Annotated in this window: 74 protein-coding genes (2 of these 74 only partly in view); 62 read left to right on the forward strand and 12 right to left on the reverse strand. The window is 45.4% G+C overall.

Annotated features, from left to right (window positions below; translation table 11 throughout):
• Positions 1-728: the 3' portion of a type I glutamate--ammonia ligase gene (gene glnA, locus Q9M42_RS02295; RefSeq protein WP_322524915.1), read on the forward strand. 619 nt of this gene lie to the left of the window's left edge; the window shows 728 of its 1,347 coding nt (coding positions 620-1,347); its start codon lies off the left edge, out of view; the stop codon is at positions 726-728.
• Positions 729-831: 103 nt separating this feature from the next.
• On the opposite strand, the gene Q9M42_RS02300 is transcribed toward glnA, so the two are convergent.
• The 4 genes from Q9M42_RS02300 to Q9M42_RS02315 all read right to left on the reverse strand — a co-directional run bounded on the left by Q9M42_RS02300 (position 832) and on the right by Q9M42_RS02315 (position 3,924).
• Positions 832-1,965, reverse strand: a complete 1,134-nt coding sequence (locus Q9M42_RS02300) for a tyrosine-type recombinase/integrase (RefSeq protein WP_322524916.1) — start codon at positions 1,963-1,965, stop codon at positions 832-834.
• A 110-nt stretch (positions 1,966-2,075) separates the two neighbouring features.
• Positions 2,076-2,543, reverse strand: a complete 468-nt coding sequence (locus Q9M42_RS02305) for an ImmA/IrrE family metallo-endopeptidase (RefSeq protein WP_322524917.1) — start codon at positions 2,541-2,543, stop codon at positions 2,076-2,078.
• An 80-nt stretch (positions 2,544-2,623) separates the two neighbouring features.
• On the reverse strand, positions 2,624-3,466 hold the full coding sequence (locus tag Q9M42_RS02310) for a hypothetical protein (RefSeq protein WP_322524918.1): 843 nt from the start codon (positions 3,464-3,466) through the stop codon (positions 2,624-2,626).
• Between the two features lie 59 nt (positions 3,467-3,525).
• Positions 3,526-3,924, reverse strand: coding sequence for a helix-turn-helix domain-containing protein (locus tag Q9M42_RS02315; RefSeq protein ID WP_322524919.1), 399 nt, complete (start codon positions 3,922-3,924; stop codon positions 3,526-3,528).
• 160 nt (positions 3,925-4,084) lie between these two features.
• Here Q9M42_RS02315 and Q9M42_RS02320 point away from each other — a divergent pair, with 160 nt between their 5' ends.
• The 10 genes from Q9M42_RS02320 to Q9M42_RS02365 all read left to right on the forward strand — a co-directional run bounded on the left by Q9M42_RS02320 (position 4,085) and on the right by Q9M42_RS02365 (position 10,078).
• A complete protein-coding gene (locus tag Q9M42_RS02320) occupies positions 4,085-4,342 on the forward strand; it encodes a helix-turn-helix domain-containing protein (protein ID WP_322524920.1) in 258 nt (85 codons plus the stop codon).
• Positions 4,343-4,420: 78 nt separating this feature from the next.
• A complete protein-coding gene (locus Q9M42_RS02325) occupies positions 4,421-4,714 on the forward strand; it encodes a hypothetical protein (protein WP_322524921.1) in 294 nt (97 codons plus the stop codon).
• 97 nt (positions 4,715-4,811) lie between these two features.
• Entirely contained in the window at positions 4,812-5,402 is a 591-nt protein-coding gene (locus tag Q9M42_RS02330) for a hypothetical protein (protein WP_322524922.1), read from the forward strand.
• A 387-nt stretch (positions 5,403-5,789) separates the two neighbouring features.
• Complete coding sequence (locus Q9M42_RS02335; RefSeq protein WP_322524923.1) at positions 5,790-5,978, forward strand: hypothetical protein; 189 nt, start codon at positions 5,790-5,792, stop codon at positions 5,976-5,978.
• Entirely contained in the window at positions 5,979-6,281 is a 303-nt protein-coding gene (locus tag Q9M42_RS02340; RefSeq protein ID WP_322524924.1) for a hypothetical protein, read from the forward strand. It begins immediately after the preceding gene.
• A 200-nt stretch (positions 6,282-6,481) separates the two neighbouring features.
• The gene (locus Q9M42_RS02345) at positions 6,482-7,441 is read left to right on the forward strand and encodes a YqaJ viral recombinase family nuclease (protein ID WP_322525248.1); all 960 of its coding nucleotides are present in this window, start codon (positions 6,482-6,484) and stop codon (positions 7,439-7,441) included.
• Positions 7,442-7,454: 13 nt separating this feature from the next.
• On the forward strand, positions 7,455-8,312 hold the full coding sequence (locus Q9M42_RS02350) for a recombinase RecT (RefSeq protein ID WP_322524925.1): 858 nt from the start codon (positions 7,455-7,457) through the stop codon (positions 8,310-8,312).
• Entirely contained in the window at positions 8,309-8,497 is a 189-nt protein-coding gene (locus Q9M42_RS02355) for a hypothetical protein (protein WP_322524926.1), read from the forward strand. The genes Q9M42_RS02350 and Q9M42_RS02355 overlap by 4 nt, the downstream gene beginning before the upstream one ends.
• 26 nt (positions 8,498-8,523) lie before the next feature.
• Positions 8,524-9,342, forward strand: coding sequence for a DnaD domain protein (locus Q9M42_RS02360; protein ID WP_322524927.1), 819 nt, complete (start codon positions 8,524-8,526; stop codon positions 9,340-9,342).
• Positions 9,272-10,078, forward strand: coding sequence for an ATP-binding protein (locus Q9M42_RS02365; RefSeq protein ID WP_322524928.1), 807 nt, complete (start codon positions 9,272-9,274; stop codon positions 10,076-10,078). The genes Q9M42_RS02360 and Q9M42_RS02365 overlap by 71 nt, the downstream gene beginning before the upstream one ends.
• A 166-nt stretch (positions 10,079-10,244) precedes the next feature.
• On the opposite strand, the gene Q9M42_RS02370 is transcribed toward Q9M42_RS02365, so the two are convergent.
• A complete protein-coding gene (locus Q9M42_RS02370; RefSeq protein ID WP_322524929.1) occupies positions 10,245-10,781 on the reverse strand; it encodes a hypothetical protein in 537 nt (178 codons plus the stop codon).
• 303 nt (positions 10,782-11,084) lie between these two features.
• On the opposite strand from Q9M42_RS02370, the gene Q9M42_RS02375 reads away from it, so the two are divergent.
• The 3 genes from Q9M42_RS02375 (at position 11,085) to Q9M42_RS02385 (ending at position 12,383) form a co-directional block, all read left to right on the forward strand.
• Positions 11,085-11,651: a DNA cytosine methyltransferase gene (locus Q9M42_RS02375; protein ID WP_440972299.1), complete on the forward strand. Its 567-nt coding sequence runs from the start codon at positions 11,085-11,087 to the stop codon at positions 11,649-11,651.
• A 200-nt stretch (positions 11,652-11,851) separates the two neighbouring features.
• Positions 11,852-11,992, forward strand: coding sequence for a hypothetical protein (locus tag Q9M42_RS02380; protein ID WP_322525257.1), 141 nt, complete (start codon positions 11,852-11,854; stop codon positions 11,990-11,992).
• The gene (locus tag Q9M42_RS02385; protein ID WP_322524930.1) at positions 11,937-12,383 is read left to right on the forward strand and encodes a DUF1064 domain-containing protein; all 447 of its coding nucleotides are present in this window, start codon (positions 11,937-11,939) and stop codon (positions 12,381-12,383) included. The genes Q9M42_RS02380 and Q9M42_RS02385 overlap by 56 nt, the downstream gene beginning before the upstream one ends.
• A gap of 368 nt (positions 12,384-12,751) precedes the next feature.
• Here the strand turns inward: Q9M42_RS02385 and Q9M42_RS02390 are convergent, their stop codons facing one another.
• A complete protein-coding gene (locus Q9M42_RS02390; RefSeq protein WP_322524931.1) occupies positions 12,752-13,153 on the reverse strand; it encodes a hypothetical protein in 402 nt (133 codons plus the stop codon).
• A 106-nt stretch (positions 13,154-13,259) separates the two neighbouring features.
• Between Q9M42_RS02390 and Q9M42_RS02395 the strand changes: the two genes are divergently transcribed.
• From Q9M42_RS02395 to Q9M42_RS02590, 40 genes are all read left to right on the forward strand, one after another.
• Positions 13,260-13,466 carry an XtrA/YqaO family protein gene (locus tag Q9M42_RS02395; RefSeq protein WP_322524932.1) on the forward strand — a complete coding sequence of 69 codons (207 nt, stop codon included), beginning with the start codon at positions 13,260-13,262 and terminating at the stop codon, positions 13,464-13,466.
• A 79-nt stretch (positions 13,467-13,545) separates the two neighbouring features.
• Entirely contained in the window at positions 13,546-14,223 is a 678-nt protein-coding gene (locus tag Q9M42_RS02400) for a hypothetical protein (RefSeq protein ID WP_322524933.1), read from the forward strand.
• On the forward strand, positions 14,207-15,358 hold the full coding sequence (locus Q9M42_RS02405) for an ImmA/IrrE family metallo-endopeptidase (protein ID WP_322524934.1): 1,152 nt from the start codon (positions 14,207-14,209) through the stop codon (positions 15,356-15,358). The genes Q9M42_RS02400 and Q9M42_RS02405 overlap by 17 nt, the downstream gene beginning before the upstream one ends.
• Before the next feature lie 402 nt (positions 15,359-15,760).
• On the forward strand, positions 15,761-16,402 hold the full coding sequence (locus tag Q9M42_RS02410; protein ID WP_322524935.1) for a hypothetical protein: 642 nt from the start codon (positions 15,761-15,763) through the stop codon (positions 16,400-16,402).
• A gap of 304 nt (positions 16,403-16,706) precedes the next feature.
• Positions 16,707-17,726, forward strand: coding sequence for an HNH endonuclease (locus Q9M42_RS02415; RefSeq protein ID WP_322524936.1), 1,020 nt, complete (start codon positions 16,707-16,709; stop codon positions 17,724-17,726).
• Between the two features lie 57 nt (positions 17,727-17,783).
• Complete coding sequence (locus tag Q9M42_RS02420; RefSeq protein WP_322524937.1) at positions 17,784-18,506, forward strand: hypothetical protein; 723 nt, start codon at positions 17,784-17,786, stop codon at positions 18,504-18,506.
• A 109-nt stretch (positions 18,507-18,615) separates the two neighbouring features.
• Positions 18,616-19,371, forward strand: a complete 756-nt coding sequence (locus Q9M42_RS02425; protein WP_322524938.1) for a hypothetical protein — start codon at positions 18,616-18,618, stop codon at positions 19,369-19,371.
• 177 nt (positions 19,372-19,548) lie between these two features.
• On the forward strand, positions 19,549-20,046 hold the full coding sequence (locus Q9M42_RS02430) for a sigma-70 family RNA polymerase sigma factor (protein WP_322524939.1): 498 nt from the start codon (positions 19,549-19,551) through the stop codon (positions 20,044-20,046).
• Positions 20,047-20,241: 195 nt separating this feature from the next.
• A complete protein-coding gene (locus Q9M42_RS02435; RefSeq protein ID WP_322524940.1) occupies positions 20,242-20,880 on the forward strand; it encodes a C40 family peptidase in 639 nt (212 codons plus the stop codon).
• Positions 20,881-21,000: 120 nt separating this feature from the next.
• Positions 21,001-21,228: a hypothetical protein gene (locus Q9M42_RS02440; protein ID WP_322524941.1), complete on the forward strand. Its 228-nt coding sequence runs from the start codon at positions 21,001-21,003 to the stop codon at positions 21,226-21,228.
• A 236-nt stretch (positions 21,229-21,464) separates the two neighbouring features.
• Positions 21,465-21,935 carry a hypothetical protein gene (locus Q9M42_RS02445; protein ID WP_322524942.1) on the forward strand — a complete coding sequence of 157 codons (471 nt, stop codon included), beginning with the start codon at positions 21,465-21,467 and terminating at the stop codon, positions 21,933-21,935.
• A 74-nt stretch (positions 21,936-22,009) separates the two neighbouring features.
• Positions 22,010-22,684 carry a hypothetical protein gene (locus Q9M42_RS02450; RefSeq protein ID WP_322524943.1) on the forward strand — a complete coding sequence of 225 codons (675 nt, stop codon included), beginning with the start codon at positions 22,010-22,012 and terminating at the stop codon, positions 22,682-22,684.
• Positions 22,685-22,799: 115 nt separating this feature from the next.
• Positions 22,800-23,312, forward strand: coding sequence for a helix-turn-helix domain-containing protein (locus tag Q9M42_RS02455; protein WP_322524944.1), 513 nt, complete (start codon positions 22,800-22,802; stop codon positions 23,310-23,312).
• Complete coding sequence (gene terL / locus Q9M42_RS02460) at positions 23,254-24,717, forward strand: phage terminase large subunit (RefSeq protein WP_322524945.1); 1,464 nt, start codon at positions 23,254-23,256, stop codon at positions 24,715-24,717. The genes Q9M42_RS02455 and terL overlap by 59 nt, the downstream gene beginning before the upstream one ends.
• Before the next feature lie 15 nt (positions 24,718-24,732).
• The gene (locus tag Q9M42_RS02465; RefSeq protein ID WP_322524946.1) at positions 24,733-26,169 is read left to right on the forward strand and encodes a phage portal protein; all 1,437 of its coding nucleotides are present in this window, start codon (positions 24,733-24,735) and stop codon (positions 26,167-26,169) included.
• A 6-nt stretch (positions 26,170-26,175) separates the two neighbouring features.
• The gene (locus Q9M42_RS02470) at positions 26,176-27,030 is read left to right on the forward strand and encodes a phage head morphogenesis protein (protein WP_322524947.1); all 855 of its coding nucleotides are present in this window, start codon (positions 26,176-26,178) and stop codon (positions 27,028-27,030) included.
• Between the two features lie 54 nt (positions 27,031-27,084).
• Complete coding sequence (locus Q9M42_RS02475; RefSeq protein WP_322524948.1) at positions 27,085-28,704, forward strand: XkdF-like putative serine protease domain-containing protein; 1,620 nt, start codon at positions 27,085-27,087, stop codon at positions 28,702-28,704.
• A gap of 65 nt (positions 28,705-28,769) precedes the next feature.
• Positions 28,770-29,705: a phage major capsid protein gene (locus Q9M42_RS02480; protein ID WP_322524949.1), complete on the forward strand. Its 936-nt coding sequence runs from the start codon at positions 28,770-28,772 to the stop codon at positions 29,703-29,705.
• Between the two features lie 49 nt (positions 29,706-29,754).
• Positions 29,755-30,132, forward strand: coding sequence for a hypothetical protein (locus Q9M42_RS02485; protein WP_322524950.1), 378 nt, complete (start codon positions 29,755-29,757; stop codon positions 30,130-30,132).
• A gap of 6 nt (positions 30,133-30,138) precedes the next feature.
• Positions 30,139-30,573 carry a hypothetical protein gene (locus Q9M42_RS02490; protein WP_322524951.1) on the forward strand — a complete coding sequence of 145 codons (435 nt, stop codon included), beginning with the start codon at positions 30,139-30,141 and terminating at the stop codon, positions 30,571-30,573.
• The gene (locus tag Q9M42_RS02495; protein WP_322524952.1) at positions 30,570-30,986 is read left to right on the forward strand and encodes an HK97 gp10 family phage protein; all 417 of its coding nucleotides are present in this window, start codon (positions 30,570-30,572) and stop codon (positions 30,984-30,986) included. Before Q9M42_RS02490 ends, Q9M42_RS02495 begins: the two co-directional genes overlap by 4 nt.
• 155 nt (positions 30,987-31,141) lie before the next feature.
• Entirely contained in the window at positions 31,142-31,441 is a 300-nt protein-coding gene (locus Q9M42_RS02500; protein ID WP_322524953.1) for a hypothetical protein, read from the forward strand.
• On the forward strand, positions 31,438-32,406 hold the full coding sequence (locus tag Q9M42_RS02505) for a phage tail tube protein (RefSeq protein ID WP_322524954.1): 969 nt from the start codon (positions 31,438-31,440) through the stop codon (positions 32,404-32,406). The genes Q9M42_RS02500 and Q9M42_RS02505 overlap by 4 nt, the downstream gene beginning before the upstream one ends.
• Before the next feature lie 94 nt (positions 32,407-32,500).
• Positions 32,501-33,022, forward strand: coding sequence for a hypothetical protein (locus Q9M42_RS02510; protein WP_322524955.1), 522 nt, complete (start codon positions 32,501-32,503; stop codon positions 33,020-33,022).
• Positions 33,023-33,123: 101 nt separating this feature from the next.
• Entirely contained in the window at positions 33,124-35,979 is a 2,856-nt protein-coding gene (locus Q9M42_RS02515) for a hypothetical protein (RefSeq protein WP_322524956.1), read from the forward strand.
• A gap of 3 nt (positions 35,980-35,982) precedes the next feature.
• Positions 35,983-36,726, forward strand: coding sequence for a distal tail protein Dit (locus Q9M42_RS02520; protein WP_322524957.1), 744 nt, complete (start codon positions 35,983-35,985; stop codon positions 36,724-36,726).
• A gap of 18 nt (positions 36,727-36,744) precedes the next feature.
• Entirely contained in the window at positions 36,745-37,719 is a 975-nt protein-coding gene (locus Q9M42_RS02525; RefSeq protein ID WP_322524958.1) for a hypothetical protein, read from the forward strand.
• Positions 37,720-37,722: 3 nt separating this feature from the next.
• Positions 37,723-40,356: a phage tail protein gene (locus tag Q9M42_RS02530; protein ID WP_322524959.1), complete on the forward strand. Its 2,634-nt coding sequence runs from the start codon at positions 37,723-37,725 to the stop codon at positions 40,354-40,356.
• A gap of 18 nt (positions 40,357-40,374) precedes the next feature.
• Positions 40,375-40,677, forward strand: a complete 303-nt coding sequence (locus Q9M42_RS02535) for a hypothetical protein (RefSeq protein WP_322524960.1) — start codon at positions 40,375-40,377, stop codon at positions 40,675-40,677.
• Positions 40,674-41,669 (forward strand): hypothetical protein, encoded by a 996-nt coding sequence (locus Q9M42_RS02540; protein WP_322524961.1) that lies wholly within the window; start codon positions 40,674-40,676, stop codon positions 41,667-41,669. The genes Q9M42_RS02535 and Q9M42_RS02540 overlap by 4 nt, the downstream gene beginning before the upstream one ends.
• 12 nt (positions 41,670-41,681) lie before the next feature.
• Positions 41,682-41,984, forward strand: coding sequence for a hypothetical protein (locus tag Q9M42_RS02545; RefSeq protein ID WP_322524962.1), 303 nt, complete (start codon positions 41,682-41,684; stop codon positions 41,982-41,984).
• Complete coding sequence (locus Q9M42_RS02550) at positions 41,981-42,808, forward strand: hypothetical protein (protein WP_322524963.1); 828 nt, start codon at positions 41,981-41,983, stop codon at positions 42,806-42,808. Before Q9M42_RS02545 ends, Q9M42_RS02550 begins: the two co-directional genes overlap by 4 nt.
• Before the next feature lie 44 nt (positions 42,809-42,852).
• On the forward strand, positions 42,853-43,203 hold the full coding sequence (locus Q9M42_RS02555; protein ID WP_322524964.1) for a hypothetical protein: 351 nt from the start codon (positions 42,853-42,855) through the stop codon (positions 43,201-43,203).
• Between the two features lie 20 nt (positions 43,204-43,223).
• Complete coding sequence (locus tag Q9M42_RS02560) at positions 43,224-44,084, forward strand: peptidoglycan-binding protein (RefSeq protein WP_322524965.1); 861 nt, start codon at positions 43,224-43,226, stop codon at positions 44,082-44,084.
• Positions 44,085-44,339 carry a phage holin gene (locus Q9M42_RS02565; protein ID WP_322524966.1) on the forward strand — a complete coding sequence of 85 codons (255 nt, stop codon included), beginning with the start codon at positions 44,085-44,087 and terminating at the stop codon, positions 44,337-44,339.
• 271 nt (positions 44,340-44,610) lie between these two features.
• Positions 44,611-45,024 (forward strand): hypothetical protein, encoded by a 414-nt coding sequence (locus Q9M42_RS02570; protein WP_322524967.1) that lies wholly within the window; start codon positions 44,611-44,613, stop codon positions 45,022-45,024.
• Positions 45,025-45,038: 14 nt separating this feature from the next.
• Positions 45,039-45,479, forward strand: coding sequence for a hypothetical protein (locus Q9M42_RS02575; protein WP_322524968.1), 441 nt, complete (start codon positions 45,039-45,041; stop codon positions 45,477-45,479).
• Between the two features lie 15 nt (positions 45,480-45,494).
• Positions 45,495-45,947 carry a protein-export chaperone SecB gene (locus Q9M42_RS02580; RefSeq protein ID WP_322524969.1) on the forward strand — a complete coding sequence of 151 codons (453 nt, stop codon included), beginning with the start codon at positions 45,495-45,497 and terminating at the stop codon, positions 45,945-45,947.
• A 370-nt stretch (positions 45,948-46,317) separates the two neighbouring features.
• A complete protein-coding gene (locus tag Q9M42_RS02585; RefSeq protein WP_322524970.1) occupies positions 46,318-46,509 on the forward strand; it encodes a carbon storage regulator in 192 nt (63 codons plus the stop codon).
• An 84-nt stretch (positions 46,510-46,593) separates the two neighbouring features.
• Complete coding sequence (locus Q9M42_RS02590) at positions 46,594-47,790, forward strand: flagellin N-terminal helical domain-containing protein (RefSeq protein WP_322524971.1); 1,197 nt, start codon at positions 46,594-46,596, stop codon at positions 47,788-47,790.
• Positions 47,791-48,156: 366 nt separating this feature from the next.
• Here the strand turns inward: Q9M42_RS02590 and Q9M42_RS02595 are convergent, their stop codons facing one another.
• From Q9M42_RS02595 to Q9M42_RS02605, 3 genes are all read right to left on the reverse strand, one after another.
• A complete protein-coding gene (locus Q9M42_RS02595; RefSeq protein ID WP_322524972.1) occupies positions 48,157-48,498 on the reverse strand; it encodes a DUF4064 domain-containing protein in 342 nt (113 codons plus the stop codon).
• A 15-nt stretch (positions 48,499-48,513) separates the two neighbouring features.
• Positions 48,514-49,401 (reverse strand): DUF4352 domain-containing protein, encoded by an 888-nt coding sequence (locus tag Q9M42_RS02600; protein ID WP_322524973.1) that lies wholly within the window; start codon positions 49,399-49,401, stop codon positions 48,514-48,516.
• A gap of 174 nt (positions 49,402-49,575) precedes the next feature.
• A complete protein-coding gene (locus tag Q9M42_RS02605) occupies positions 49,576-50,145 on the reverse strand; it encodes a DUF4352 domain-containing protein (protein ID WP_322524974.1) in 570 nt (189 codons plus the stop codon).
• Between the two features lie 365 nt (positions 50,146-50,510).
• On the opposite strand from Q9M42_RS02605, the gene Q9M42_RS02610 reads away from it, so the two are divergent.
• The 6 genes from Q9M42_RS02610 to Q9M42_RS02635 all read left to right on the forward strand — a co-directional run bounded on the left by Q9M42_RS02610 (position 50,511) and on the right by Q9M42_RS02635 (position 53,139).
• Positions 50,511-50,648: a hypothetical protein gene (locus Q9M42_RS02610; RefSeq protein ID WP_022794716.1), complete on the forward strand. Its 138-nt coding sequence runs from the start codon at positions 50,511-50,513 to the stop codon at positions 50,646-50,648.
• 55 nt (positions 50,649-50,703) lie between these two features.
• Positions 50,704-50,943 carry a hypothetical protein gene (locus Q9M42_RS02615; RefSeq protein WP_322524975.1) on the forward strand — a complete coding sequence of 80 codons (240 nt, stop codon included), beginning with the start codon at positions 50,704-50,706 and terminating at the stop codon, positions 50,941-50,943.
• 176 nt (positions 50,944-51,119) lie between these two features.
• Entirely contained in the window at positions 51,120-51,965 is an 846-nt protein-coding gene (locus tag Q9M42_RS02620) for a DnaD domain-containing protein (protein ID WP_322524976.1), read from the forward strand.
• Entirely contained in the window at positions 51,853-52,725 is an 873-nt protein-coding gene (locus Q9M42_RS02625; protein ID WP_322524977.1) for a DnaA ATPase domain-containing protein, read from the forward strand. Before Q9M42_RS02620 ends, Q9M42_RS02625 begins: the two co-directional genes overlap by 113 nt.
• Positions 52,726-52,872: a hypothetical protein gene (locus Q9M42_RS02630; RefSeq protein ID WP_322524978.1), complete on the forward strand. Its 147-nt coding sequence runs from the start codon at positions 52,726-52,728 to the stop codon at positions 52,870-52,872.
• Between the two features lie 114 nt (positions 52,873-52,986).
• Positions 52,987-53,139 carry a hypothetical protein gene (locus Q9M42_RS02635; protein ID WP_322524979.1) on the forward strand — a complete coding sequence of 51 codons (153 nt, stop codon included), beginning with the start codon at positions 52,987-52,989 and terminating at the stop codon, positions 53,137-53,139.
• A gap of 288 nt (positions 53,140-53,427) precedes the next feature.
• Here Q9M42_RS02635 and Q9M42_RS02640 read toward each other — a convergent pair whose 3' ends face one another.
• Positions 53,428-53,718, reverse strand: coding sequence for a hypothetical protein (locus Q9M42_RS02640; RefSeq protein ID WP_322524980.1), 291 nt, complete (start codon positions 53,716-53,718; stop codon positions 53,428-53,430).
• A gap of 50 nt (positions 53,719-53,768) precedes the next feature.
• Positions 53,769-53,981, reverse strand: coding sequence for a hypothetical protein (locus Q9M42_RS02645; RefSeq protein WP_322524981.1), 213 nt, complete (start codon positions 53,979-53,981; stop codon positions 53,769-53,771).
• Positions 53,982-54,286: 305 nt separating this feature from the next.
• On the opposite strand from Q9M42_RS02645, the gene Q9M42_RS02650 reads away from it, so the two are divergent.
• Both Q9M42_RS02650 and Q9M42_RS02655 read left to right on the forward strand, forming a co-directional pair.
• Complete coding sequence (locus Q9M42_RS02650; RefSeq protein ID WP_322524982.1) at positions 54,287-54,460, forward strand: hypothetical protein; 174 nt, start codon at positions 54,287-54,289, stop codon at positions 54,458-54,460.
• Between the two features lie 197 nt (positions 54,461-54,657).
• A complete protein-coding gene (locus Q9M42_RS02655) occupies positions 54,658-55,074 on the forward strand; it encodes a hypothetical protein (RefSeq protein WP_322524983.1) in 417 nt (138 codons plus the stop codon).
• Positions 55,075-55,450: 376 nt separating this feature from the next.
• Here Q9M42_RS02655 and Q9M42_RS02660 read toward each other — a convergent pair whose 3' ends face one another.
• Positions 55,451-55,901: the final stretch of a hypothetical protein gene (locus tag Q9M42_RS02660; protein ID WP_322524984.1), read on the reverse strand. The gene runs 473 nt beyond the window's last position; only the last 451 of its 924 coding nucleotides appear in the window; its start codon lies off the right edge, out of view; the stop codon is at positions 55,451-55,453.

The raw sequence follows: 55,901 nt of genomic DNA on the forward strand, positions 1-55,901 counted from the left end.
ACGCTGTAACGGCGTGCGACAACATTCAGACGTTTAAGCTCGTTGTTAAAACAATCGCGCGTAAGCACGGCCTGCACGCCACCTTTATGCCGAAGCCATTGTTCGGTGTGAACGGCTCCGGTATGCACTGCAACATGTCCCTGTTCAAAGGCAAAGAGAACGCGTTTTACGACAAGAAGACCGATTCTCAGCTGAGCACAACAGCCATGCAGTTCTTAGCAGGTACACTCGAGCACGCGAAGGCGTTCACGGCGCTCACAAACCCAATCATCAACTCCTACAAGCGTCTTGTGCCAGGCTACGAAGCACCAGTATACGTTGCATGGTCCCTGCGTAACCGCAGCCCGCTCGTACGTATTCCGTCCTCCCGTGGCATGAGCACGCGTATCGAAACGCGCAGTCCGGATCCATCTGCGAACCCGTACCTTGCTATCGCAGCAATGCTTGCAGCTGGCCTGGACGGCATCAAGCGGAAGCTCGACGCTCCAGAGCCGACAGACCGCAACATCTACGTGATGGAAAAAGCAGAACGCGAAGAACTCGGCATCGAGGACCTTCCAGCGGACTTGAACGAAGCGCTTCAGCACCTGCTGAACGACGAAGTTCTCGTTAACGCCATCGGCCCTCACGCCATCGAGCACTTCGCCGAAGCAAAAGAAATCGAGTGGGACATGTTCCGCAGCCAGGTTCACCCTTGGGAACGCGAACAGTATCTCTCCACGTATTAATCATCAGAAGTCCTGCAACTATAGGGTTGCGGGGCTTTTTTTTGTTTTATGATGGAACATGACAAAACGCCTTTTTAGGGGCGCGCCCCTAATTCGCCCCTAATTACAAAGAATCTACATCAAAAATACGTTTGGTGGAGGCTTCATATTTTTCCATGGAGTCTTTTTCTAATGTCTCGGAGACGTGCGCATACACATTCGAAGTGATCTCCAAACTGCCGTGACCCAAACGTTCCTGCAACACCTTCATACTGGTGCCGGCTTCTAAATGAAGCACCGCATGGGTATGTCGAAGACTATGGATTGGTAAAGGCTCGATCTCCAATTGTTCACAAGCGTGCCTCATGGTATTAAACGTGGTGGAGTTGGGGAGGTAATTACCATCTTTGGTCGAAAAAACTAGATTCAATTCTGTTAAATACAACTCATCGTAAAGAAGTTTATTTTGGTTCTGCATGTTGTAAAGATTCAGCAATTCTTTTTTGAGACTATCACTGAATCGGATCGTGCGGTTTTTTCGGTTCTTGGTCGGACCAATGGATTTCGTGCGGACGATAAATGATTTGTTAATTTGAATGGTCTGCTTGTTTAGGTCCACGTCGTCCCATGTAAGAGCTAATGCTTCACCTTTTCGCATCCCGGTTTCTAATAAGGCCTTGAAGAAAAAGTATTGTTCCAGGCTGCGTCGCTTAATAATTTGAAGGAAGGGAGCAATCATATCCGAGGGGAGGTACTGAATTTTTTCATTCGGTACTTTTTTTGGCAGACGAACTTCAGCACATGGATTATGTGATACCCGGCGGTTATGCGTAGCTTGTTTCATGGCTCCATGCATCAGGATGTGCGTGTTCCGAATGGTAGAGCGGGAATATCCTTGGTCCTGTAGATAGTTAATAAATTGCTGATATTGTTCAGGTGTCAACTGGCGAAGCGTGACATCTTGAAAAAAAGGCAGCACACGCTTGATCGCATCCTCGTCAGCTGCGTAAGTGTTGATAGACACATGCTTTTTGCGATAGGTTTTCATGTAATGCTGTAGCCATTGTTTGAGAGGGAGATCTTTCATTTCTTCATCACTACGCGGCAGTTGTTCTAATTCTACACGATGTGCAGCGCTAATGGCTTCTTGCTTGGTGCGAAAGCCACGTTGGGTTTTTTCGCGTTGCTTATGAGTAAGAGGGTCAGTGTAGCGGATTCGATATTCCCAGGTCCCATAGCGTTTACGGTATTTAATCATATGATCGCGCTCCTTGAATAGTAATAGTAGATTATCGTCAGTTTGATTCATATACTCATATGAGCTTTTAAAAACTAATTTTGATACTTAGATAATTTAAATTATTATTTTTAAAGTGCCCTCACATTTAACAATTCCCTTTCTCGAATCCAAATTTTTCTCATCCGTTCTCGTACTACTTCCACAGGGACCACAAATTCCTCTGATAGCTTATATAACACTCCAGGATCTTGAAGATCGTATTCAAAAATCATATAGGCTGGTAAGCAGAAGTATAGGCTGAAATGGTTCGCTTTTTCCTCAATGTACTGCTTAAAGGAGGGAGAGAGGGCCCACTGTTCATCAGTATCCCAGCGTACATGAGCCAGTTCATGCGCGAATGCTAAGCGAATCTTCTTCGGGCAGTCCGATGCGAGGAAAATTGTTCGGTCCATGGAAGCGTCGAAAGGAGCGTTGTACTCTACCTCAATATTTAATTCTTCAGCAATTCTTGTTTCATGAATATCCGCTGCATTAACATGGTTCAATCCTTGATGTAATTTTTCTACATAATCTTCTAAATAGGTCAGTGAGTACATATAATCCTCCTGTGATAGGAACGTATGTTCTTTTAACTTTATAAGAAAAGCCCTGGAAAAGGGCTGAAGTTTTAATAAAGCTATCTTGAAAAGTCCGGATGTTCCCAGTAGCTATCTGCTACCCCTGGCAAGTTATCATAATCAAAATTGTCATAATTAATTTGGTTGATCGTTTCTTTATTGAAGTCGTAAGTGGTAGCTTTACCTTGGCTTTCTTCTCCATATTCATCTGTAAATGTAGTCTCTGCTTCAAAATAAATAGAGCTTATATTCGTTTTTTTGAAGTCTTCAAGCATGTTCGTTACGTTCATGTGGGAGTTTTTTAAAATCATGTTTTTGGTAAAATTGTCGCCAAGTTCATAATAAACATTTACGTGATTAGTGTCTTCATAAAATTCTACATTGATAACTTCGACTTCTCGTTCAGCAATATTTTGAGCTGTATTTTTCAAATTATTCTTTTCTTCTTTCTCTTTAGCAGCTTGCTCTTCAGCTTCCTCTTGCTCTTTAGCTTCCTGTTCTTCTCGTTCCTTTTCTTCTTCAGCTTTTTGTTTTTCTTCTTTCTCTTTAGCAGCTTGCTCTTCAGCTTCCTCTTGCTCTTTAGCTTCCTGTTCTTCTCGTTCCTTTTCTTCTTCAGCTTTTTGTTTTTCTTCTTTCTCTTTAGTGGCTTGCTCTTCAGCTTCCTGGGCTTTACGTTCTTCCTCTTCCTGTTGAGCTTCTTCTTCAGCCTCGACTTCTTCAGCCTCGATAGCCTCTTGCTCGCTGACGTTTTCCTCTGAAGTAGTCGAGGTATCCTCCCCTAGAATAGCACCGACGATGCCTATAAAAAGAAAGAAATAAAATAAAGAGGCGACAATAGCTTTCCACTTACTACCTGAACGAAACCCCAAGACATGTCGATACCACTTCTTTTTTTCTTGCATAAAAATCTCCCCCTGGATTTTTAGTTTATGCAAATATATTTAAAAATAAAGTGGAAAAGTTATTCTTCTTTTTGTTTATCTCTCTTTTTTCTGTTTTGTTCAGCTTTAAATTTCATCCATTCTAGGAGTTCATCGACCTCTTCATCTGAGTAATCTTTTAACTGCTCCTGCATCTCGCGAAACTTTACTTCTTTGACCCCTTCGTAAAGATTATGTTTTTCATTAAACTCTTCGTCTTTAGAAAGACTAGGAGTGTCAGACCTTCCTAATAAATAATCAGTAGTAACTTCATAAAAATCAGCTAACGAGGCAAGAGTTTCAGAATCAGGTTCTCTCCTACCAGATTCATAACCTGATAAGGTGTTTGCTTTAATACCTATTTTAGAAGCTACAAATTTTTGTGCTAAACCTCTGCTTTGTCTAATATATTGCAACCTTTTTGATAAGATTGTAGTCATTTTCAACTCTCCAATCATTACTATCACCTCTATTTTAATATAAATTCTCGTTTCGAAAATAAATAATCGCAAATTGAATACTTTTTAATTGACATTCGCGAATCGCGATGATAAATTATATTTAAATAATCGCGAAATGCGATATATAGGAGGTGATAACATGAACCTTAATGTTGGAGGGAGAGCAAAAGAAATAAGAATAAGTAAAGGCATAAAACAAAAATTTATAGCGGAAGCAATAGGGTATAAAAATGCTGCTAGTTACGCTGATATAGAGGCAGGGAGAAGAAAACTAGATGCAAATAAAATACCTGATTTAGCAAAAGCATTAAATGTCAATGTAGAAGATCTTTTTTTTATAAACAAAAATCGCGAAACGCGAATAAATCATTTGATGAAAGAAACGAAATCCCACTAAAAGCCTTCAAAGCATCAATTGAATAAACAGATAGCGCAAGTGCCTTTCATGGACTGAAATTTGCGAAGGAGGATCATCATGCCCGAGCTCCACCTAGACGATGAACTATTTCAAGAAGCTGTTGAACGTAAAGTAGAAGAAATTCTGGCGCCCTACAAACGAGAAGCCATGTGTGTGAGCCTTAATCAATTATCCGAAATGACAAGCTTCTCCCGCAGCCATTTAGAACGCAACATCATTGAAGAACCGGAAGTGAAGCGTTGGCAGCGACAAGTAAATGGACGCAAGATCTACAAGTACCCGGAAGTCCGTGAAGGCATCTGGGAAGTAATTGAACGAAAAAACATGCGTAACAATGTGAAAGCAATTTAAGGAAATGGGGGATTTTAAATTTGTTTTTAAGTAGAGAATTCAATGTCTTATTTCTAATATACAAAATCCTTGATACTACCAAAAGGAGGAGAACAAGATGAACACACTCTATAGCGAAAACGACATAAGAAGCATGCTCAAAGAGGCAAGAGAGAGCGCGAGTATGTATCAAAGTACGCTGGCCGACGCTCTGTACAACGAGACGAAAATGGGTATCTGTGATCAATCTTATATATCAGCGGTTGAACGTGGGGCGAAGCCATTGCCGAATGTGCAGTTGCTGTGCGCTTGGGCACGGGCAACCAAGGACTTTGAATTGTTAGAAATTATTTCGTACCGATGGAACTTATCACCAGTTGCGATGCCCCCGATCCGAAGAGAATATAATAGCCGGTTTAGCAATACGCTTCTGAACATGCAGGAGCAAATTCAAGAAGCTGCAACAGATATTCACATCTTGGAACGAGTTTATAACAATCATCTTCCAGGGGGAGAGTTTGAAGCCAATACAGATTTTGTACGAGCGCTAGGAAGTTTAGTGGATTTAATACCAGCGGTACACAGTGTGCTTTACGCCGCTTCAAGGGATTTGGGTTATGACATTCAAGAAGTGCAGGAGCTTTGGACGAAGCAACAGCGTGTCTCGAACAGGCTGCAGATAAAGTCACAAAGAGAAGGCGTATTATGAGAGCCTTGATGCGAAAAATAACTAGCGAGGCTCACATGATAACTTATTTAGCGGTAATGGCGGTGGGATTCATTATGTATGCAGCATAAAAGAACGCCAGTTGCGGGTACAACTGACGTTCTGGGGATATTCCGAGGTTGGAATAACGCCAGTATACAAGAAAAGCTTAAGACTGTCGACTAAACTCGATGTATAACCAACAAATAACAAGATCGAACAATATGTTGAAGAAGATTCTGCTCACTAGAAGAGAAACTTTAAAGCAAAAAAATGACGCCAACTGCGATGTAAATAGCTGCTGACGTCTAGCTTAATGGAGGTGCAGCAGACCACATACTAATCTGCGCACATGTAAGGAGCATTACCCTCTCGGAAAGGGGCCAAAACATGAGTAACGACATCGAATTAGGTGCTTTAGAAAGCCAGTATGGTCAGTCAATGAACGATGGATACAAGAGCAAAAATATTAGCATCACACTAACAACGGATACAAGAGAGCAGCATTGTGATAATTGTGAATGTTTCTTGCTGCCTGATGAACATCTTTTATGCGTAGATTGTGAGGAGGAGAAGTAAATGGAACAACTGCGAGGACGATGGATAGCTCAGATGTATCAAGCTGCGACCTTGGGCCAAAAAGAACGAGAAGAAACGTTATATGGGGTTTTGAAAGATACGGAAGCATTCAACGAGGGTTTTTCCAAAATACAGGCAGAGTTGTTGAACTGCTATCGGGAAGCGGACGAAGCTTGTTGTTATGCGCTGCAAGCAGAAGAAATCGAAGAAGCCAAAGAGCAGGAAATCAAAAAAGATTTGTCGTGGAGAGTGCTCGACAAACTCATGCAGCTGGAACCCCTACAAGGAAATAACGAACGGTGATTCCTCGAAAACCACATTGCCTATATCATTCTATAGATTATAACCAATGCAACAGACTTAGAGCGAATTCCACATGCTCAAAGCAGAAGAAGAGGTTACTAAAAAACATGCTCACAACTCCATGTCGATGAAGCACGACCTAGGAGCAAAAATAACCCGTCGTAGTCACAAGTGGAGTCTGAACATTAATCTACAGCTTGATGACAGCACAAGGAGGGCTTATGGGACACGTATTGACACCAACCAAAAAAATGAACCGGAAGGAATGGCTAGAGCATCGCAAGTCGGGATTAGGGGGGTCAGATGTCTCTGCGGTCCTCGGGCTTAACAAATACAAAACCGCCTTCGAAGTGTGGCTCGAAAAACAACCAGATTACATGCCGGAGGAAATCACAAGCGAAGCTGCTCACTGGGGCAACAGGCTTGAGAGTATTGTTGCTGATGAATTCCGTGAACGAACCGGCAAACGTGTACAGAAACGTAACGCCATTTACCGTCACAAAGACCATCCATTTATGCTTGCGAACATTGACCGCGTGGTAGTCGGGGAAAATGCTCTGCTTGAGTGTAAGACAGCGAACCAATTTCTTTCAGGCGACTGGGAGCAGGAAGAAGTACCGGATGCATATTTAGTGCAGTGTCAGCACTACATGGCAGTGCTGAATAAACAGAAAGCTTATATTGCGGTCCTAATCGGCGGTCAGAAGTTTGTTTGGAAAGAGATCAAACGCGATGAAGAATTAATTAATCTCGTGATCCAAAGGGAGAAGGAGTTCTGGGAAAACCATGTTCTATCGCGACGACCGCCGGCCCTGGATGGATCAAGCGCTGCAGAGAAGTTCTTAGCTAAACGATTTGATACCGCTGAAGAAGGCGAAAGCATCAACCTCGGCAAGAATGAGCAAACCATGGTGGAAGAATTGCAGGAAATCGACTTACAGATCAAGACGATGGAGGAGCGCAAGAAAGAGATTAAAAATCATCTTAAGTATGAGATGCAATCCGCCGAAACGGCATATGTGAATGGGTATGAAATTAAATGGAAAAACGTTACCTCGAGCCGTATTGACACGAAAAAACTCAAGCGTGAAAAACCGAGACTGGCCGAAGGATATGTGACTGAATCTGTCAGCCGGCGCTTTGAAATTAAATCCCTGTAGGAGGATTCATCTAATGGCAACGAACAATTCGGTAAAAGACAATCTGCAAAAATCCAATGGAAACCATGCGCCAGCAAATACGCAAGGCACCTCACTGAAAGCTTTACTCGAATCACCGACCGTGAAAAAGCGTTTTGAAGAAAATCTCGGTAAACGTTCGTCTCAATTTATGACTAGCATTTTGAATCTCTACAATTCCGAGAAAATGCTGAAGAAATGCGATCCGATGAGCGTGATCAGTTCTGCCATGGTGGCAGCTACGATGGATCTGCCCGTTGATAAAAATCTCGGTTATGCCTATATCGTGCCGTACAACAATACTGCGACATTCCAGATTGGCTACAAAGGGCTCATCCAATTGGCACTCCGGACCGGTCAGTACCGTAACATCAACGTGATTGAGGTTCATGAAGGTGAACTGCAGAAGTGGGATAAGCTCACCGAGGAAATGGAGATCGACTTTGAACAGAAAGAGTCGGACAAGGTGATCGGTTACGCAGGTTTCTTTGAACTCATTAATGGCTTCCGCAAGACCGTCTACTGGAGCAAGGAGCAGATCGAAGCGCACAAAAATAAATTCAGCAAGTCGGGATTCGGCTGGAAGAATGACTGGGACGCAATGGCCAAGAAAACCGTCATCCGAAACATGCTCAGCAAGTGGGGTATCCTCTCGATTGATATGCAGACTGCCTACAGTGAAGAAGCAAAAGATCCGGAAGAACGGAAAGAGATCAACGGGGACTCCCTGGACGCGGAGTACACGGAAATAGAGGAAGGTCCGGATCCACTAGAAGAATCATCGGGGGATCCGGACGAAGAACCAAAACAGGAAAACAAGAAAGACACTCAGCAGGATTTCCCTATTAAATGATGGTTCGTCATATCATACGTCTCCCGCCTCATTTCGCTCAAATTGCCGGGCGGAATGGGGAGAGCCGGGAGGATAAGAAGCGCATTTATCAGCAGTATGTTCAGGCGTATGCAGAAAGTTTATATCCAGACAAAAAACTGAAAGAAATTAGAGGACCGGCAGCTGTGGTGGTGCCAAAAGAGTAATTTTAATTCGAAAAGGAGGCGGCAGGATGAAAGGCTATATTAAAGACTACCGCAAAGAATTGGAGAGCGATATATGGGCGATGCCGCCTCTGTATCATCGAGTGTGGCAGTACTTGAAATACCAGGTGAATCATAAACAAAGAACGATTCCTCAGGAAGACGGGGGCTTCTTAAGTATTGAAAAGGGTCAATATTTAACATCGGTGCGAAGCATCGCTAAAGGAATTGGATATTATGAAAGAAAGGTTTGGAAAGAGCCAAATCCCAAGACCATAAACGCCATACTCAAATTCCTCGAGAATTCTCAAATGATTCACATAAATCGAGGTAAAAATAACAAGCAATTCACACTCATAACGCTGTTAAACTGGGAAGCTTATCAAACTTATGATAACGAAAGTAACGATGAAAGTAACACTCAGGTAACAGTCAAGAAACAGTCACTGGATATAAACAAGAATGTAAAGAATGAGAAGAATGAAAAGAAGAGATACAACAGCAGTAATGTTGTACCGTTTTCGTCCGAGCATAATCCCTTTGAAAAGTATCACGAATGCTACGGCAAATATCCAACTCCCAAAATCACAAACGATATTCAGAAATTTGAACAGGAGGGGATGGAACGGCGCATAATCTGCCTTGCGGTTGAAAAAGCAGCCAGCAACGGTTCCGGCTTTCAGTACGCGTTAGGCATTTTGAATAACTGGAAAGAGAAAGGCCTCTATACCTATGAACAGGCGTTGAACGAACGAAAGCGCAGAGAGGAGAGCAGGCATGGAGAACATCGAAAAAGCCAAGATACCGGCTCCCAATGGATTGACACTTCTTTACGAAACGAGCTGTGACTGCGAGGAAACCGTGAAGATTTACGAAGCGGAGCTCATGGGCGGGCCAAAGAAAGGCCAAAGGAAGGAATTCCGATTCGGCTGCAAGTGCGAAGAAAAGAAACTGGCGAAGGAAGCCCAGGAGCAGCTAAAGCGGTTGAAGCACTCGAAAGCCATGCAAGCTTTTGACCGCCATAGTTTAGTCAATCGAGCCCTCTCCCGGGCAACGTTCGATAATTACGAAACGGCGAATGAGAGTCAAGAACGAGCATTGCGTAACGCGAAGAAGTTTGTTGAAAAGTTTCACCCCGATAAGCCGATTAATCTGTATTACAGCGGCGACCCGGGGTTAGGCAAAAGTCATTTATCCGTCAGTATTGCCAATGCGGTGATGGAAAAGGGACGTCCAGCCATCTTTATTTCGGTGCCGAAGCTGTTGCGAAAGATCCGAAACACCTATAACAAAAACAGCGACGTGTCGGAAGATCAATTGTTCAGCATCTTAGAGCAAATCGACTTGTTGGTGCTGGACGACATCGGGGCCGAAAACCGGAATGACTGGGTGGAAGAAAAGCTATTTGATCTCATTGATAATCGCCAAGGGCGGAGCACGATCTATACCAGCAACTATGGACCGGATGAATTAAAAAAGCTCATGGGTGAACGGGATGCGAGCCGAATTATTAATGAAGATGCGTATACCATTGAGCTCAAAGGCGACAATTACCGGACGAAAGGACTGAGGGCGAATGGCTAAACGATACCCCGACTGCGCCATCATCATGCACGGTCGGACTCTAAACGAAGTCGAAGAGCAGCTGCGGCAAGAAAGCGTAGCTCGAAACTTACGACGATTCCATGAAGCAGAGTTGGCGTTTGTAGAGCAACGCACATTAGCAAAATAAAAAGAGTGACCGGCCTGGTCACTCAAACACCTCAAACTGTATGGCATCTTTATGCAAAGGATCGTCTTTGTTAGCAGGGTTTTCAGAACTCACCCCAAACAGATAGTTTCCGAGTAACGCTAACGTCATGCTGCGAAGATTGACTCGTAAGAAGGGCAGATCACCATTACGTCCATCGCGATTAAACCAACGATAATAAATGAAGTGCTCATCCATAGACAGGCGTTCAACAGCATAACCGTGTTGCACCATGCGCTTATTAATAATTCGTTTCTCGTTCGCAAGTCGAACGACTAAATCATCGATGGGACGCATATACAATTCAGGATAACGAGTATGTTCGAACGCATGACGATCTTGTTCGAGTACCTTAAGCGCAAATGGAAGAAGGATGAATTTCATGATCATGTCTTCATCAGTTCGGTTAGCAGGAAGCATAATAGTCACCTCACGTATACTAGATACCTTAAGAATAATACGAACAAGTGTTCTTGTAAATATTAAAAAATATAAAGCATGAGGTTCGCAATGAATAAAATTTTCTAAACAAACCAATGTTAAGAAGAACTAGCTAAGAAACCGCATTGTATTCCGGAGCTCAGCCTAGTAATGGAATCCACAGCCACTAAGAGACAAACATGTAAATCTATTTAAAACAGATAAGAATAATTCATCAGCCAATATTAATATGAGTCAAAGAATAACAAGTCTAATGAAGCCATAGGCAAAAACAGAAGGCTTACTGTGCTTCTTTACTGCGAGGTTAGTACAAACAATCAAAAATAACTGAGGTTAGCGGAGAGAAGGGGTGATGGTGTGAAGAGTTTGGAACTATTCGCCGGCCTTGGAGGTATTTCGTTGGCGGCTGAATGGAGTGGGATTGAAACAGCAGCTTTTTGCGAACAAGACCCGTTTTGTCAGCAAGTATTAAAGAAGAACTGGCCCGGGGTCCCAATTTTCGAGGACGTGACTATGCTGAGTCGGCAATTGCTAGAAGAAAGAGGTGTTGATGTTGAAACAATTGAGTTTATTACCGGAGGATTCCCTTGCCAGCCTTACAGTATTGCCGGGAAGCGAAGCGGCACAGCAGATGACCGTGACCTCTGGCCGGAAATGTCTCGGCTCATCCGGGAAATCAAGCCCCGTTGGGTTATTGGCGAAAATGTTGCTCACTTCGCCAACATGGAGCTCGACCGAACGCTTTCTGACTTGGAAAGTGCAGGTTACTCCGGGCAGTCGTTTGTATTACCGGCTTGTGCCGTCAATGCCCCGCATCGAAGGGACCGGGTATTCATTGTTGCCCACGCCGACAGCGAGCATGTGGAAGGGCGCATCGGCCAAACGCTATCAGGGGAGTCCTTATTACAAGGGGAGTTTATCCGCAGGAGGCCATACGGACTGGACCCGGCGATCCGAGGTATTTGAACCCAAGCTACGCAGAACTTTTAATGGGCTTCCCCGACAGGTGGAGCGACTTAGATCTCTAGGTAACGCTGTAGTACCTCAGCAAATATATCCAATCTTTGAAGCAATTATGCAGATTGAAAACAAAATGAGAGCCTGAGAGAACACTAAGCTACGAACAGAATATAGCTTCAAACTCGGAGGATATGTGGAGGGCCGTGATGAATAATCAAGAACTGGTAGCAGAGGTCCAAGAAGCTACAGGGGCAAGCAAAAATCAAATACTAGAGGCGGTGGAGGTACTGTATGAACAAAACCGAGCGCATAAGTTCCCGGCAGTTTCGAACAAAGAAAAAGCATAAGTACGGAACTAAGAAGATCACAGTGGACGGGCGTAGTTTTGATAGCAAACTCGAAGCTGGTTATTATCAGCAGCTATTGTGGTTGAAACAGTATGGCGAAATTACAGACTTCAAGCTGCAGCCACGGTATCTGCTCCAGGAAGCTTTTACGAAGAATGGCAAGACGCATCGAAAGATCGAGTATGTGGCAGACTTCGAGGTTGAACACAAGGATGGAAATTTGGAAACGGTGGATGTGAAAGGAATGGAGACGGCGGATTTTAAACTGAAGCGCAAATTATTCGAGAAGATGTATCCGCAGAAGCTGTCATTGGTTACATATCATGCGGGACTCGGTGGATGGTGCGAGCTCGATGATGTGAAAAAGTATAAGAAGCAGACTAAGACTTAGCTTGATAGGTTGTCAGCGGGAAGCTGCGGAAGCCTTTTGTATATAAGTGAAAACTTTCGATAACAAGGAGGCGGCACGAATGTGTTACGAGCCAGGCACACGAATCTTTAGTGAGGCTCGACAGAATTGGGGTGTGGTGATGTTTCAGACGGTGCAAAAAGGGCCAGAAATGTACTATTGCAAGTTTACACCGCTCCGGTCCGGTTGGCATCACTATAGTGATTTGTGGGAACCGGGCGATCTGTTTGCGTATAGTTGGGATCGGCATAAGGCGGGGCAGATTTAATCTATTGTTATATTCATTTAATATTAATATAACAAAGTAAAAAAATAAGGACCAAAGCTATAGCTTTGGTCCGCATAAATAATTATTCAAATGTATTGTTGCTGCCTGAATCAAGAGCTTTTGACCACCATTTATCTTTTTCATTCAAGTCTACAAATGCTCTAATATCAGAGATTTCATTAAATGTATTTTCAACCACACCATTTTTGCTACCTATGTGCACCTGTTTAAGAGCTTCACTTTTCAAATTGATTGAGTAATCTTTGTCTTGTTTTGATCCAGTAAACGTCAGATCGCCAGCGCGATGATAAATATCATGTTCGTCTGGAACAAATACTTCAACCATATTTCTAGACATATGAAAGCCTAATAAGACTCCGTTAGGAAGATCCATAAGCATAGTTGATCGGTCTTGCTTTGCGAACCTGTACCATTTACCGGAAACTGCTTCTTTTAATACACTACCATCATCAAAATCTGACAATTTTTACATCTCCTTTCTTTTAGGAAGAGTATATCAGAGATAAATATTCTGCGTAAGAAGAATGAAAATTAAAAATTTCCAGTGATATAGAAAAAGGAGTGAGAGCATGGCCGAACGCATGACCGATATTAATTGGGACGAAGTTACAGGTAAATTAAATTTCGATATACTTAGGACAGAAGAACCAGTGGTACTGGTGGTGTCAGAGGGGCGCGTACGTTGCGCTCCTTTGCCTGCGCATGGGGAGACCAAGATAGTGACGCATCAGGGGAAAGTGAAGAGAGTAAAATGGGATGAGGGGGAAGAATTTTAAAATAAGTAAAGATAGATATAGGTTGCAAAAATAGGTATAATTTTGTAGAATGGTTGCAAAATGGTGAAGGGGTGTTTTTGTGATTATATTAAAAGATGAGCCCAGAAAAAAAATCGATAAACAAATACCTTTAGAGGTTAGAAGGTATTTGGGAGAGTTAACTATAGAAGCATATAGAACTTCTAAGCTTCTCATGGAAAACACACCTGCTTTACAATTTCCGCGTGCTAGAAAACTCTTGTTACCAGAGCTTAAAAACATTATGCTTGAATTTATGATAATACAAGCTGTTAAAAATAATAAATTGCCATTTAATTATAGGATAAATTTTAACAGTAATCACTCACATCCATATTTGGAACTTTATAATGACGATATTTTAATTCATTTTAACCAGGTGCGCACTAAAAGTTCATGTGCACGGAAAGCAATCTTTAGAGATAAAATATTATCGTCAGTACAAACTGAATTCGTTTTCGATGAAGAAGTTTCGAGTGATGATTTATTTTCAGATAAAACTTATTATCAATTTAATCATGGGTATCAAACAGAAACGCCTCAATTTATAACTTTGGGGATTCCAAATAATATGTATGAATTTGAAGTGAGTGTCCCAATATTAGAAGAGTATGCAGCTATAGAAGGTAGATATCCTACTTCAACAAAGGAAGAATTGCATGATGATTTTGACGATAAACTTTTCGAGAAAATTCAGCAATACGCTGAAGGGAAGATAGAGGATGAGAGAGCTAAATAAAGAATTTCACGGTGAAAGATTATCGCAAGCAAGAGCTATTAGAAATAAAACCATTCAAGAATTAGCAGATGAAGTAGGTGTAACACATCAAGCAATATCGAAATATGAAAAAAATAAAATGAGACCTGAGCGTGAAGTATTAGATAAATTGGTTCAGGTCTTAAACTTTGAGACCAATTTTTTCTACAAAGAAATAACTACAGGAGATATATATGATAAACCTTTCATATTCCGTAAAAGAGCGGGTACAGCCAAGAAATATCAAAATCAATTTATTGAACAAGTGGCAGTGATAAGTGAACTAATTGAGACCATCCAATCAAAAATGTATTTACCAGAGTTTGAATTAAATTTAATTCTACAAAGAACTGAAAAAACTAGTTGTTTCCTTGGAGAAAATGAAATAGTAAATTTAGCAAAAAGTGTTCGAAGATATCTTTCACTTGGAGATGGACCAATAGATAACTTTACTTTACTTTGTGAGAAGTTAGGAGTAATAGTGGTTTATCTTGATTCAGATAGATTTTTAGTTGATGGATGTTCGACTATTATAAATGGTAGACCTTATATTATTTTAAACGAAAATTACACCTCAAGCGTGCGTAGAAGATTCACTTTAGCCCACGAATTAGGTCATATTTTGTTGCACTCGAATCTATCAAGTAATGTGATGAATAAAAGAGAAAATGAAAAACAATTTGAATACGAGGCAAACTTTTTTGCTTCTGAAATATTGATGCCTGAAGCTACATTTGTTAATGATCTAAACGGTATCGGCTTAGATTATCTACTGACGTTAAAAAGGCACTGGAAAGTTTCATTACAGGCAATGATTTTTCGAGCAGAACAATTGGATATTTTCACTCAAGAATATGCTTTATATCTCCGGCAGCAGATTAGCAGAAAGAAATGGCGTAAAGAAGAACCATATGATGAAGAAATTCCACTTGAAAAACCTGTAATGTTATCCAGAGCACTTAAGTACTTAGTAAATAACGAAAAAACAACGATCAACGAATTATCCTTTCAATCAGGTATTTCCCCAGAAGAAATACTATATTGGTTTAATGGTGAGTCGGTGAACGACATGCCTAAAAATAATAATTCTACCAATCATTTAAAGAGGGTTAAATAAATTCTAATCCTTATTAAAGGGCACTGAATTGCAGCAAGAGGCTGTGGTTTAGTGTCCTTTATTTGTAAGAAAAAACAAAGACTCGAAATAAAGACGTTCGATCTTGCAAAATTATAAAAAATTGTTTAGAAGGAACAAATATTCGAATTTACTGGGATAAAATCGCAAGTCGACTAAATTTTGATATACTTGAGATAGAAAAACCAGTCTTCCTAGAGGTGTCTAAGAACTTGTTTGCTAAGGTCCTTTACCTGCATACAGCACTACTAGGGTCGTGAAACATCAAAGGAAAGAAAAAAGATTAAAGTAGGACGAGGGGGAGGGATTTTAATTTTATCGTTTTTAGCAGAACCAGATTTTTGGAGAATTATTACTGGTATTGGCACATTAATTATTGCTTTTATGGCTTATAGAATAAGCAATTTGGCTCTGCAATCTAATGATGCGCCAAGACCTTTTATATTAAACCGTAAACTTAAAAATAAAAATTTAGGGACTGCAAATGAAAAAATAATAGTAGAAGTTGATCTAATAAATTTTGGTTCCTCTAGGGCACTAAACTCTTATTTAGCGTTAAGTTTCAAAAAAGGTTCTACAAAAGAATTTTATTTATCAAAGCCCGAAATGCTAGTAAATGGTGATATAGAAAAAACTTTATCTATAACTATTAATTTAAAAGAAAAACCAGAGAACAGTTCATTAATAGAGACTTTTCGCCCGAAGTCTAGGAGGGTGGAAAATAACCTTTCAATAATGGTTTTTACAAATGATTTCTTTGGTCATTATTACGCCAAAAAATTTAAATTTAAGTTTGATAACACTCATTTGAATGAGAGTTATACGCCCTTTAAGCAAGTGAACATTTTTAATATAATATTTTGGGAAATAAAATGGTTTAAATATTGGGCAAAAGCTCAGGAAAATACTTTTCCTCAAAATGTTGAAAAAGAAAGACAAGCTATAGATAAAACAGAGATGAGTAAAGAAAAAGGAGAAAAATTAGCTAGAAAGAGAGATGATTTTATTAATAAGAAAGATGAATAGTTTTGCCAACCTACTAGAGGACTTTAAACTACAGCATAACGCTAGTAGTCAAAGTCCTCATTTTTGTTGAAATTAAAAATGTTTTGACTAACAAAGTACGGACGAAATAATTAAATATATAATTTTTCAAACTAATTGGACTAAAGTCACATAATAATTGAATTTTGGTACAATTGTAATAAAAGAGCCATTCAAGTCAAACTATGTAGTTGTTTATTATAAGATTAGACTATTAATGAGTTTCATAAAGACATTAATCTATATAGAGAATGGGTCAAGTTAAGAAAGCAGGTGTCAGGAATTGTTGTATTACTTTACGGGAAGTGACAAACGTGCCCAGGAACATTTAAATACTACCATTCACCAAAAATTTAATATTGGGAAATTTAAAGATACGATCTACGAAAAGGATCCAGAAGTTTATAATGCTTTGGATAGACAGGGTGTAAGTGAATGGGTATACATGTGGGGAGCGACGCCAGGAAGAATGAATATCCCGCGTTGGGAGAAACTTCAACTTGGAGATTGGATGCTTGTTTACTCTCAAAAAGTGTTTTTATATGCGGGACAGGTTGTTGCTAAATTACATAGCAGGGAGATAGCAGAAGAAGTTTGGGGAGCCAATGCTAATAATGAAACTTGGGAATATATCTTCTTTTTAAGTGACCTTCAACGAATCGATGTACCGGTGGAAAAATTTAATGCTTTCTTTGGATATAAGCCGAACTTTGTAGCTCAAGGGTTTAACAATATCGACGAGGGCAAATTTAACTTGAGGAGAGAGGAATACGATTCCACCTTAAGCATGATTCAAAGCCTCAGTGAGGAGTTTACTTTATCTGAGGAATATTTTGAGGATGATAACTTTCAGGCGAAAGTAAATAACCAAAAAGCGCAACAGCTGCTCAAAGAAAATCCAGAACCTAAGGCCTTCAATGAAACAAGAAAAAAGGCTAGTTACTCTCATTGGTCCAGGGACCCGAGAGTTTCTGCAACTGCCTTACATTTTGCAGGGTATAAATGCGAGGTCGATGCTGCCCATGCGACGTTTATTTCAAAGAGTGATAGTCATCCATTTATGGAAGCGCATCACCTCATACCGATGAATGAGCAGCATAAGTTTGAGTATAAACTCGACGTCGTAGGAAACGTGGTGGCTTTATGCCCGAATTGCCACCGTATGATTCATCATGCATCAGATAAAGAGAGAATGAATGTTATTAAACAACTCTATGATGATCGAGTAAAAGAACTCGAGCAATATGGGTTAAATGTTTCTGTAGACGAAGTATTAAATGCTTATTTTATTGAAGGTTATAAATAAACTCGTGACCTAATAGTAAGAAAAGCATCGGGTGAAATGGGATGAGGGGGAAGAGTTTTGAAGATGGTGCATAGTGTGAATAAGCTTTTCGAGGAAATCAGCAAAGCAAAAAAAGAATTCCAAGAAAGATTTGGCAAAGAGTTTCAAATAAGCTATGCGAAAGCAATGAAAGACGTACGTGAAGCCATGGACATAAACATGTTTTATTACAATTGGGCTATTACAGAAAACATGGCGCCAAGAGAATACACTCACCCTTATTTAGAAGGCTTTACACAAGAACAAACCGATGAATACTTTATAAATATTTTTAGTGAAGAAGAAAGACTTGGGACAGAGTTTAACGATATTAAAAAATTAGTTGGGCCGAGTTGGCATGAAACTTTGGATGAGACGTATGAATTAATTTTGGATGACAAGTTTCGTGTAGCGATCCCCTTGCTCGTGACCGGTATAGAAAAAGGAATTAAGAACGTGATGGATGAATTCAGTGATCATACAAATATTTATGGCGGAGCTTTAAAAAATAAAGTCGATGCTTACCTTACAGAGTATCAAAATCGCTATGAGGAACATCCCTATTTAGAGCAATTTGCAAGAATTATTAGCCATATTTATAGAGAAGATTTTTTTGAAAACATATATACTCGCGAACAAATTAGTAGTTTGAATCGCAATCTTATAAGTCATGGTAACGATAAACCAGATGAATGGACTAAAAGAGATTTGTATCAATTAATAGCCTTCTTTTCAAGTACAGCCATGTTATTAAACAGATAGGTTCTACCAGCCCACTGGAGGACACTGAACGACAGCAATAAGCTGTATTATTGTGACGAAACAGGGAAAGTGAAGCGGGTGGAATGATACGAGGGGGGAAGAGTTCTGAATGCATGAATGGGTAAAAAAAACATGGGTAAAAAAAACGTTTATTATAGTAGTTTCTATTATTGTTTTGATAGCTTTTATTTGGTTTTTTGTTTGGCTTATTGATTCGTCTATTGAAAAGTATGTGAGTATTAAACCTGGCACATGGTTAGCCACAGGCGGAACTATTGTAGGAGCATTCTTGGGTGCTGCTTTAGCTGGCTTTTTTTCTCTAAGAAGTGTTAAGAAACAGATACAAAACGAAAACGAGGCAAGAGCAGAAGAAAATAGAATAATTAGAGAAAGCGCTGCTTTTAAGTTTTCATACACTATATTTGAAATACAATTAGCTTATAAAGATATTATCAAAGACGTTGATGAAAAAAGTCTAAAAATTTTAGTGATGGAACGCGAACTAAGAATTTTAAAATCTTTATACTCTAGCTTAGATAACATTGATATTACTGTATTAGAGAAAAAAGAGCTACAAGATTTGCATAGGGAAAAAAAGAATATTAGCAATAGGTTATTTGATTTTGAAATGGTTTTAGAAGAATTCGAGCACGAATATCCTGAGCGAGAATCTAGAAAGGAAATTGATATTTCGCATTTCTTCAAAATGGATGATCTTGGTATAGATATTCTAAGAGATATAAAATGCGCAGCCGAAAATTCGTTTTGTAATCTAATAAGAGATTTTGAAAATAAATATCATTTTCGTGTAGAAAAGAAAAAAGAAAAACAATGTTCTACCAGCCCACTGGAGGACACTGAATGACAGCCCAACGCTGTGGTTTGGTGTCCTCTTTTTTGTTAGGAGGCATGTATGAAGAAGAAACCGCAGGAGAAGCAGCAACTATCAGAACGAGAAATCAAAGAGTTGATGGGTGTACACAAGCAAACATACAAACGAGCCAAAGGTGGGGCACTGAGAGCGAAATAAAGGGGCGATTGGATGGCAGCAGTAATGGGCGAGCATCAAACAATGAATGTCGACGAAGTAGAAACACTGATCTGTGAATACTATTGGCGCAAAGCTGAAATCCAGCGTCTTCAGGAACTGTTGTATGAATCGTGTGGCAGCATGGTGCAGTTTAAAATGGTCGCGACCTATGGTGTTGAAGCCGCTATGCCAGTCGGAAGCAAAGGCAAAAGCATGGCCGAATATCAAGACATAGAGCGACGCGAAGAACGGATCTTGAAACAACTGGAGAAATATAAGAACATTGCGATGTTTATCGAGTTGGGGGAAAGAGAATTAAAAGGCCACCTGCATGAAGTAATCTACAGCTGCATGATGGATGGAATGAGTTACCGGGCGATTGCCAAGCACTTGAAAATGAACAAAGACAAGGTGCGAAAGCTGAAAGATGAATGCCTCCGCCAATTAAGCCAAAATAGACACTTTAGACAAAATCTCCACTATTTGAAATACCACAAACAAATTATATAAACTGGTGGTGGCAGGGCAATCTTTAGACCGTGCACTGCCCCTACAAAACCCTCCGGCGCTCTGGCGAGCGTCCTTTTTTATGAATTTATGTAAGAAATTTTGAAGAATGGTTGTCAAAATCCTTATTCATTGTCCTTTACTTAGTAGATGCGAAAACATGCATCCACTCTTCAAACATTAGAAAGGATGATGAACATGGCACAAACATTGGGGCATCAACTGATCAATTACGGAGAAGAACACCTGGATACGCCTTACGAATTTGGAGGCGACGGTCCAGAGACATTTGACTGTAGCGGGTTTGTTCGTTACGTCATTCATTACGTGACGGGCGAAGTGATCCCGAGAACAGCGGCCAGTCAGTCTGAAACCGGCACGCCAATCGCTGAAAGTGATTTACAGACCGGAGACTTGTTATTTTGGGAAGACACTCGTGAAGAGAGCTTAAATCAAAATGAAGTCACGCACTGCGGGATTTATGTCGATGAGGAAACGTTTTTAGGTGCTCAAGCATCTACTGGCGTGGCCTTTGCCGATCTCACTCGGGACTACTGGCAAGAAAGATACGTTGGCGCTCGTCGCGTAGTAGATAGCACTGGAGATCCGCTCACTAACGTAGCGGGAAAGGGAGATCAACTGCGTGTCGTAGCCGACCAGGTCAATTATCGAGACGAGCCTTCCTGGGATAGTTCGGCTGTAGCCGGAAAAGTATACCAAGATGAAGTGTATACAATTGAACGTCGAGTGCCCATGGAAGATCGCTCGGATTTGTTTGAATTAGCATCCGGGACGTATATTACGACCCATGAAAATTATGTAGAAGTAATATCTTAAACCATCAAGGACGCTCTTCGGAGTGTCCCTTTTTTTATGAATTTATGCAGGTGATTTGAAGGATTTATCCCTAATCAGGCAGAAGCTGATAAAGCATTATAATTTAGGGAGGTATTTTTTATGAACAATAATGAACTATTTAACTTAGTCCAGGATATGTCATCGGCTGAAGCCCACGGGGCCAAAGGAAATTTTTTAGAAGATGACAATGATGACTTTATTCGCATTCAATTTAAAAACACTGATGGAAGTTATCACTCTGTCGCAGAATTTTCTACCGTAGCTTCTAAAGAAGAAGTTAAAGAACATCTAAAAGCTCTTGATTTACTAACTGAAGAAAATAAATGAGTAAAGCACAAGCGTCTACCTCCGGGTAGGTGCTTTTTTAGTAAGCAATAAACATACAGGAAATGAGCCGATATAAAAAAGAAAACGGCTGGTGTGTCTTGTGATTACTAAAGAAGATGTGAAAGAACTTTTAAGAAAACTGGATGAGTTATTGAATGAATGGAATAAATTAGAAGGGAAAGCTCCTAAAGATATAGAAATGTGACAACGAATCATATTCTAGGGAGGTATTCTGTATGAATAGAGAAGAAATGAATATGAACATTAGTGATTGGAAGCAAGAAAACTCTGATGTTAATTACATTGTGCAGAGTGAAAAAGGAAGAGAAGTTTACAAGCTACTAACTAGTATCGATAACAACTTTAATCGAAAGGAAATAGAGTTTGTTTATGTACAAAATACTTTTAAAGATGATGAACCCTTGGAGCTTTATGTATTCACTGAAACAGACCTATTTATGTACAAAGCAATTGCAGATAAAGATTTCACTATGATCCAACATAAATTAGATAAAGCTATAACGGCTATATCATTTAAAAACGAAATGTATGAAATAGCCTTAACGGTGGAAGGACAAAGTTATTTATTGTCACCTCAAGAAGAGTTATCAAGTGTAGATCAGGATAGAAAGCACGGAGTATTACCTTGGTTCGACAGATTGAGTGAGCTAGTATTAGAAATTTACCAGCACAAACTACTAAAATAAATAATCAACTAAAAGCATCTACCTGCGGGTGGGTGCTTTCAACAGCGTTCAATCAATTAAAAAGGGGGTTTCTAATGGAGTTGGTATTGTTAGCCAATGTAAAAGAGAATTTACTAATGGATCCAGTATTGTTAGCGGCGTTAATAAGTGGAATTGGTGTTATTTTATCGGCACTAATAAGTGGATATGTTGCTCGTAGAACAGCTTCTAAAAGAGAATATATTAATACTATCACTGTAGAAAGAGCAAATTGGATTAATAATCTTAGAGAACAGTTTATTGAAATTAATGATTTACTTGAACGATCTCGTGACTATACTCCTTTAATTGCTCGAAATAAAGAAAGGTTGAAACAATTGAGATATTTGCATAATCAAATCGATCTGCAAATGAATCCTAGTGAGTTAACGGTTAAAGAACACCAAAAAATTATTTTGGATAACATAGGTAAACTTTCACAAAGTAGTATTAAATATATTTCGCATAAAAAGTATATTAATTATCTTCAACAAGTTATTTTAAAATCGGAATGGTCGAGGCTTAAGGTAGAGGCAATAAAGGGAGAAGAAATTAAAAAAATCGAAAATTTATCTATAGTAATTACAACTGCTCACAAAATTAATAAAACTCATTTCGAAAAGAGTTTAAAAAAAGATTTCTCAAATGAATTTAAGGAATTAAATGGAGAAGTATATAAAGAAACTATTCCTGTAGTGAAGGAAGCCTTGAATTTAGTTGAAAATGATTAATTATAAGCTGCCGCTCTTATTTGCGGTAGCTTTTTTGTTTGTTGAAAACAGATCTTACATGGGAACTGCGTGTTCCTGACCTGTTTTGAGCAAATAACATCAAGGAGGTGAGGTAGTGGCGAAAGGGAAATATGCCCGTTGGCTTGAACCAGAAGGCCTAACATTATTGGAAGGCTGGGCAAGAGATGGCCTCACGGACGAGCAAATTGCCCACAATATGGGCATTGCCACCGGCACGTTATACGAATACAAGAAAAAGTATGCTGAGATAAACGAGGCCTTAAAAGCGGGCAAGGAAGTTGTGGATTTGAAAGTGGAGAATGCATTACTCCGGCGTGCGTTGGGTTATGAGTACGAAGAAATCACCTATGAATTTGGCGAAGAAACCAAGCGAGTTACGAAGCAGCAAACGCCGGATACCACCGCCCAGATCTTTTGGTTAAAGAATCGAAAACCGAAAGAATGGAGAGACAAACAGGACCATATGCACAGTGGACCGGAGGGCGGCCCGATTGAACACAAACGGCAAATAGACCTGTCCACCTTGTCGGAAGAGGAGCTGAACAACCTTGAAACTATCATCAGTCGATCTGCCGACAGCGAAGGAAATCCAACAGGAGAAGAGTAGGCGGCGCTTGACCGACTTTACCACCTACACGATGCCGGATTACAAAATCAACTGGCATCATGAAAATCTGTGCCATGCGTTGGACAAGATGGCCCGCCGGGAACTGAAGCGGCTTATGGTCTTCATGCCGCCAAGACATGGCAAAAGCGAACTGGTGTCCCGCCGCTTTCCAGCTTATGTGCTGGGGCGGGACCCGAACGCCAACGTGATCGGCGCCAGCTACTCCGCAGACCTGGCCAGTTCCATGAACCGGGACGTGCAGCGCATTATCGACACGCCGGGCTATCGGGAACTGTTCCCCGAAACCACGCTGAACGGGACCAATGTGAAGACGGCTTCCCAGGGCAGCTATCTGCGGAACAGTGAAGGCTTTGAAATTGTCGGTCACAAGGGCAACTACAAGTCGGCCGGCGTGAATGGCCCGATCACCGGTTTCGGTGCGGATTTTGCCATCATCGACGACCCGGTGAAAAACCGACAGGATGCCGAATCGAAAGCGTTCCGGGACCGTCTCGACGACTGGTTCTCCTCCACGCTGTACACCCGGTTGGAAGAAGAGGCGTGTATTTTGATCACTCTCACCCGTTGGCACGAGGATGATCTGGCCGGACGGCTTCTGGCACGGGCGGCGAATAACCCCGATGCGGAACAGTGGGAAGTCATCCGCTATCCGGCCGTCTTTGATGAAAAGATTGAAGATAAAGACCCGACCGATCCTCGGGAGAACGGCCAGGCGTTATGGCCCGGAAAGTACGATGAGAAGCGGCTGAAAACGACGAAGGCGACCGTTGGCTCCTACGACTGGTCGGCGCTGTATCAGCAGGTTCCGACCCCGAGCGAAGGCGGCATTTTGAAACGCCATTATTTTATGTATTACAAGCACCCGCCGAATGTGAAGAAGTTCGATCAGATTATTCAGTCCTGGGACATGACATTCAAGGACAAAAAAGGCTCTGATTTTGTGGTCGGCCAGGTGTGGGGGCGCATCGGAGCGGACAAATACCTGCTTGATCAAGTGCGGGACCGCCTCGATTTCAGCGCCACGGTACAAGCTGTGCGGAATCTCACCGCAAAATGGCCGTCGGCACATCTGAAACTGATTGAAGACAAAGCCAATGGACCGGCCGTCATGACCACGCTGAAAAAGCAGATCAACGGCCTGGTCCCGGTGGAGCCGAACGGAAGCAAGCTCTCCCGGGCGTTCGCCATTACGCCGGATTTGGAAGCGGGGAACATTTACATTCCCGACCCGTCGCTGGCGTCCTGGACGAACGACTTTCTGGAGGAATGTGCCGCGTTTCCAAACAGCACGAACGACGACCAGGTGGACTGTATGTCGCAGGGTGTGTACCGACTCATGACCACGACCGGCAAAAAACCAAAAGTCAAAGTACGTTCCACTTAAAGGAGGTGGCCGCGCATGGCCCAAACCCAGGCGATTGTAACCGGCGACGGCGAAGTGCTGTCCAAAGGTTACATGGATCAATATTTAACCAAAAGTAAAGAAGAAGCGGGATCGAATCAGATGGTCACAGACGTGTTCAACAACGCCTATACCCAGGACGGCCTGGTACAGCCGCTGTACGTTCTGGAAAATCTGGCGCACCTTCTGGAGATCAGCACCCCGCATTACCGCGCATGCAAAACGAAGGCGCGGGACACGGCCGGCATCGGCTGGTATCTGGAACCGGTGCAGGATTTAAACAGAGAGCCCAGTGAAGAACAGAAAGAAGCAGCAACCACGTTTCTTAAACGCCCGAACCCGGACGAGTCCTTAAGCGAAATGGCGGAGAAAGTATTCGTGGATTTCGAGAGCACGGGCAACGGCGACATCGAAGTGATTCGGGATCCGAACACCGGCCTGGTATCGCACTTGCTGCATATCCCTTCTCATACCGTCCGGGCGGCGTATGACGGCCGACGCTTTGTCCAGTCCCGTAACGGCCGGCAGGTATGGTTCAAAAAGTTTGGCGAAAAAGAAGAACTGGACGCCCGTACCGGTGTGTTTCGTCAAGTGGAAAGCGACGAGCACAGAGCCACAGAAATCATTCATCTGAAAAACTACACCAGCCGCTCCGATTATTACGGGATTCCCGACATTATGCCGGCCCTGAGCGCGGTGATTGGCGACCGGGAGCGGCAGGAGTACAACATCAGTTTCTTTAATAACCATGCCGTTCCCGCTTACGCCGTGACGGTGACCGGCGCAGAACTCGACAGCGACACCGAACGGAAAATTGAAGAGTTTTTCAAATCGGGCGTCAAGGATCACAATCATTCCACGCTGGTTCTGGCTGCGTCCCGAGAGGAGGGCGAACCGAAAGAGGAGCCGATCAAGTTTGACTTTCAGGCGCTCTCCACGGACACCAAAGAAGCCAGTTTCCGCATGTTCCGGCAGGACAACCGCGACGAGATTCTTTCCGCGCATGGTGTCCCGCCGTACCGTGCCGGCATCGTGGTGGAAGGACAGCTCGGCGGTTCCTCCGCCCAGGAAACGACGGAGATTTATAAGCAGTCCGTGATTGCTCCGAAGCAGGAGCGCTTTGAAGACGTGATGAACCGTGTACTGGACGAGGCGGGTGTCACCGAATGGCAGTTCCGGCTCAATCAGATCGACACCAGGGACGTCACTGCCGAGGTCAAACGCTATCAGCAGCTGATGAACCTTGGCGTATACAGCCCCAACGATCTGCGGGAAGCCTTCGGGGAGGAACGGATCGACGACCCGGCGATGGATCAGCATTTCATTGGTGGGCGCCCGGTTTCATCCTCCGGCGGCAGAGCCACACAGGGAGAAATCAAGTCGACCAAAGACCTGCATGATCAACTGGTGGCCATTGCTACCAAGGAGGCGTGAGCGACCATGAAACAGAGCACCGCTTCCCAAATGCTTGCGCCAGTGAAAAAGTTTTTGGTGTATCACTGCGAACTCCCGGCCTTCACCAAAGGAGATCAAATGGTCGAGGACGCCGAAGAAGCGCTCCAAAATAAACTCAACCGGCTGCAGGACGGCCTGGAAGCCATGTTTATTCAAGTGATCCGGGACGAGGGGATTCTGCCGTCCGATGTAGATGCCCAGCGGGCGATTGTGGCCCGGGTGTTGGATGAGCCGTTCGAGAACATGAAAGAAACGATTGCGGACGACAGCGTGGAAGTTGCGGAACTCGGCCGGCAGATGGCCTTCGATGACTTCCGCTCGTTCGGGATCGACTTCAGCAGCACCGATTTCAGCGAAGAGGTCCGGGATCAGCTCCGCAACCAGGTATATGAATTTTCCACCGACACCTTTGAGCGTATTCAGGGAGACTTCCAGGAAACCCTGGCCAAAGGATATGCCGACGGGAAAGGCATCGACGACATAGCGGATGATTTAAGCAAAGATTTCCGCAGCCTCCGGGAAAGCCGCCTGGCGTTGATTGCCCGGAACGAGGTGCAGGGAGCGCAGAACGAAGGTTCGCACCGGACGATGGAAGAGTACGAGATTGAGTACGAGCAATGGTTGAGCGTGGGCGACACGCGCGTCCGCGATACCAATGAAGCGAGCCATGTGGATATGCACGGCGAAGTCGTGGAGGTAGGCGAAGATTTTTCAAACGGGCTGCGCTATCCGGGCGACCGGCGGGGAGCCAAAGCAGAATACATGAACTGCCGCTGCCGGGCGCGGCCGTATATCCCGCGCGAGGATGAACACATTACCAGCACCCCGTATTACCCATAAGCATAAGCTTCCGCCAAGGGAGCTTTTTTTATGCTGGAAAGGAGGTGAAACGCAATGACACAAGCAGCGAAACAATCAACAGGAAGGAGTGAGAGCATGAGCATGAGCATGAACGAATTAACCGGCCCGGTGATCACCAAGAACGACGAGGAGCGCGTAGTGGAAGCACCCGTCCTGGTCCCGGATGAACCGGACTCCGACGAAGACGTGGTGAGTGCTGATAAGATTCGGCAGTTAGCACACAAATTCGTGGAGGATTACGGCAACATCGACCTGCAGCACTCCCTCAATAACGTGGGAAACCTGGTCGAAAGCTACATTTCCAAGACGGACATGGACTATGACATGGGAGACTCCACGGTGACGGTCCCGAAAGGAAGCTGGATGATGGCCGTCCGCGTGACGGATGACGACAGCTGGAACGCAGTCAAAAGCGGAGCGCTTGGAGGCTTCTCCATTATGGGCGTCCCGAAAATGACGCTCAAATCCAAGCACGACAACAGCCTGAAAAACGCCGCGGAGCATAACGCGCTGAAACGGACCACCCTGGACGACCTGGGCGATGATTACGTGGTGAACGCGGTATCCCTGGTCGATGAACCGGCGGTCCCGAAAGCCAAATGGGTGTCGATCAAAAGCAAAACAAAGTCCACCCGGGAGTCAGCCACCGCCGACACGGTACAAAAAGCCGTCAGCGGATCACTCGAACACCGGCAGCGGATCGTTGAGGACGAAATGGACAACATCTTTTTTACGATGGATCAGATTCCTTTCATCCATGCGACGTTTCAGAACCTGCTCGTCATGCGGGTGCATAACGACTACGGCATGAAGTTCATGCAGGTCGAATACGAAATGGACGAGGAAGGCAAAGTGACCTTCACCTCCCAGCCGGAGGAAGTGACGATTGAGGAGCAGATCGTGCCGGTGGAAAACGGAGCTCGTATGAGTGCTCAACTTAGTCAGCAAGGCAACTCTGCCGACCCGTCCACGAAAGCGTCACAGGTAATCAACGACGGGAACGCCGTGGCCAACGCTGCTGAACACGAACTCAACAGCAACCAGAAGTCGTTCCTGCAAAAGGCGTCAGAACTGCTCGGAATTTCTCCAGCGGGGAAAGCCGGGCGGACCATTTCGGACGCGAACTACGACAACCTGGTGGAAGTGAAAAAGCGGGTGGATACACTCGTGGACCAGGCGGAAAAGGAACGCGCGGAAAAATCGAATCAACATGGGGGCGAGGATATGAACAAAGAAGAGATCAAGGAGATTGTCAAAAGCACGATGCGCGATGAATTAGCGCCGATGCTTCAAGAGGCCAATCAGCAGGAGCCGGAGGGATCGAAGAAAGGGGCAGACGATGAAAACAACAGTGGAGCAGCTGAAAACGGAACTGCCGGCAGTCACAAAGAAACCGGAGAAAACGGCGGAGACGACAGCGAGTCCAGCGAAAAATCCAAAGGAACCGGCGAAGGCGGAGAAAACGGCGAAGGCGGAGAATCTTCCGAAACCGTAGCCAAGTCGGAGTACGACAAAGCCGTGGAAGAACTGGAACAACTGAAAAAACATCGTCCGCTGTCGCAGCGGCTTGCCGGACAAGACGGTGATGAACCCGCTCAAAAGGCCGATACCGATACCGGCCGGGACATGCTCGGGTACAAAAAGAAAGCGTAAAGACGAACGCCCGCTGCCAATAGGTGTTTCGCACAATCTGACTACCACACAGGAGGTATTTTTTTATGGAAGATAACGCGCAATTACTCAAAAATATTCAAAACGCGGTGAAGGCCATTCAAACGAGCGACATTGGTTCGAGCGTTCTGTCCCGGCAGAAGCAGAGCCAGTTTGTCCGCACGGTGTCCGAGGCGACACGTATTTTGGACGACGCCCGCCAGATCAACATGAACTCCCACACGTATGACATTGACCGCATCGGTTTCGCGTCCCGGTTTATGCGCGGGGCAAATGAAGGCGAAGACCCGGAAGAAACATCGAAACCGAACTTCGACACCAACACGCTCGAAGCCAAGGAACTGATTGCGATTGCCGGGTTCACGGATTCCACGCTCGAAGACAACATTGAGGGCGAGAATTTTGAAAACACGCTCCTGACCCTGATTGCGGACCGCTCTGGGGTGGACCTCGAAGAACTGTTCCTTAACGGGGATCGGGATTCGAGCGACAGCTTACTGCAAGTGATCGACGGCTGGTTGAAGAAAGCAGCCAACGAACTGGACGGCGGCGCAAGCGAACCGGACTTCGACACAGAAGACGTGGAGACTATGTTCGATGAAATGATCAACGGGATTGATAAGAAATACCTCCGCCGCCGGGAAGACTGGAAGCTGTACGTCCACTGGGACATTGAGGATTCGTACCGTAACCTGCTTCGGGACCGTGGAACCGGCCTTGGTGACAGCGCTCAGACCCAGGCGAACCGTCTGGCCTACAAAGGCTTTGAAATCGTGGACAGCTCCAGTATGCCGGAAGGCAACGCGCTGCTTGTGCCGCGCTCGAATCTGGTCTATGGCATGTACCGCGACGTCCGCATTGAGCCGGACCGCAAACCACGCCAGCGTCTGACGGATTTCATCACGACCATGCGTGTGGACTGCCACTATGAAGACGAAAATGCGGCGATCGTGGCCAAAGGCTTTGAAGGATCGTCCTCTTAATACTGACTCAACGAGTTAATACTAACTAAACGAAAGCGAGGAATCACGGATGAATACAATAGAAGTAACCAACACAGGTAAACGTTCCCGGGCGCGGCTCGGGATCAATTTTGAGCCGAACAAAACGAGAACGGTGGAAGCGACCAAGCGCCAGACGGTTGTTCTCCGCGCCGTGAAGGATTTTGACATTAAAATTATTCCGGAAGAACCAGCGGGTGAATCAACCAACGGAGGCGACGGCAAGGACAAGGGCGGCGATGAAACACTCACCGACGCCCAGTTGGAAGAAATTCAGGCCATGACGATTGAGAACTTCAAAAAGGCGATTGCCGAATACGGGATCAGCAACGAGGACGCCATAGCGATTGAAGAAAATGGCCAAAAACGGAAGTCGCTGCTCGAAGAACTCGAAGCGCCGAAGGAATAACCGTGTATGGGTGTCTTTGAAGAACAGGACATCACCGACGTTGTTACGGTATCCGACGTTAAACAGGACACCGGCGTGTCTCCGGATGATTTTTATTTAAGCGATAAGGAGAACCCGGAGGAAGCACTGGACGCAATGCTCACCGACTGGATTGAGCGGATTGAATCGGATGTCCTGGTCCGGATCGACAAGACGTTCAGCGACGACGACAAAGGCTATCACGGCATGCGGGACATCATCCTCCGCACCGTGGCGAAAATGGTAGGGACGGCGCAGCAGCTGCGCTCCTCCCCTATCGTTCAAGTGGATGAATTTACCTCGGAAGTGCTGAACACCAGCAAAGTCATTACGGAATTAAACAGGGAACTCCGGCCGTTCCATGAGCGGCGCGTGTTTATGTTCAGCTCCTCGGACCCCCTGGAAGGAGAGGGTGACTCGTGAAACTGAATGTCGATCAAGCCGGCGTCAGAGAACTTGCTGATAAGCTTCGGGAGGGGCTCGAAAAGGCACACGACCTATCCACGCAGGAAGTATGGGGCAACCTCATGGAACATTCCCCGCAGGATCAAGGGCGGCTGGCCGGTTCGTGGAAATACCGGCGAACCGGTTCGTTCCGTTCCCTGATTTCCACCTCTGTCAGCTACGCTATGGTGCAGAATGACGGCGTGGACCCGTTCACGATCCGTCCGAAAAACGGCCAGGCGCTGTACTGGAAAGGGGCCGCACATCCGGTGAAGAAAGTGGAACATCCCGGTTTTAAAGGCAAACATTATATTGAACAGTCGATTGACGAAGCGGGAGAGCGGCATGAGGAATTTGTGCGAAGCAGCTTACGAAAGGTGCAGTTATTATGACGATTGAGCGCAAAGGGATGCGTCAGACCAAGAAAGAGGTGCGGGAGGCGTTTACCACCATCCTCCGGACCCATGAGGACCTAGAAGAGATTAACGAAATTACCTACGGGCGAAAGGCGGACCTGGGGAAAGTCCGAGCGCCGGTAATATGGATATTGCCGACGTCCCACACCCCCGAACTCGTCAGCGGCCACACCGAGCAGCATGATTTCAGCTATGAGTTTTTAATCCTGGTGAAATCCAACAAGCCCGAAGAAGGATTCGAGAAGGCGGAGGACCTGGCGCTGACTGTTTACGATGCGCTCATGGAAGACCGGACCCTGGACGGAACCGTGCATGATGTCCGTCCGAGCGGGATTGACCCGGCCTATTCCGGCGGAGCAGAGAATCCGCAGCTGTACTGGAGCGCCGTGGAGTTCGTATTTCGATTACAAAGGAGGGCAAAACGCACATGAGTATTACACGCTATGTAAAGGTAGGCGAAGAAGAAACATTCGCAGAAGAAACTGCCGTATCCACTGAAACGATTGATCCGGAATCCGCAGAGATCGACCCAGTGGAGGAAGACAAAATGGTCTATCCAGGGATGAGCGGCCTGGATCGGATTGTGGCCACGGGCGTCTATTCCACGGAAGGCTCGTTTACGCTTCCGATGGACAGCGACGTGGCTCCCTTGTTTTTCAAGTGGGCGCTGGGCGGATATGAAGTCGAAGGGGATACAGATTCCTATACGCACACGTTCTACCCGAGCACCACCCCGCTCATGGATTCGTTCACGATGAAAGTCGGCAAGGATATTATGGAGCATGTGTTCCTTGGCAACGCGATCACGAACCTGGAGCTTGCGATTGAGAACGAGTGGGCGTCCCTCACCGTGGAAACCGTGGGCGCAAAGGACAAGCGCAGCGACCTGGACGAAGACTCGGAATTTACCGAAGGCGATGTGTTTGCGGCGCACCAGGTCACGATTGACCGTGAAGATACCGATATTTCGCCGGATATTGATGCCATGACCCTTACGGTGGAAACCGGAGCGAACGTGGAGGACGCGCAGGGGCCGGGCAGCCGGTATCCACAGCGGTCCTATCGCGGCTCGATGGTGGTCAACCTGGAAATGACAATCGGCTTTGTCGATGAAAGCGACCTGCAGCGTTTCTGGGGCGGCAATGACGGGCCGGCCGACAACGAGGTGGAGGAGTCGAAGTACGTGCTTCATATTGGCGAAGATATTGCCCTGACGTTCCCGCGTATGATCTATATGAGTTCCACCCAGCCGGTCGAAGGCCGGGATCATATTGTGCAGACCATTACTGCGCGGGCGCTGGTCGATCAGAGCGAAGGAACCGAAGCACAGGGGCCGATGATTATGGACGTTACCAACAGCAAAGAAAGCTATCATTTAGACGATCTGACAGCGTAACACGCGAAGCAGGAAAGGGAGTGCCGTAGGTGCTTCCTTTTTTTATATCCACATGACACGCACCACCAAACCCATACAAAACGGAGGAATAGCAATGGCAAAACTAACGAAAGATTTATTGATGGGCGACGCATACACGACAACAGTGAAAGCAGTAGTCTCCGGCCAGGAAGTTGACGTGGAAATCAAACCGCTCAACGGGCCGGACTCCAGCCGCGTGGAAGAATGGCTGCAGGAAGGCAACACGATGAAAGGCCGGCCGGGACGCAACGGCAAGATGCAGCAGGAAATGAGCATGGACCTGAAAAAGAACGCGAAAGGCCAGAAGGAATCCGATATTCTGGCGTGTGCCTACGGGACCGTGGACAGCGATTTTAACGAAAAGTTCATCCGGGAGCATTGGCCGAACCACTTGATCAAAACGGTGGCCAGTGAAGTGAAAGACCTGTCCGGGATCACGAACAAGGCGGAGATAGAACGATTTCGCAACGAGCAATCCGGAGACAGCGACGGAAGCGGAGAACTGGTTCATTCTGATCTACCGAGTGGGGATTCAGCCGAGCGAGCTGACGATGATGAACCCGCTGCAGAAGCACACTCTGATTCATCGGTATAACGAGTCCGTAAAGAAAGAAAAAGAAGCCCAGGATAAACAGCAGAAAGAAGCACAGCGCGGTTCCGCAAGAAAAAACCGGGGGCGGAAAGGACGGTGAGAAAATGGCCAATAATACAGTAGAAATCACGATCACATCCGACGACCAGGCATCCAAAGCGTTTGCAGACGTCAGCCGGAACGCGGAAAAAGCCTTTGCGGATGCCGAATCGGCGACGGAGCAGGCATCCAGTTCGATGGATAAGACTCATGCATTTGAAGTGGACATAAGTTCGGCTGAACGGTCCCTGGAATCGGTGGAAAGTTCGGCGGAGCAAGCGTCGGAAGCTGTCGATCAGCAGTCCACCATGAAGGTTGATACCAGCCGCGCCGAACAGAACATGAAAAACGTGCAGGACACCGCCGATCAAACCGCGAAAGCCGCCGACCAGGACCATACGTTCAACATGAACGGCAATAACGCGAAGCAGACCATGAACGGCGTGAACGACAGCATGGACACCGCAAACAGCCGGGCGTATGAGTTCGGTGATCGGCTGAACGGCTACAGTGAAATCGGCATGGATATTGCCGCTCCGTTCGCCGCTGCCGGAGGCGCGGCTGTGCTGGCCGCCTCCCAGACCAAAAAAGGCAAAAAAGAACTGGATAAGATGAACGATTCCTGGAAGGACGCCCAGAAAGTGCTGGCTCCGGCCGGGGAAACGATACTGGAAATGGCAAACGACATTATCCCTCCGCTCATCAACGCGACGGAGAAAGTCGTGAATGTGTTTGATAACATGCCCGGACCGGTCCAGAAAGCGATCATTGCGTTTTCGGCGTTCATGGTGGCATTGCCCGCGATTGCTACGGTAGTCGGGGCTTTTATTATGGCGTTTGCTTCGATAGGTCCCGCGTTAGGGGCAGCAGGTACGGCTTTCACCACCTTCTCCACCGTCGCCACTACCGCCATACGGACCGTGTCTACGGCGCTGTTAACGAACCCCTGGACCATAGCGATCATGGCGGCCATAGCGGTCATTGTTCTGCTCTGGAAAAACTGGGACGAAGTCTCGGGCTTCCTGCGACAGAGCTGGCAGAAGATCAAAGAGGTGGCCGGGACGGTCTTTCCGGCGATTGGCAAAGCGATCAAAAACGCCTTTAACAGTTCGGTGGAATTTATCCAGAATTTATGGACGAAAGCGACGGAATGGATAGGAAATCAATTTAATCAGTGGGTGGAAATCGGACGGGCGGCCTTCACCCTGCTCCGGGAAACGATCCAGGAACGCTTCAATATGATGGTCACAGGCATACAGACGATCTGGTCCAACGTGACGTCCTGGTTTGGCGAACGACTGGGCCAACTGGGGTCTATGTTCGGCAACGCCTTTCAAGTCGTGAGAGAATCCGCGAGCAGCCGATTTGAAGCAGCCGTATCGTTTGTGCGGAACACCTGGTCCACGGTCACGGAATGGCTCTCCGAACGTCTGTCCCAGTTCGGGTCGATGTTCGGGAACGCTTTTGCTTCGGTGCGGGAATTTATTCAAACGCGCTTTCAGCAAGCCGTTCAGTTTGTCCGGAATACGTGGAGCAGCGTCACCGAATGGCTGTCGGAACGCCTGAGCAGTTTCGGAAATATGTTCGGCAACGCTTTTGCTTCGGTACGTACCTTTATCGAAGAACGGTTTAACCAGGCGGTCCAGTTCATTCGGAATACGTGGTCGAACGTGACGGAATGGCTCGGAGAGCGCCTGAGTTCGTTCGGTAATATGTTTGGGAGCGCGTTTTCATCTGTTCGCAGCTTTATAGAGGAACGTTTTACCCAGGCCGTTCAATTTATCCGTTCGACCTGGAGCAACGTAACGGAATGGCTCTCGGAACGATTGAGCGGTTTTGCTGATCTGTTCGGCAACGCCTTTTCGAGCGTTCGTTCGTTTATTGAAGAACGATTCAGCCAGGGCGTATCGTTTCTACAAACCGCATGGCAGAACTACGTTGAATGGATAACCAACCGATTAAGCCAACTCGGGGAATTATACGGCAATGCCTTTACTGCAGTGAAAAATGCCATACAGGAACGGTTTGAACAGGCCGTCCGGTTTATCCGGAACACCTGGTCGGACGTGACCGGGTGGCTTGGCGATCAGCTTGGCCGTTTAGGCAGCTTATTCCAGGACGGATTTTCGGCGGTGCAGGACATTGCGTCCCGTGTATGGTCCCGGATTACTTCGACGATACAGGACGCCTGGTCATCCATTACCGGCGTGATAGATCAATCCATTTCCGCTATATCGGACAACATTCAATCGGTCTTTTCGTCGATAGCAAGCACCGTGTCCGATATATGGTCCTCGATTACGTCCGGAGCGTCCGATGCCTGGTTTGGATTGACCGACACGATCGGGAACGCGCTTGGCAATGCGTATGATATGGCCGTAGGCGTAGCCCAGGATATAGTATCCGCCCTTTCGGATGCCTGGAAGGGGCTGTCCGGAAATGTGAGCGGAGTCTGGGACAACGTGGTCGGCGCAATACGGGACGGAATCAATGGCACGATCAGTGCAATTAACGGCTTTCTGAACGCGATTTCAAGTATTAGCATCAGCATACCGAAAGTCGATATACCCGGAACCAATATTGACGTGGGCGGTGGCTCCATTAACTTCCCAAGCCTTCCGAACCTGCCAATGTTAGCGAAAGGCGGCATGGTGCAGTCCGGTGGCGGTACTCCGGCCATTATTGGCGAAGGCCGTCACGACGAAGCGGTGCTGCCATTAAGCAACAGCGTGATGGGACAGCTGGCCGACATGATTGTATCCCGCATGGGTGGACAGTCCGGCGGTTCCGGCGGAACCATGACGATTGAAGTTCCAGTGTATCTCAAAAACCGGGAAATTGCCCGCGCGATTGCTCCCGAGATTGATAAAGAACTGGCCGACAGCCGGAACCAAAAAGCCCGCGCAAAGGGAGGGGATTAATCCATGAAATATGACGGCGATACCCTGGACGATCTGTTAGACGTCACCGGGATTGAAGGGGGATTGCTCCCCGAACAGCAGACCAACACCACGACCCTCCCGGAGCGTCCCGGGCGCTCCTTTTTCAGCAAGCGTCACGGCATACGGATGATTGGTGTCAATGTTGTGGTACGCGCCGGAAACGAAGATACGTTCTTCGACCGGGAACGGAATTTGGCCGGGAAGCTCAACAAACCCGCACCTCGCAAACTCTTTCTGTATGACGATTCGGCCCTGTATATATGGGCGATCCTAGCCGGAAGTACGGATATTGAACAGATTGTCAATCACGGGAGGGGGCAGCTTCCGTTCGAGTGCTACGACCCATTTTTCTATGACGATGATGAAACCGCAAGCACCTTTGAGAGCGAAGGAAATAAAACGATGACGAACAAAGGCAATGACGACAGCTTTCCGAAGTATGAAATCAAAGGCGTAACGGACGGCGGGGAAATCGACATTAGCATAGCCAACCGGACGCTTCGGTATGACGGCCCGTTGATTAGCGGCGAAACCCTGGTACTGGATTCAGAAACGATCACGGCCTATGTGCGGCGCAATAACGGAACCAAAGCCGGGGTGCTGTCCGGATTAAATACCCTTCGCTTTCCAAAGCTCGCGCCGGGAAAAAACGAACTATCCATTGGAACAAGCGGGGGCGCGGAGATCAGCGAAGTACGTGTGACTCCGCGCAGCCGATGGGTGTAATCAAAGGAGGGAACACAGGTGGCGAATACACCGTATAATCGCGTCCGCAGCCAGAACATTTTAGCGGCGCACATTTCCGGCCTGGGCGAAAGCGCAAAGAAACTGGAAAGCGCCTTAAACATGCAGATTGACGAAGAAACCGAATACACCTTAAACGATGTGTCCGACCAGGAAGACGCGAATTACCGCTATCGGATTTATGAAGGTGACATACGGAATTGGTTAGACGACCCGGGTCCTGTCATTTACCGCAACGGGAGCGAAGTGGATTCGAGTGAATACACGGTTCATCCGGCGTATGGTGCAGTCATCTTTAACGATCAACAAAACTCCGATGATGAAATAGCAGCCGATTTCACCTATATCACGGACGAAAGTGGACGCCTGGAATCGCTAGAAAGGGACGTTTCACACCTCAAAGATACGCGGTTTGGACTGCGCGTGGCGGGCGAATATCAGAACAGCGCTATTTCCGGAGTAGGAGCCGTGAGCAATGGAACGGACGGCGACGGGATTGACCTGGAAGCCGACACCATTTACGCCTTCCCGTTGTTTGTCCGGGAGCGAACGACCTTTGATGATCTTGCGGTCAATATCGAAAGCGGCAGCACCGGCAGCCTGTCCTTCGGTCTGTATGAAGACGATGGGGCGGGTTATCCGTCCGAGTCGGTGGAGATTGTGAATGACGACAGCGACAGTGCCGGGACGCTGCGCCTGGACGATGTGTTCACGATAGACGCGGGCTATTATTGGTTGGCGCTCCTGTCCGACGCTACCCCAAGCGTGACCGGAGCCGAAAGCCGAAGCCTTCCGGTTATTGCGACAGACTTTTCCGACGCCTATTGCGGGTGGGAAGTCGGCCACGATTTCGCAGACGATGATGGGTTGCCAGGGACGTTCCCGAGTTCTGCAGACCTGCTTCCTATCCAGGACGTAGACGCAGACGACAACCCTCATGCCTACCCGCAGGTGTTTGTACGCAAGGAGGAATAGCACATGGCCCGTTTCAATGAGTTTCATAAGTTTAATCACCTCAACGATCACTCCTATAACGAAACGTCAGCCAAGCGTCGGCTGCCGATGTACCACCGCCTTCCCTATGCCAACCCGATCATGCTGGACGATAACCGGAACGAAGTTGTAGCCCTGGACAAAGCGTATGATGTGATTTTAAAGCAGGAAACCAACGCCCAGGAGGACACCGTGACCTTTTTGTTTCCTTACAACGATGATAAGCGTACCGAACTTAAAGGGGAGCGTACCTTTCGCGTGGCGGGCAATGAGTATATCATTCGCCGTCTGCGGCGTAACGAAGATGAAGAAGGCATGGTATCGTTTCAAGTCTACGCGGAAGCGGTTTGGTATGATCTGCGGAAAGAAAAGCCGTTACCGACAACCGAATGGAAGAAACAGACGGCGAAACGGGTCATGACGGATATTGCAAAAGGGACCGGGTGGAGCTTAGGCATTGTGAACGTTTCCGGGAAAGCCAACCTGGAACTAAGCAAGAAGCTCACGAACCGACTGACGGCCTTTCACGAAGTCCCGAAAGCGTTCGGCGGGGAGCTGCGCTTTCGTTCCAAAGACCGGAAAGTGGATTTGCTGCAAGGCAACGAATATTACCTGGGAGCCGCCGTGGTGTCCGGGAAGAACCTGGTGGACGCCGAAGTCGAAAGCGACACGGGTGATCTGTACACGCGCCTGTACGTCTACGGCAAGAACGGTATCAGCATTAAAGACGTCACCGACGGCAAGCCCTATGTCGAAAATTATCAGTTCACCCGGCGCGTCCTGTCCGGCATATTTGAAGACCCGGACGAAAAGAACTCCGGCATGTTGAAGCGTAAAGCCATTAACACGCTCAACAAAGTATCGAAACCGCGCACAAGCATTGTATTGACGGCTGCCGATTTAACCACCCAGGCCGAATTTTCGCACGAAACGATGGTCCTGGGCGGCGTGGTATGGGCGTTCAGTGAAAACATAAACCTGGACGCCAAGACCCGTATCCGGCGGTGGGAATACAACGTGTCCGACCCGAGCCAGACCCGCATTGAACTGTCCTCGAAACAGAAAGCGATCAGCGACATGCTGTCTGATTCCGTGAGTGCTTCTGAAAGTTCAAGCGGCAGCGGGCCGGGGAGTGGCAATGGAAGCGTGGACGTAGGCGACGGCAACGTAGGCGGTGACGTAGACGGCAGCTACGGCGAAGGCGTTCCCGGAGGTACAGGCGCGTATGATGAAAACGGCGACTACGTGGGCGGTTACGATGAAGGCGGCAACGCCGTTGGAGGGGGCGCTTACGATCAAGACGGCAGTTATGTTGGCGGGTACGATCAAGACGGAAACGCCGTAGGAGGAACCGTGGACGGCGGTCTGAATGAAATGCCGTCCGGCTATACCGATCAAACCGGAACCGTGGGCGGCGGCTATACAGGCGGCCAAAACTACGATGATAACGGCAACTATGTTGGCGGGGGCGGCGGCTATGACAGCGACGGTTCGCCCGTGACAGGCGGGAAATACAATGCCGAAGGCGAATACGTAGGCGGGGCCGGGGCCGTTGATGGAACCGGAACCACGATGGACGGCACAGGAAGCGCGACCACGGAAGGTTATACGTCCGGCGGCATGGCCGGAATCGGCAGCGGAAGTGCAGCAGACGCAACCCTGGACGGCGACAGCTTCAATACCGATGGCGACGCTTCTACCGTAACCGGGGACGGCTCCAAGTTTGACACCGATCAAACCAACGACAGCGATATTGCCGACAGCCTGGGCGAAGCCGGAAGCGTGGAAGGCAGCGGTGGCAATGGAACGCCGATTGTCAGCGAAAGCGAACCGACGGACAAATCCCAGGACTGGATAGACACAAGTGGAGACATGCCTGTTCGGAAGCGTTGGAAAGAAGGCGACGCTGTGGCAATGGTCGGAGACGACCCGATTGAAGGGAAAACCTCATATGTCTTTGTGGGGCCGCAGGTCGGAGACTTTGCCGGATTTACGCGGGACGATAACTACACGGGCGTGGCCCGTACCTGGACATGCTATTTGCGCCCGCCTAGCATGTTGGACGGAAGCGGCAACGATGTTCACTTTCAAATTCGGGACGGAGGAAGTTCCCAGGAAGTCGCGGATATGGGTAAAAACATGCTTCCGTTTTATGGCTTTGAGATTTACAACAGCAAAGGCGAAACGGAGCCGGAAGACAACCAGGCGTACTGGATACGTCCGATGTTTAAATTTGATAACAGCGAACACGACAACCCGACAGACTTCATGGAAAGTCAACTAGTCGCAGAAAGCGTATATGTGTCCGATAGTTACGGACGCTTATCGGAAGAAATGATTCAAGATGGATTTCGTGTAGAAAATATGTCGTATGCCACCCTTGAAGAATATCAAGAATGGCGGGCCGTATTAGAAAACTTCAAAGAAAATGGCGCGGACGATGAAGAAGACGGCGGGTGGGAAATTATTTCCCCTCGTACCGAGATCATGGAAGACATTGCCGCCGGGGAACGGGAAACGCAGACCGAAGAACTGGAAGGCTACGTGGAAGAAGAAATGGAAAACGAACGGAACCGGAATAACAAAACGAACAAAGTAAACAGTATGATCTTTTCGTAAACTAAAGGAGGAAATCGTATGCCGGATATAGGTGACGGAGTACACGGAATGGAAAGCGCGGATTTTGAAGGTTATGTGGATATACGCCCGCCGGAAGGCGAAGAATGGTTCATTCCGAACATCTATTTTCAACAGGAAGTAGAGCTTATCAAAACGGACGGCGATAATGAGATTGTAATTGCCCGCGCAACGAATCCGGAAGGAGGCTCCTGGGCTGCATACAAGTATTTCGTCAGCCGGGATTATTATTTACGTGTGCGTAATACAAGCTCGCAGGAAGAAAGCCAGGTTATCGGCTATGAGGGGGTGCGAAGCAGTTGAAACCTATCACGCCGTGGGTCCGCAAAGGTTTCCCCGAAGCGACGACGGACAATGACGGCCAAGTATTACAATACAATGCCGACACAGACGAATATCAACTCGTAGACCCGCCGGAAGGGGGCGCAGATGGAACAAGCCTTCACGATATAGCGGTGGTAGAACCGGACCAAGCAGTTGACGGACGGTATCTGCAATACGATCACGACCAGGAGCAGTACGTATGGCACAAACCGGAAGGGAAGGCAAGTGAGGGAGGTGTTGTGTCAAGCGTTTCACTGACACAATATTTGCCTAACCACCAGTTCAATATGAATGAATCCAGTAGTTCGGCTCCCGGGAAAGGGATTGCTATTGTTCCTTTATTTGATATGGAAATTGACCGACTGTATGCGTCTTTCATGCCAATGGAGGACGAAGTATGGGTATCCGTCTATGAAATCGACAAGGACGATACGGTTATTCAGAAGATCGGCAGCAGCCAAAGCAAAGACAGCGCTCCGGGCGACGTATGGGAAGCGTTTGATTGTGACAGTCCGTTGAGCCTGTCCAAAGGCTCTTATTACGCAATGTTGGCCGAAACGTCCGGAGATGGAGCAGAAATGCACCACTCTTCCGAAGATGATTTTTTCATATCCGGCTTTGGTGTTGAAATCTTTGGTAATAACGGGATTTGGACCGGGACGTCAGACGGTCTTCCGAGCGACGGAGATACCCTGAACCGTCCTACGGGTTCGTTCTATGGCATAGGGTGGGACGCGCAGTATAAACTGGCCGACCTGGACCCCACGCCTACGGAGGACGGCGACGCCACGCATATTCACGGCATAGCCATTGAAGAACCAGGCGAAAGCAACGACGGTCAACTGCTCGAATACGACCACGCGAATGAACAATTTGCGTTGGTAGATAAGCCGTCCGGGGGCGGCGGTGACGACAGTGGCGGTGACGACAGCGCATTGAACAGTACGCTTGCAGGAATCATATTCGGATAGGAGGATTTTAAAATGGCAGCAGTAGGCGAAGTAGTAAACGATATGACCGAAGTGGAGTACGAAGATTATTTGGATATACGCCCGCCGGAAGGCGAAGAATGGTTTATACCGAACATTTACCATGCGAATGAAGCGGTGCTGCTCAAAACGAACGGCGACCATGAGATTTTATTCGCGTCCGATGATGATAAAGAAGGCGGGGCATGGAACGCCTTTAAGTTTTTCCTGGACCGCGATCAGTATTTGCGGGTGCGAAACGTTCATTCGGACGGGGAAGCAAGCGTGATCGGGTATGAAGGAGTGCGGATACGATGAGTTTGAAAACGCCGAACAGCATACAAGACGCCAGTTCTGTCCGTCATATTGACGGCGATATTCGAGATTTATTATTCGACCCGGATAAGGTGCAGGACGATATTGAAGACCTTGTAGACAATGAAATAGATCAATTTTTAGAAAGCGCCCGTCGCCGTCGCCTGTTATTCGCTATTGAAGGATTAATGGACGTTTTAGTACAAAACGAAACCTCCCTGGACGAAGTGTTAAATGACAAAGCAGCAAGGGAAGATATTTTTCAGTCCGAAACCGGCGTAGAAATATTGGCCACTGCTTCAACAGGACGGTCTGTACTACGGGATAACGAAACGGCCTTAGATGAATTGTTAAATAGTACAGAGATATTAGAAAGTAATATATCTATTCCGGCGTTTCGTACTTTACTTTTAACCGTTCCGGAGATATGGGAAGAAGGAGAAGCCCTGCAACGCCTGTTCGATGAAATGACCCTTCGCGATACTGAAGACGGGGCGACGATTGAATTGAACAACCGCCGCCTGGTATTTGAAAAGGACGGAAGCGACAGCAGCTTACGAGCAGAAGTGAGCGTAGACTTAACCGGGATAGACTCGCTCGCGTTCACGTATAACTTTGACGGGGGTGATACCTTGTTGGACCTGTTTGTAAACGTAGACGGCGAACAAGCATTTGAAAATACTACTCCGACAGATACAGATGATACGGACGAAACCATAGACGTCAGCGATTACTCCGGCGAATGTGTGATTCAGTTTGATATTGAAGACGGTTCTACGTATGGTCAAGACTACACCGCCGAGTTTTATAACATCGTTCTCTCTTAGGGAGGACGGTGTTTTTTTGTACCCTATATTGGAGGTGAGAAGCTATGAGCGAACGCCCATCACAGCAGCCCGTACAACCACAGGAACCGGCGGTGACAATCACATTGACGCAAATATTTAAATCCACAGAAAATTTAGCAGCCAGTATTCAAAAACTCGAATCTCGATTAACCCGCATTGAAGAAAAAATGAACGAAGCCGGAGACACAGACAAACGTATCCGGGACGCCGAATGGCAGTCAAAAGAAGCAAAACGTATTGCCGAAGCCGCACACAAGAAAGCCACAGAGAAAGAAGAAGACCGGAAGAAGTTCTGGACGAAGGTCATTGCCGGAGGATTGGTTGCGATGGTCCCGAACGCTGTAACGATCGCGGCCTTTTTCCATTTAGCTTAGAAAACAGGGAGGAATATTGCATGGAAGTCTTAGACGTCTATCAGTTTATTAATCGTATGGAAGCGTCCGGCGTGGACTTTAGCGAATACCATGTTCATCACACGTATGCGCCGGACCATGACGATTTCAACGGGACAAACGGATTGATCTTAAATCAGAACATGCGCCGCTATCACATGGAGGAACGCAACTTTCAGGATATAGCGCAGCATGGAACCGCGCTCCCAGACGGAAACATTGTCACCGGCCGGAGCTTCGGCACAGACCCGGCGTCCATTTCCGGGCAGAATGACAACAACCCGCTGATGATTGAAACGCTTGGCAACTTCGACATGGGGCATGACCAACTCGAAGGCAAGCAGCGGGCAACGTTGATTATTTTGGGACAGTGGTTTGAACAGCGCGGCAAATATATTCGCTTTCATAACGAAAACGCCGCGAAAAGCTGTCCAGGAACAGGCGTAGACAAAGATCAATTCATGGCCGATGTACGCGGGGAAAAGGTGAAGGGAACCAAAACAGGAGGCGGTAAGGTGTTACTACGAAACGGAGATAGCGGAAGTCATGTGAAGAAAATGCAGCGTCGCTTGCAACAGGCCGGATTCAAGCTGCCGAAACACGGGGCAGACGGAGACTTTGGAGACGAAACCGAAGAAACGGTACGCTCCTTCCAGGAAAAATACGACCTTAAAGTGGACGGCGTGGTTGGTCCGGAAACAAACGGCAAGCTCAAAGAGGAAGCCGGACGGGACAAAACAAGCGTTGATCAGATTTACAAGGTACAGATCGGTGCGTTTGAAGATAAAGGCAACTCCGAAGAACTGGCCAAAGAACTCGAAGCCAAAGGCTTTGACACGTATATTGTGAAGGAGGGAAAGTAAATGAATTTTAACAAAGTGAATACTCCGGCGGTCCGCATGGGTGCATTAGGATTGACTACAGCCAACCAGTTCGCAGCGGTGTATGGTTATTCGCCCATGCCGATCGACGGCCAGACGCTCGAAATTCTGATTTCAACAGGCGTCTTTACGGTCGTGGCCGGGTGGACGGCTTGGAAGAACAACTCCTTTTCCAAAGTGGCCAAACAAGCCGACCGGTATTTAGCAAGCATAAAAAACACTACCACCAAGAAATAAGAAGCAAGCCGGGATACATGTATTCCGGCCTTTTTGTTATTCAAATAAGGATTTTTATTAGTCTAATTTGTTAAAGGTACATAAAGCAATTTTAAATAGAATAATTTATTTAAAAAACGCCGAATGTCGGTGCACGTCCGTGTTTATACGTATACATATAAATTAAAGCTTAACACTCGAACGTTTAGAAGGTTTTTGAGAATTTGTATAGAATACTACTATTAGATATAATTAAAGAAATTAAATCATAATATACGATCGAGGTATTTAAATGAGTCTAAACGATCTATACGAAAAAATGGAAAGTAATCGTAAAGCAGCTAAGCTGTTGGAAGAAGAAGGGTTGTATGATGCCAGTTGCAATAGGTTTTATTATTCAGTATTTCAAGACTTTCTATTTTTAAACAAGAAGCATTTTGGGTACGTTTACAATAGAAATGATGGTGGTTCACACGAAGCTTTGCTAAATCATTTTTCTAGGAAAATTAACGATCTCAATTCAATCTCTCATGACATGAGAGCCCGTATCGGAAATACTCCAACAATCATAAGAGATATTAAAAGGATGAGAGTGAAAGCTGATTATAAAGACGATAGAATAGCCATAAAAGAAATGGAAGAAATAAAAAAGAAAGTGAAATATTACGAGTCACTACATGAAGAGATCTTAAAAATTCTTATATAAAGGAGGGGAAGAAATTGTTGATTGCTGTAAATGAAGATAAAGAATTGAAAGCTTTTATCGAAAGTGTAATCGATGAAGCGGACCTCTCTATAACTGATATTGCCTACGAGTATGATCCAGAGGAAGATTGGTATTATATATTTCATAATTTTTCAGACAAAATAATGGAGGATAAAGTTTTTGCTGAAATAATAGGAAAATTAACATATGAAAAACTAATTTTAAGAGGAATAAAAAATTTTGTACTTCTTGAAGATAAAGAAGAATTAGCAAAACTAACGAAAAGTTATTTCGATAGTATTACTGAAAATGAAGATTTTATGTTTACTACAATGGCTAATGGTTATGTTGAAATGGCTGAATTAAGCACAAGTATTAGTGCCGAATTTGATGCAATTGATGATAATTTATTGATAGATAGATTTTTTATAGAAATAAATGAAAAAATAACTTAACGTGTGGAGGAAAACATGCAGGCAGATTTGGAGTTTAAGAAATTCAGAATAAAAAATCTTAACTATAATGTGATAGATGAAGAAGTTGAAGAGGGTAAACGTGGTAAAATTGATATACGCTTTAATGTTGGAAGTTCAGATGTTGAAATTTCGGAAGAAATTGAGGGAGTAAGAAAGAAGACTTCAACTTTATCTTTGGGAGTGGAGGTAAAGGCATATAAAAAACAAACTATACTTGATTTAGATATAACAATAGAAGGTATCTTTTTAACTGATTTAGAAATTAAAGATGAAGAACTCCACTCATTAGTAAAAACGAATGGTTCAGCTATTGTGATGCCTTATATAAGAAATATTATATCAATGGTAACTGGTTACGATAATACTTACAATCAAGTTCTATTACCTGCTTTTGATACGCATAAAATGTTTGATGACTTTAAGAATTTCTCGGAAGATGATTCATAACAATTAAAACTTCGAGTATGCCTAAAGTTATATTGAACATCAAGAAACGTCATCAGCTTAAGCTAAACGAGCAAATAGCGCCTATTTCGCCCCTGGCGAGAAAATACGCCGTTTTCCAATTGCAGTTCATCTGGCTATACTAAAGAAGTTCCTTACCTCGAGGAACCACCTTGTATAATGTTTTCCCACACTGAAAACTTGTCTCCAGAAAACAGTCCTTCCTTAAGGGCTGTTTTTTGGTTTATTAACCCACCCCTCCTTCCATTTTTAAATTCCCTATAATAATTTACAACTTCTCTATAAAAAAGCTAAACATCATACAAACTGGTCCGATAAAAGGAGTAGAACAAACATTCAAGGAGGAATGGAAATGCCATTAGCATTAGGAGTCAGAGAAAACGAGCGTATCTTTATCGGAGACGATATCGCCATCGCTGTAGTGAAACAAGAGGGTGGATATACACGCGTCGTAATCGATGCTCCCAAGGATAAGAAAATTGTTCGTGAAAAGCTCGCAGAAGGAGATTTGCGAGATAAGCTGCTGAACCATCAGCAGGACTAAAATCGGTACTTATCCTAAAGGGATTTGTATATAAAAGGGGCCATAAGGACGTGACCCCAAAAACACATAAGGAGCGTGTAAAGAATGATTATTAATCACAACCTCGGTGCTATGAATGCACAGCGCCAAATGAGCACTAACCAGAACAATATGAGTAACTCAATGGAGAAACTCTCTTCTGGTCTTCGCATCAACCGTGCGGGAGATGATGCAGCTGGTCTAGCAATCAGTGAAAAAATGCGCGGCCAAATCCGTGGTCTGGAGCAAGCAGATCGTAACGCTCAAGACGGCGTATCCATGATTCAAACTGCAGAAGGAGCTTTGAATGAAACACAAGATATTCTGCAACGGATGCGTGAATTAGCAACACAAGCTGCGAATGATACAAACACTGACACAGACAGAAATGAGATTCAAAAAGAAGTAAACTCTTTGACATCAGAAATTAACCGTATCGGTAATACCACTGAGTTCAACACACAAAAACTGTTGAACGGAGAAAAAGATGGGTCAGAAGCAATAGCAGCAGTTGCTGGAGAGTTCACTAGTACGGACGATATTGGAACAGAGGACGTTACTATTGATGGAGTGAATTTCACTTATGTAGATAGTGGGGCGACTGCAGCTGATGGAGAATTCTCAGATGCTGAGGGACTGGCTGCCGCCATTGATGCTTCTGATCTTGGCGATAAGTACACAGCATCACACAGCACAGATAAACTGGTATTAACGCAAGAAGATGGTGAAGAATCCTCGACTGCTCCAAGTGGTCTTGACTTTGAAACTACGACTGCTGGTGTTGAAGGAAAAGACGCGGGATCTGGAAATTCTGCTCAATTCCAAATCGGTGCTAATGAAAGCCAAAGCCTCACGCTAAATATTGCTGATATGAGAGCGTCAGCTCTAGGTATCACTAGCGAAGGCACTGGGGCAGAATTAGGAGTTACTGATGGAACAAATAATGAAGTGACTGAACAGGCGTTAGATCTTTCTACACATGAAAAAGCGTCTGAAGCTATTACAAAAATTCAATCTGCTATTGATGAAGTGTCTGGTGAACGCTCCCAACTGGGGGCAAACCAAAATCGCTTAGAGCATACTATCAATAACTTGGGTACTTCTGCTGAGAATCTCCAGTCTGCCGAATCTCGTATTCGCGACGTTGATATGGCGAAAGAAATGATGAACATGACGAAAAACAACATTCTTTCTCAAGCCTCACAGTCGATGCTCGCACAAGCAAATCAACAGCCACAATCTGTACTTCAATTACTTCAGTAATTACGTTAAGCAGCTCTCTTGGAGGGCTGCTTTTTCATTTATGTGATCAAAATGGAACATGTCTAATAAAAAATTAGGGGCGCGCCCCTAATCCGCCCCTAAAAAGTTGAAAAACCATCGTAATCATATTATTCAAATGTTGATTTAACAGGCTTTATCGACATCAAAATTAGGGGGTTTGGCAAATAATATAATCCGCAGCCAGGTTCACCCTTGGGAACGCGAACAGTATCTCTCCACGTACTAAGATTGAGAAAACCCTTCAGCCGCAATGGCTGGAGGGTTTTTTGTGTTTGCCCGCATCTAGAATCGTTTCTCTTCATTTTGGGCGTAAAAAAACCCTGCTCGAAAGCAGGTTAATTATATTTATTCGGTTGCTGTTTTGTCTTTGCGCGCTACGCCCATAATTCCTGCAATCAATAAAAGGATACCTGAAATAATAAAGAAAGCAGAAACACTAATAAAACCGCCTACAGCAGCCACAATCATTAGTATGCCGCCAAGTTTTGCTTTATTTCGTACTAAAACTGAGCCGACAATACCTAATATTGAAAATAGCAAAGCGCCAAAACCAAGCCCGGTAACGCTACTTGTGCCTGTTTCTGAAAAGCCAGCGTCTATTGCCCCGAAAAGAAGGGCAAAAACACCAGCAAACAATCCTAAAATACCTCCGATCAAACCTAAAACGAATTCGCCTGTTCTATTCATTCTATAATACCTCCGCTATTTTAATGTAATATGAGAAGAATTGGTGCCGAAAACACCTTCAGTAACTTCTGCTTCCAAATGGTCATCTTCTGCCACCTCATCAGTCACATCGAAAACCACTTGCCCTTCAATAGAAGAGCCTGGGTTGACTTCAGAAAAGAGAAAGTCCGCTGCATCACTGGGATCATCGGAAGAATTCGCATAGGTGCTTGCTGTTGTATCTGCTTCAAATGTTTTTCCATCCTGTTTTAAACGAACCTGGGAAGAATCGACCATAGCAGCTTCACTGCCGTTATTGGTATAAACCATGTCGAGCACAATGTACGTGCCTTCCGCTGTTTCAGACGCATACTCACTGCCTACTGTAGAGGCGGTGGAAACATCATTAATTTGAAAGGATACTGCACCAACATCAACTGTTTCACCTAATTCATCGGAAGAATTGGCTTCAGATGAATCTTCAGAGCTATTTTCATTTTCTGTATCAGAAGACTCTTCGCTGGAATCAGATTCTGATTCACTTGTTTCCTCAGAATTGGTATCCGTCTGTTCTTCTGAGTTATTTTGTTCCTCTTCCTGTTGTTCCAATGCCTGCTCACGCTCTTCAAGTTCCTGTTCCCGCTGATCTAATTCCTCAGCACGTTGTTCTTGTTCGTCCGTTTCAGATTCAGTTTCTTCTGTAGATTCTTCCTGTGCTTGTTGGTTATTGGTAGCATCATCTGAAACTAATGCATAGCCACCGAAACCAATCGCGAATAATCCTACAAAAGAAATGACATAATGCTTTGTACGTATTTTTTCAAACAATGCCCGTTTAGCTATAAGTCTCATGCCGGCATGAACGGCCCATATCACTAGAACTAGAAACGATAGAATGAAAAGAAGCAAAAATAAATTTTCCAATCTGTATTACCCCCATTTGGAATATACATCCAAATATATAATTAATGTCTATAATTTATCAGCAAATCAAAATGCCCCTGCAACTACTGGAAGTCGAAAGTGAAAATTGCTTGATCGCTTGGTCTAAATTCTTTTGGAATTTAAGAAAACCCTGCATATAGCAGGGTTTTAGTGTTATTCGCTCAAATTAACCGTAGCTGAATTATTTCCGAAGATACCTTCGTTCAATTGTGCTTGTAAATCTTCTGCTTCAGCAACATCAGGATTTACATCGAATGCAACTTCACCTGAAATTGTAGAATCTGGGTTGACCTGCTCTAAGAATAATTCAGAATTCGCGCCATCAGCCTCGTATGTGTTTCCGTCACTGAGTAATGAAATATAAGAAGAATCCATAGTCACAGCTTCGCTTCCGTTGTTAGTCACTTCAACATCTAAAACGATGAAAGTACCGTCTGCTTCAGATTCCATTCCTTCCATACCAGCTGTATCGGAGGTTTCCATTCCATTAATGACATAAGTCACGTCACCAACTTGAACTTCCTCCCCAGTGCTGTACGTTTGTTCCTCGGACTCCTCTTCCCCTGAAGAATTACTTTCTTCCGAAGAATTTTCATTGTTGCTGCCGTCGCCAGATGAATCTTCGTCGCCTCCACCGGTAACACTTACAATGATCACAATAATAATGATCACAAGGACCAAAGCGCCGACACCTGTCAGACAGCCTTTAAACATTTTCCCCATGTCTCTTAACCCCCTACTTATGTAATGAAACGAGGTTAATTTTAACAGTGATATGATTAATTGGCAATTTATTTTTATTACTTTTTACTTATAAATAATGCTTTTTTACTCAATAATTAAATTTTCTATGCATTTGTTTACGTTTGATTATCAGGTGATCTCTATTGAGAGCAATACTAATGGGATTTGAAAATGTAATGATCGAGTTAGATATAAAAATGGTGCCTATATTAAAAAGATAAACAGAATATAGGATAATTGTTTCATGATTGAAGTCTAAAAATTGCTTGAAGTTGAATTAAGACGTTTGCTTCCCCTTTGTAAAGAGGTAAAGAACTATACTTAAAAAATAAGGGATGATAAAAATGAATAAAGCCCATTTAATTACGGAGAAGCTGGCGCTGGAGGAGGAGTACGATAAAGGCGAGGTTCCGCACGATGAATATACCGAGCGTGTGGAGGAGCTGCAGCAGCAGCTGGAGCAGCCGAATTTTGTAAAATAAATGTAATGATAAAAAGGTAGAATACTATGATAATGTGTAGGCAGAAGGTGATAAAATGAGTAACTTTGCTTACACTAAGCGCGGAAAAACCAATGAGATTCTCATCGGCGCGTACAAGGAAATTATTAATGCGTATTACGGGGAAGAGATTTATTCGTTTGAAACCGAAGAGGAATTATTTCACAGCATTCAAACGTATCGCCAAAAAGAGTATATTATTACCCGCCTGAGTGAACTACCCATCATCGACGCGATGTGGAAGAAGGAAGGGGCTGCCCGCTACGATACCGAGTAGCGGGTTTTTTTGTGCTTAATTGTAGGCTGGGTGGAAACAGTTCCGGTCATGAAAAAAATTCATCGTACATAATAGTTTTTCCTCCCCCGAAACGAACCATCCATACAATATACAACATGGGGAAGACGAAAAATAAATTCGATGTTTTCTCTAACATTCCCAAAGAGGTGAAAAGCGTGAGCAAGCATCAGGAACTGCGGGCGATCATGAAGAAAATGAGCGGACAGGATCATATTATCACGGTGCCGCGTATCTTTATCGATTTTTTGGACGGCGATTTGAACACGGCGCTGGTTTTAAATCAGCTCGTGTTCTACGCCGACAAAACAAAGCGCACCGACGGCTTCTTTTACAAAAGCTACGGCGAATGGGAGGCGGAGACTGGATTAACCCGGCGTAAAATCAAAGGGTCGATCGATAAGCTGATCAACAAAGAGCTGGTCACCACCAGGCTGAAAAAAGCGAACGGGGCGCCGACGCTTCACTACGCGCTGGATTACGACAAAATGTTGAATTCGATTATGACAAAGTGCGCTATTGCATCCGAACAATCTGTCACCAAACCGGATTCGGACAAAGTGTCGGATTCCATAACAGATGATCTGCAGTTGAATTCGACAGATGAATTAAACAGTAGTCCCCGAGCCGTCGACAGCGTTGTTCAGTTTTACGAAGAAAATTTTGGCGGGACGATGACTGCCTACCACCGGGAGCGATTGGGTGACTGGTCTGAGGTGCTTTCCCCGGAGATCGTTATTCGGGCATTAGAGACTACCATTTGCCAGGGCGGCCGCAGCCTGAAATACGCCGAACGAATCCTGAATGATTGGCAGCGGTTCAACTGTCGCACGCTTGATGATGTAGAGAAGTACGAAGAAACGAAAAAACAGCAGAAGGAGGCACGCCGACATGGAAGGAACAGCCAGAGGCATGCAGGAGGTACTCGACAGTCTCGAAAAGAAATCAGCGGAAGTGAAAAGCAATCCACTCTCGGCCACGGATGGTACCGACCGGGAGGATGATTATCAGTGCACGGTATGCAAGGATCAGACCGGCTGGCTGGAAAAGGTGGAGGGAGTGGAAAAATGGGTCATCTGCCCATGCATTCGCGAGCGCCGGACGCAGCGGCTGCTCCAATTCAGTGAAATCACCGAAAGCTTCCGGAACGTCACCTTCGGGCAGTTTCAGACCGACAACGTGGATCCGCAGGTAGCGAGTATGAAGGAAGCTGCGCTCGCCTATTACAGCAACTACCAGGAGCTCCGAAAGCAGCGAGAGAACAGCATGCTGATCATGGGGGCTCCGGGCTGCGGCAAAACGCATATCCTGACGGCGCTCAGCAACAATCTCATGCAGCGCAAAAAGATCGAGGAAGAGGGCGGACAGAAGCAGGGTGTATCCGTCCAATATTTTCCGTACGTTGAAGGGTTCAACGACCTTCGAGATGACTTCACCCTTTTGGAGCGGAAAATGGAGCGCATGAAAAAGGCGGATGTACTGTTTATCGATGATTTGTTTAAGCCGGTGAAGCAGTGGACGAAGGACGGATATGAGCGAGTGCCGCGGGCGACCGCCTGGCAGATCGAGCAGATGTACGCCGTGATCAATCACCGGTATCTGAATCACCTGCCGATTCTCGTTTCCACGGAACTAATCATGGAAGAGCTCGTGGATGTTGACGACGCGCTCGCGTCCCGGATCGTGCAGATGTGCAAATCCTTTCTGGTGACAATCACCGGCCCGAAAAACGACTTAAACTACCGGCTGAGAGGAGTGTATTAAATGGTGCCAGCGTGTGGAATAGTGTTGCAGGGAAGAAAGCTGAACGAAGCGGAAGAGCAGCTGAGGCAGGAGAGGGTGCGGAGGAACATGGAGCGCTTTAAAGAAGCGGAACGGTATTTTGAGAAGGAAAAACTTGTGGTGAAGTAATGAAGCAGCTGAACAAAGGAATTGTTTAATATGAAAGTCTGGTTAACCGATCTAAAAATTAGGGGATAGGTTAATAAATAACGGGGTGGTTTAATGAAAAGAAGAATCAAACTCATGGCACTTTATGGCGGCACGTTTCTTGTTATTAGTATTATTATGAGCTACATATTTGATGGAGAGCTGGATAAAACGTTAGTTACCGGCCAGACAATCGGGGGCATTACGATCGGGTTATTTATAGCCCCGCATTTTCGGCAGGAGTCTTAGGGGAAGGACCACAGGCTGATACGAATTAACAGAATTATCACGAACACGATGTATATTTTTCTGATAATATTTTTAATCATGTTCAGCCTGCATTTTATATCGGATTCTATCGATGGGAGAGCGCTGTCGTTCTCTTCGATTCCTTTAATCCTAACGTTAATAATCAAACTTATTTATCGGTGGCGGGTGAAAGAATTTTTAGGGTAGAAAAATTGCCGCATGTATTTGCTCAGATTAACTAGTGCATACTGCATTAACCTTGGCGAACACCTGGCCGTTCACATTCACTTAATCCGACGATTCGAGCTCGACATCCTGATCCGGTGCGTTTTCCATCTCAATATCGCTATCCTCCGCAATGTCCCCTAAAACCAATGGAACATCCGTGTTTGGGGCAAATCCATCGAAGCCGCCATACAAAGCTATCGTTAAACCAACCTTCAAATAACTACCCTCTGGGGCAGTGACTAAATAAGTATGTTTATCCTCTGACGGTGCATGCATTCTGTAAACACGCTCGTCGTAAGGGTTGAAGTTTTCGTGGGGCGAATATTCATGAGTGATCTCGCCCTCTACCACGATAGGAGCGCCTTCCTGCATATCCTCATGATACGGTTCAGCCGCGTCCTTTAAATTCTCCTCAACATCGATTTCTTCAGACGGCTGGCCACCGATTCCTCCGGGGAAGAGCTTTCCTCCGTATTGTTATTTTGTTGTTGCTCAGACGCTTCCTGCTCGTTGTTTTCCTTCTCGTCCGGGGAAGCGTTCTCCCCCAGACTACAGCCCGCTGAAAAAATACCGAAAGAAACGCCCAGGGCAAGTAACATAGTTTTCTTTTTCATCGAATTCCTCCAGCCTGTATGAAATATAAAAGCATTCGTTTAATTTATAATACTACTATTTAAAGTTTCATGCTTTTTATGCAGGTAGCTTTATTTCGATCAGCTGTTTGCAGGGCAAAAAAAGCCATAAAAGTCTGTTAGGGCTTCTGCATTAATATTTTCGGGGAGAGGACGCGTGCTGCACTACAAAACCCGCCGGCACCTTACAATCGTCCTTTTTTATGAATTAATGTAAGGAAATAGAAGGAAATCCTCCGGAATTGGCGAAAGATATGTAGTGACACTACTATTTTAGGGGGATTGAAATGACAAAAACGATTCAAGTAGGAGACACGTACCGTGATAGGAACAGTGGAAAGGAATATAAGGTCACGAGTTTTAACGGCAATTCAGTCCTGCTCACAAAAGAAGAAACGTCATTGGCTGTGATACCAGTTATCGACGAAGAGGTTCGTTTACCAGGATTTATCAAGGTGTAAGCCGCTATTATAATTTAAATGTTTTGGCGCTCTGGCAGGAGCGCTTTTTTATGTGTCCAAAGAAAAAAGAACATCCCTTAATCTGCTCCGGGCGGGCCAGTGTCAGTGATTACGTATTAGCAAATTTAAAAAACAAAAGGTTTCTCTCTGACGGTTAAAGGCTATAGTGACCACTACTAGTACTGGGAGGGATTGAAATGAACGAGGAAGAAATAACTGCAAAGATAGAGGAACTCGAAACGGGGCTGGACCGCTCAAGTGATACGCTGGAAAACGATCACGATGTGCCTGTGAATAAAACAAAGGCGGATAACGGAGCGTCTGTAGTTTATGAATACGGCAGTGAGGATAAAACCAATGCTGCCCAGGAGCCGACCAATCTTCGCGTGGAATTTGATAGGGAACAGAGCGATGAATTCAATGCAAAAGCTGTTTTCCAGACAAACAGGCATAACAAGGAAATTGCAGGCGGGGAAAAGTCGTTTGACACATTGTATTTATCGAATGGAAATGAAGGCACGTGGAGAATTGATGCTGTTGACGGTAAAGAACTGGAGCAGAATGATCTGGAAAAAATCATCGCCTATACCTTTCAAAGCTATTTACTGGAGTAAGTCACTGGAAGCCGGTTTTCTGCTTAGGATACTTGTCCTGCATAAAAACGAAAAAGACCCTGTGCGTACACAGGGCAAACTGAGGGAATATACCTTTGTAAATTCCAGTCCTATCCTTCATCCAGGGAGATGATATAGAGAAGTGGTGCACTACTTATTTTAAAGCGCTTACATTTTAAATTCACGAGGCAATAGTCCTTTTTTATAGACTGAGGCTTTTCTGTTAATAAAAAAGCCCCGCGGGGAACACGGGGCTGGTCTCAGGAGCGGGATGAAACATTCATCCCACATGTACTTTATCGGATGAACTGTATTCATTAATGAGTCCTTGGATAGAAATAATGTCAAAAATATTCAAAGAGCGAGCAGCCTGCTGTTAACGGTTGCTCGCTCTTTGAATGGCCCGCTCCACCTCTTCTTCGGAGACATTGAATTCGGCAGCGGTAGCTTCCACCGGGCTGGCACCCGTGCTTTCATCGTACGCCGGACCCGCCCAATAAAAGTACATGTCCAGCTGTTTGTCGGTCGGGTATTCCTCCCGCTGCTTCGGCAGGCCTTCATTGTTCATGGAGCCATAAAACGTGTTAATCTCGTGGTCGCTGTAGTCGCCAGGTTCATAATTTTCTGCCGCCGCGATTTCTCCGTTAGGGAAGTAATCCGTTTTTCCGTAAACGTAGCTGCCATAATCCATCGCTTTTTTGGCATCAACAAAGTTGATCGTCAAAAGGTGAAATTCTTTCTGGTCTTTCACCTCCATGATTACCTCGTCACTGATGGTATCAATATCCACTTCATCAATCGAAACAGGGTCTGCTTCCAGGATCACA

It is taken from the genome of Marinococcus luteus (genome assembly GCF_034497705.1).
GTDB classification, from domain to species: Bacteria; Bacillota; Bacilli; order Bacillales; family Marinococcaceae; genus Marinococcus; species Marinococcus luteus_A.

Bases quoted from the DNA above. Each gene is read 5' to 3' on its own strand.
- Q9M42_RS02300 (WP_322524916.1), bottom strand. From the start codon at position 1,965: ATGATTAAATACCGTAAACGCTATGGGACCTGGGAATATCGAATCCGC.
- Q9M42_RS02305 (WP_322524917.1), bottom strand. From the start codon at position 2,543: ATGTACTCACTGACCTATTTAGAAGATTATGTAGAAAAATTACATCAA.
- Q9M42_RS02310 (WP_322524918.1), bottom strand. From the start codon at position 3,466: ATGCAAGAAAAAAAGAAGTGGTATCGACATGTCTTGGGGTTTCGTTCA.
- Q9M42_RS02315 (WP_322524919.1), bottom strand. From the start codon at position 3,924: ATGACTACAATCTTATCAAAAAGGTTGCAATATATTAGACAAAGCAGA.
- Q9M42_RS02320 (WP_322524920.1), top strand. From the start codon at position 4,085: ATGAACCTTAATGTTGGAGGGAGAGCAAAAGAAATAAGAATAAGTAAA.
- Q9M42_RS02325 (WP_322524921.1), top strand. From the start codon at position 4,421: ATGCCCGAGCTCCACCTAGACGATGAACTATTTCAAGAAGCTGTTGAA.
- Q9M42_RS02330 (WP_322524922.1), top strand. From the start codon at position 4,812: ATGAACACACTCTATAGCGAAAACGACATAAGAAGCATGCTCAAAGAG.
- Q9M42_RS02335 (WP_322524923.1), top strand. From the start codon at position 5,790: ATGAGTAACGACATCGAATTAGGTGCTTTAGAAAGCCAGTATGGTCAG.
- Q9M42_RS02340 (WP_322524924.1), top strand. From the start codon at position 5,979: ATGGAACAACTGCGAGGACGATGGATAGCTCAGATGTATCAAGCTGCG.
- Q9M42_RS02345 (WP_322525248.1), top strand. From the start codon at position 6,482: ATGACAGCACAAGGAGGGCTTATGGGACACGTATTGACACCAACCAAA.
- Q9M42_RS02350 (WP_322524925.1), top strand. From the start codon at position 7,455: ATGGCAACGAACAATTCGGTAAAAGACAATCTGCAAAAATCCAATGGA.
- Q9M42_RS02355 (WP_322524926.1), top strand. From the start codon at position 8,309: ATGATGGTTCGTCATATCATACGTCTCCCGCCTCATTTCGCTCAAATT.
- Q9M42_RS02360 (WP_322524927.1), top strand. From the start codon at position 8,524: ATGAAAGGCTATATTAAAGACTACCGCAAAGAATTGGAGAGCGATATA.
- Q9M42_RS02365 (WP_322524928.1), top strand. From the start codon at position 9,272: ATGGAGAACATCGAAAAAGCCAAGATACCGGCTCCCAATGGATTGACA.
- Q9M42_RS02380 (WP_322525257.1), top strand. From the start codon at position 11,852: ATGAATAATCAAGAACTGGTAGCAGAGGTCCAAGAAGCTACAGGGGCA.
- Q9M42_RS02385 (WP_322524930.1), top strand. From the start codon at position 11,937: ATGAACAAAACCGAGCGCATAAGTTCCCGGCAGTTTCGAACAAAGAAA.
- Q9M42_RS02395 (WP_322524932.1), top strand. From the start codon at position 13,260: ATGGCCGAACGCATGACCGATATTAATTGGGACGAAGTTACAGGTAAA.
- Q9M42_RS02405 (WP_322524934.1), top strand. From the start codon at position 14,207: ATGAGAGAGCTAAATAAAGAATTTCACGGTGAAAGATTATCGCAAGCA.
- Q9M42_RS02410 (WP_322524935.1), top strand. From the start codon at position 15,761: ATGGCTTATAGAATAAGCAATTTGGCTCTGCAATCTAATGATGCGCCA.
- Q9M42_RS02425 (WP_322524938.1), top strand. From the start codon at position 18,616: ATGCATGAATGGGTAAAAAAAACATGGGTAAAAAAAACGTTTATTATA.
- Q9M42_RS02430 (WP_322524939.1), top strand. From the start codon at position 19,549: ATGGCAGCAGTAATGGGCGAGCATCAAACAATGAATGTCGACGAAGTA.
- Q9M42_RS02435 (WP_322524940.1), top strand. From the start codon at position 20,242: ATGGCACAAACATTGGGGCATCAACTGATCAATTACGGAGAAGAACAC.
- Q9M42_RS02440 (WP_322524941.1), top strand. From the start codon at position 21,001: ATGAACAATAATGAACTATTTAACTTAGTCCAGGATATGTCATCGGCT.
- Q9M42_RS02445 (WP_322524942.1), top strand. From the start codon at position 21,465: ATGAATAGAGAAGAAATGAATATGAACATTAGTGATTGGAAGCAAGAA.
- Q9M42_RS02450 (WP_322524943.1), top strand. From the start codon at position 22,010: ATGGAGTTGGTATTGTTAGCCAATGTAAAAGAGAATTTACTAATGGAT.
- Q9M42_RS02465 (WP_322524946.1), top strand. From the start codon at position 24,733: ATGGCCCAAACCCAGGCGATTGTAACCGGCGACGGCGAAGTGCTGTCC.
- Q9M42_RS02470 (WP_322524947.1), top strand. From the start codon at position 26,176: ATGAAACAGAGCACCGCTTCCCAAATGCTTGCGCCAGTGAAAAAGTTT.
- Q9M42_RS02475 (WP_322524948.1), top strand. From the start codon at position 27,085: ATGACACAAGCAGCGAAACAATCAACAGGAAGGAGTGAGAGCATGAGC.
- Q9M42_RS02480 (WP_322524949.1), top strand. From the start codon at position 28,770: ATGGAAGATAACGCGCAATTACTCAAAAATATTCAAAACGCGGTGAAG.
- Q9M42_RS02485 (WP_322524950.1), top strand. From the start codon at position 29,755: ATGAATACAATAGAAGTAACCAACACAGGTAAACGTTCCCGGGCGCGG.
- Q9M42_RS02490 (WP_322524951.1), top strand. From the start codon at position 30,139: ATGGGTGTCTTTGAAGAACAGGACATCACCGACGTTGTTACGGTATCC.
- Q9M42_RS02505 (WP_322524954.1), top strand. From the start codon at position 31,438: ATGAGTATTACACGCTATGTAAAGGTAGGCGAAGAAGAAACATTCGCA.
- Q9M42_RS02510 (WP_322524955.1), top strand. From the start codon at position 32,501: ATGGCAAAACTAACGAAAGATTTATTGATGGGCGACGCATACACGACA.
- Q9M42_RS02515 (WP_322524956.1), top strand. From the start codon at position 33,124: ATGGCCAATAATACAGTAGAAATCACGATCACATCCGACGACCAGGCA.
- Q9M42_RS02520 (WP_322524957.1), top strand. From the start codon at position 35,983: ATGAAATATGACGGCGATACCCTGGACGATCTGTTAGACGTCACCGGG.
- Q9M42_RS02530 (WP_322524959.1), top strand. From the start codon at position 37,723: ATGGCCCGTTTCAATGAGTTTCATAAGTTTAATCACCTCAACGATCAC.
- Q9M42_RS02535 (WP_322524960.1), top strand. From the start codon at position 40,375: ATGCCGGATATAGGTGACGGAGTACACGGAATGGAAAGCGCGGATTTT.
- Q9M42_RS02545 (WP_322524962.1), top strand. From the start codon at position 41,682: ATGGCAGCAGTAGGCGAAGTAGTAAACGATATGACCGAAGTGGAGTAC.
- Q9M42_RS02550 (WP_322524963.1), top strand. From the start codon at position 41,981: ATGAGTTTGAAAACGCCGAACAGCATACAAGACGCCAGTTCTGTCCGT.
- Q9M42_RS02555 (WP_322524964.1), top strand. From the start codon at position 42,853: ATGAGCGAACGCCCATCACAGCAGCCCGTACAACCACAGGAACCGGCG.
- Q9M42_RS02560 (WP_322524965.1), top strand. From the start codon at position 43,224: ATGGAAGTCTTAGACGTCTATCAGTTTATTAATCGTATGGAAGCGTCC.
- Q9M42_RS02565 (WP_322524966.1), top strand. From the start codon at position 44,085: ATGAATTTTAACAAAGTGAATACTCCGGCGGTCCGCATGGGTGCATTA.
- Q9M42_RS02570 (WP_322524967.1), top strand. From the start codon at position 44,611: ATGAGTCTAAACGATCTATACGAAAAAATGGAAAGTAATCGTAAAGCA.
- Q9M42_RS02580 (WP_322524969.1), top strand. From the start codon at position 45,495: ATGCAGGCAGATTTGGAGTTTAAGAAATTCAGAATAAAAAATCTTAAC.
- Q9M42_RS02585 (WP_322524970.1), top strand. From the start codon at position 46,318: ATGCCATTAGCATTAGGAGTCAGAGAAAACGAGCGTATCTTTATCGGA.
- Q9M42_RS02590 (WP_322524971.1), top strand. From the start codon at position 46,594: ATGATTATTAATCACAACCTCGGTGCTATGAATGCACAGCGCCAAATG.
- Q9M42_RS02595 (WP_322524972.1), bottom strand. From the start codon at position 48,498: ATGAATAGAACAGGCGAATTCGTTTTAGGTTTGATCGGAGGTATTTTA.
- Q9M42_RS02605 (WP_322524974.1), bottom strand. From the start codon at position 50,145: ATGGGGAAAATGTTTAAAGGCTGTCTGACAGGTGTCGGCGCTTTGGTC.
- Q9M42_RS02610 (WP_022794716.1), top strand. From the start codon at position 50,511: ATGAATAAAGCCCATTTAATTACGGAGAAGCTGGCGCTGGAGGAGGAG.
- Q9M42_RS02615 (WP_322524975.1), top strand. From the start codon at position 50,704: ATGAGTAACTTTGCTTACACTAAGCGCGGAAAAACCAATGAGATTCTC.
- Q9M42_RS02625 (WP_322524977.1), top strand. From the start codon at position 51,853: ATGGAAGGAACAGCCAGAGGCATGCAGGAGGTACTCGACAGTCTCGAA.
- Q9M42_RS02630 (WP_322524978.1), top strand. From the start codon at position 52,726: ATGGTGCCAGCGTGTGGAATAGTGTTGCAGGGAAGAAAGCTGAACGAA.
- Q9M42_RS02635 (WP_322524979.1), top strand. From the start codon at position 52,987: ATGGCACTTTATGGCGGCACGTTTCTTGTTATTAGTATTATTATGAGC.
- Q9M42_RS02645 (WP_322524981.1), bottom strand. From the start codon at position 53,981: ATGAAAAAGAAAACTATGTTACTTGCCCTGGGCGTTTCTTTCGGTATT.
- Q9M42_RS02650 (WP_322524982.1), top strand. From the start codon at position 54,287: ATGACAAAAACGATTCAAGTAGGAGACACGTACCGTGATAGGAACAGT.
- Q9M42_RS02655 (WP_322524983.1), top strand. From the start codon at position 54,658: ATGAACGAGGAAGAAATAACTGCAAAGATAGAGGAACTCGAAACGGGG.